We start from the raw sequence: 57671 nt of genomic DNA on the forward strand, positions 1-57671 counted from the left end.
CTGACGAATACTAATCGGTCGAGGGCTTAACCAAGATACCCAAGAAAGTGAAGAGAAGCTTTGTAGCTGATTCCGAATACTTGATTGGGGCCCGGAAAGACTAAGTTCTAACACACTTTACGCAAGTTTCGTATCTAGTTTTCAAGGAATAAACCTTGATACGTTTGGTGATGATGGCGGAGGGGATCCACGCGTACCCATCTCGAACACGACCGTTAAGCCCTCCAGCGTCGATGGTACTTGAACCGAAGGGTTCTGGGAGAGTAGAACGTTGCCAAGCAAGATAAAAAGGTTATCTCATGACAGTAATTGCTGTCATTGAGATAACCTTTTTCTATATTCTGTCATTCAGGGAACGACAGTGTGTTATTTCCCAATTTTACAGGTATAGAGGCGGTTTCTTGGAATGTCGATCTCTTATTATAGCTAGATCAAGCTTCGATAACTCTGTAAAAACAGATTAGCGAATCGTAGTTCCGCAAAAGTGACAAAATTGATATGGAAGTTAAAATAACACACCCTCGTTCCCAGATTCAAGCCCAACGATTGACTTTTAATAAAGACTGGGCAGTTGAAGTGAGCTCCTCTCCTATTCGAGCCGGCAAGGTTTTTCTTTAGATAAAGCAGACATGCCAAATCTTATGGTTTTATTTTGTGAAATTAACCAAATTGATCGGTGAAATGATAATAAGGATTGAAAATATGCGATAATTAACATAGTTGGAGAACATCTTGGTATGAGGAAGACTGGAGTGAGAAGAATAGGAAACGCATATGTTCAAATCTGTACGGCGATGTTCCGAACGGGCATATTAGGTTATGGAGGCGGTCCATCTATTGTGCCGTTGATCCGTTATGAGGCGGTTACCAGATTCCAATGGATGAAAGATGAGGAGTTCGGCGAAGTGCTAGCTATAGCAAATGCGTTGCCGGGGCCTATTGCTACGAAACTTGCCGGGTACTTAGGGTATCGCCTGAAAGGGTCTTGGGGTGCTTTATTAGGCGTATTAGCGCATATTGCTCCTACATGTATAGCTATGGTAGGTCTTTACTCGTTCATTCATTTTTTCAGCACTTCCTCCATTATTAAGGGGATGATCGCTGCTGTTGTACCGGTTGTTGCTGTCATGCTAGGTGTTATGGCGTACGAGTTTGGGGAAAAGGCAATTAAAGGACTTGGCTGGTATGCAGGCATTGGTTCTTTTGTGATTTCATTTTTACTGTTGCAGACGTTTGCTGTACATCCGGCGATTGTGATTTTTCTCTTCCTGCTGTACGGTGCTTTCCATCATAAGCTCAAGGACAAGTGGAAAAGCAGAAGGCTGGAGAAAGGTGAAGACGCATGAACGAATGGTGGCATTTACTCGTTAGCTTTTTCCTGTCGAATGTGTTCGGATATGGGGGAGGGCCTTCATCGATCCCTTTGATGTATCAAGAAATTGTTCCGAATCATGCTTGGATGACAAGCAGCGGATTCTCGAACATGCTGGCGCTTGGTAATGCGCTGCCAGGACCGATCGCGACGAAGATAGCCGCTTATGTCGGGTATCAGGTGGCCGGCTGGGTGGGCGTTTTGATTGCAGTCGCAGCGACGGTTGTCCCATCCGTTATCGCGTTAATCATTTTGCTGAATATCTTGCAGAAGTATAAGCAGGCTCCCGCTATTAAAGGGATGACGCTGCTTGTACAGCCGGTCATTGCGATTATGATGCTGTTGGTGACATGGAGCAGTATTGTTGAGTCTGCGAAAGCAATCGGATATTTACAGTTCATCGGCATTGCGGCTGTTGCTTTTTATTTGATTCAACTTAAAAAGATTCACCCTGCCTTTATTATTGTGGCGGCTTTTGTTTATGGCGGGGTATTTCTATCGTAATTAATGATGAACGTAAATGTTTATGCGCTCCTGAAGACAGGGGCGTTTTTTTTGTGCGAAAAAATTAAGGAATTTTATCCCTATTTTATTAAAATGTAGGCCTATTGGGATGACGACCGTGAAAATATAATTAAGTTGCAACGCGGTGGTTTATACCAAAATTTAGGAGGGTCTAGAACGATGAAAAAAAGTTTGACCATGTCCCTTGCACTTGTTACAGGCGTTTCTGCATTACTTGCTGGCTGTGGAGGCAGCAATACGACAGGGGCAAAATCAGAACCTACAGCATCTGCAGCACCAACGGTTGCAGCAACCACTACACCTGCTCCGACTAAAAAAGAAGAAAAGTTTACCATTTCGCTTCGTCACATTCAAATCGGTGAGGCGCAAAAATTTCGCAAAGCCATCCTGGATGATGTCGTAAAGAAAACAGAAGGTGAAATCCCAGGTCTAAAGTTCGAGTTGGATGGCGTAGAGGATCAAGTCAACCGTTTCACGAAGCTCCCTGCGGAAATGGCTGCAGGAAATCCTCCTAAAATTTTTGACTTGTTCGGCGGCGCAGGAGATGCGTTGAAGTATGCAAAAGCAGGACGTCTTCTTGACCTGACACCGATTATCACTGAACTGGGTATCAAAGACAAGTTCATCAATATGAGCCAATTTACGCAGGACGGCAAGATCTACGGTTTGCCGATTGGAGGCAGTACGGAAGGTATTTACTACAACAAGCCAATGTTCGAGAAGTACGGTATCAAACCACCGACTACCTTTGCAGAGCTGGAAGCAGCCGCGGATACGTTGAAGAAAAATAATGTAACGCCATTCGCAATGGGTTCCAAAGGTGCATGGGTACCGAATATGCTAGTCAACACATTGCTTGGCCGTTTTGCAGGACCTGATATCGTAACAGGACTTCCAGCCGGTACAAGAAAATGGAACGAGCCGGAAGCTGTAGCGGCTTTTGCGAAATATGATGACTGGGAGAAGAAGGGGTATTTCACGAAAGGCGAGCTGGGGATGGAATATCCGGAAATGCTGAACCAGTTCTTAACGGGCAAAGCCGGTATGATGTTTGACGGCAGCTGGAGATCCTCGGTATTTAAAGACCAGGCCCAAGCGAAAGATCTGACCAATAAAGTAGGTTACGTGACTATGCCGGCGGTACCGAATGGGAAAGGCGATCAAACGCAGGTAAACGGCAACTACTCGAACGGCTACGGCTTCTCTTCCGACTTGAATGATAACGAGAAGAAGGCTGTGAAGGCATTCATCAAAAATATGTACAACGAAGAGATTCAGCTGCGCGGATTGCTTGAAGATAACTTGCTGCCTTCGATGAAGCTTTCCAATGATTCTATTGCCAAAGTTCAAGATCCGATTGTTAAAGAAGTGATGGATATTATTCAGAAGTCCGGAGGCGCATTCTCCCACTTCGATTCGACGATTCAATCCGATGTTTATAAAGAAACGGAAGCCCAGCTCCAAAAGCTGATTGCCGGTAAAGCAACGCCGCAACAAGTGGCGGACGCGCTTCAAAAAGTGCAAGAAGCCGCTAACGCGAAGAAGTAAGGAATCAGGAGCTGCCGCCCGCCCAAGTGTGGGCGGTGCTTTTTTTCTCGGAAGGGTGGGAACTATGAATCATACGATGAAGAACCCGGCAGTGTATCTCATGTTTATACTGCCTTCACTCCTCTTGTACTTTTTGTTTTTTATTTATCCGATGCTGACGTCGGTCTATTATGGATTTACGGACTGGAATGGGTTAGGAGAGCCTCATTTCATTGGTTTCGACAACTTTATGAAAGCATTTGAAGATCTTGATTTCTGGAATGCGGTCAAGAATAATGTGTATTTCATCCTGTTTTCGGTGTTTGTTCAGGTGCCATTCATTATCTTTTTTGCCATACTCATATCAGGAGTCAAGAGACTGCAGGGTTTATACAAAACAACAGTTTTTATGCCCTCAATTTTATCCACAGCGGTTATCGGCATATTGTGGGGCTTTATTTATGAGCCGGAAATCGGCGTTTTGAACAAATTTCTAGGTTTGTTTGGCATTGAGCCGATTTACTGGCTGTCTGATGAGAAATGGGCCATGCTCTCCGTGTTGATAACGAATGCGTGGCAGTGGATGGGCTTCTTTATCGTGCTTGTGCTTGCCGCGATTCTAGCTATACCCAAGGAATTAGGGGAAGCGGCTGAAATCGACGGGGCCAATTATTTTCAACGAGCGACTTCGATAACGATACCGTTAATTAAACCGATCATATCTGTCGTCGTTATGCTCTCCATTGCAGGTGCAATGAGGGTTATCGAAATCGTGCTCGTAATGACAAACGGGGGGCCTGTCGGAGCGACAGAGGTAATGGCCTCTTACATGGTAACAAGAGCAATCAAATATGGCGAGTACGGATTCGGAACCGCGCTTTCGATTCTGATTTTCGTCATTGCCTTGCTGTTGACGGCCATTTTTCAGCTCACTGTCGGAAGAAACCAAGAGAGGATTGAATACTGATGCCAACTACGGTAAAAAAGCTGTTACCCCATCTCATTTTACTCGTGTACGTGGTGGTCGTATTGATTCCTTTTGTTTTCGTCGTATTTTCGTCTTTGAAAGAAAGCAATGTCGATATTGCCGCTCATCCATTTGCCATTCCGAGCAAGCTTTACTTTGAAAACTACGTAACGACCTGGGTGAAGGCAAAAATAAGCGTTTACTTTTTCAACAGTGTTTACCTTTCCTTGTCTGCGGCAGTTACCGGAGTATTTCTGGCGGCAGGCGCCTCCTTTGCTGTTACGCGGATGAAATTTATAAGAGCAAGCAAGGTGCTTTATCAGTTCGTGTTGATCGGCATGCTCATTCCAGGGAATGTGCTGTTTATTGCCCAGTATATTCTTGTTAAGAATATGGGGATTTTGAATACTCACTGGTCTTTGTTTCTGCCTTATACAGCAGGTGCGATCCCATTAAGCATCCTTCTGATTTCCGCCTTCATGCGGGCAATTCCGAATGAGCTGGAGGAAGCAGCCATTGTAGACGGATTGAGTTCACCAGGGCTTTTTATTAGGATCATCCTGCCTCTAACGCTGCCTGCGTTGGTGACGGTATTTATTATTAACTTCCTAGGGAACTGGAATGAATACTTGCTTGCGAATTTCTTCATCAGTAAAGATCAATTGCGGACGCTGCCGACGGGGATGGTGCAATTCAGAAACGCCTTCCAGACCAATTATGCGCTTATCAGTACGGGTGTAGTATTTTCTGTTGCTCCTGTACTTGTGATCTACGCGTTTCTGCAAAAAACGATTATTGAAGGACTTACGGCAGGCAGTGTGAAGGGATAGAGGATGTTAGAGTCAATGTGACGAAGAGTGACATAAAAACGCTCCTGAATGATGGGGAGCGTTTTTATGTGCTTGGAATCCGTATTTTTTCACAAATTAGAAATCGCCGTTCGTCATCTCAACCAAATGTGTGTGAGGTAAATTGACGTACAATTTATTCGAGCGTTATAGTGAGGAGAAAACCGGATGAAATAATCAGAATTTGAAGCAGCAGATTCCTTATGAGGGGAGATGCTGTTTTGCACATATAGATTCATAAAACCGGGGGGAGGGGTGGCTCAGCTCATGGAGAACATATCTCACGATTCCGTAGAGATGAAGAATATTGTCAAGCAGTTTGGCACCGTGATTGCCAACGATCAAGTCGATTTCCGGGCCAAGGCCGGGGAGATTCATGCGCTGCTTGGTGAAAATGGCGCGGGGAAAAGCACCATGATGTGTATGCTCTCCGGCGTGTATCGCCCCACAAGCGGGGAAATTCGCATCCATGGCGTGCAAGTGCGTATTCGGTCGCCGAAGGATGCGATGAAGCTGGGTGTGGGGATGGTCTTTCAGAATTTTCGCTTAGTACAGACGCTGACGGCAGCGGAAAACATTGTGCTTGGCGAGAAATCCGGTTATTGGCGAGGTCCCCGTTGGATGAAGAACAAACAGGAGCAGATCGAGGGGATTTCGCGGCGTTTCGGGCTACCTTTCCCGGTAGATCGGCCGATTTGGCAGTTGTCCGTCGGTGAGCAGCAGCGCGTTGAAATCGTGAAGACGCTGTATCGCGGCGCGGATTTGATTATTCTGGATGAGCCCACCTCAGTATTGACGCCAGGGGAGGTCGATCAGTTGTTCGAGACGCTGGACCGCATGAAGCAGGAAGGTAAAACCGTCATTATGACTACGCATAAGCTGAAGGAGGTCATGCAGTCCGCCGACCGAATTTCGGTCATGCGCAAAGGCCGGATGATCGCGACCATGGACAAAGCGGCAACGAATGAACGTGAGCTGGCACAGCTGATGGTAGGCCAAGATCAGTTGGAAAGGCGTGTGAGTATGCACGCAGGGACACCTGGTAACCCGAGGCTGGTGGTCAAAGGTCTGGAGGTCTACGCGGATCATGGACGTAAGGCGCTGGACGGACTTGATTTTCATGTTAGCGAAGGGGAGATTGTCGGCGTCGCTGGGGTGTCCGGCAATGGTCAGAAGGAGCTCGCAGAAGTACTGACCGGACTGCGCGAATGGAAGCAAGGCGAGATCCGCTTTGACGGCCGTGAGCTCCGGAAAGGATCCGTGCGCGGAGCGATCGAATCGGGCATCGCCCATGTGCCGGAGAACCGTATGAAGAGCGGTCTCGCAGGCAGCTTGGGGGCGGTGGACAATTTGCTTGCAAAAACGTACAGTTCCAAGGCACGTTCGCGGTTTGGCCTGCTTCGAACCGAAAGTAACCGGAGTTGGTCGCAGTCACTTGTGGAACGGTTCGATGTGAAAACATCCGGGTTGGATGCACCTGTACAATACATGTCAGGTGGGAACCAGCAGAAGCTTTTGTTCGCCAGGGAGATTGATCAGGATCCGAAGCTGATGGTGGCCGTTCATCCCACGCAGGGATTAGATGTAGGCGCATCGGAAAGCGTGTATCGTTTGTTGGAAGAACTGCGCGGGAATGGAAGAAGTGTTTTGCTTATTTCCGAGGATTTGGATGAGGTGCTGCAATTGGCTGACCGCATCCTTGTCATGTTTGGAGGACGCATCGTAGGAGATATCCTGCGTCCGGAAGCGGATCGCGGTCATATTGGCATGCTAATGGCCGGTGTTAGAGAGCTGGATGCTAAGGGGGTTGTCGGATGAGTGATCAACGGTTCATAGGCGCGATTCCGGTTGAACAATCGCAGCCGAAAAGAGAAGCAGGATTCCGCTTGCCGTATCGTTTCGAGATCGATGCCGTGGGCCGCGAAAGCCCATGGTGGATTACGTTAGTATCAATCGTATTGGCTCTCATCGTATGCGGCGTTTTTATCGCCATGAACGGAATGAGTCCTTTTGTCGTATACGCGAAAATGCTCAAAGGAGCGTTCGGCTCTTCATTCGGCATTACGGAAACTCTTGTCAAAGCGATTCCACTCTTGCTATGCGGTCTGGGCGTATCGCTTGCTTATCGCATATCGGTGTGGAACATAGGCGCCGAGGGTCAGTTTCTAGCTGGAGCGATGGCTGCTACAGCGGTTACGGTCTATTTCCCACATTTGCCAATGTACTTGTCGATCCCCTTCATGGTAGTTGCAGGTGTTGTGGCGGGCGGCATCTGGGGATTGTTGACTGCAATTCCGCGAACGTATTTTCAAGTCAATGAACTCATCACTTCGTTAATGCTGAACTATGTAGCGATGCTGGCGCTGAATTATGCCGTTTTCGGCCCGTGGAAGGATCCGAAGGGCTTCAACTTTCCGGGTTCCCCGATGTTTAATGCCGCTCAGTCCCTGCCATCGTTCGGTACGTCGCGGCTTCATCTGGGCGTTATTTTTGCGATCATTGCCGTGCTCCTCTACGCTTTTGTGATTCGCTTTACGCGATGGGGCTACGAGCTTCGCCTTATCGGCGCGAATGGGGAAGCGGCTAGAAATGCAGGGATACTCATAACCAGACATGTGCTCATCGTGATGGCCATTAGCGGCGGGTTGGCGGGACTAGCGGGGATGAGCGAGGTGTCCGGTGTTGCCCATCGGCTCATGTATGGCATATCGCCGGGCTATGGGTATACTGCAATCATCGTCGCATGGCTGGCTAAGCTTAATCCGGCAGGCATTGTTGTTTCGTCCATTCTTTTTGGCGGGCTGATTGTCGGCGGTTATAGTGTTCAGACGATCGGTCTGCCTTCGTCGATCTCTTCGATGATTCAAGGCGCCATCTTATTTTTTCTAATAGCTGGCGGTATGGCCGGGAAAATCCGGCTGCGCCGCAATCGTTAAGAAAGGAAGGGAGTAATGATGGATGCAATTACGCAGCTCATTGGCGCCGCGATATCGTCCGGAACGCCGCTGCTTATTGCCGTCTTAGGCGGCATTTTGATTGAAAGATCCGGCATTATGCAGTTGGGTGCGGAAGGGCTTATGCTCATGGGGGCCGTGACCTCGTGCCTGGTATTCATTCAAACGGGCAGCTTGCCGCTAACGATACTCAGTGTACTTGTCGTAAGCGGTGTATTGGGGCTTGTGCATGCTTTTCTCTGTGTGACGCTCCGTTCCAATCAAGTTGTGAGTGGCTTGGCCATGACCTTGTTCGGAACGGGACTAAGCGCTTATCTGGGTAAAAAGATTAGTGGACAGCCGATACAAGGAGCCGTACCTAAGTTGGATATTCCTTGGCTGGAGCCTGTTCCTCTCGTAGGAAGTGTATTCGCGCACATGGATCTATTTACTTGGATCAGCTTGGTTCTAGTGACTGGCATGCATTTATTTATTCATCGTACCTCGTGGGGGCTGCATCTACGCGCGGTCGGGGATCATCCGGCCACTGCGGATGTAATGGGGATTTCAGTAATGGCCATTCGTTACGTCTGCGTCATTATCGGGTCTATGCTCATCGGTATTGCGGGCGCAGATTTGCTGCTGGTCTACACACCGACTTGGAACGAGGGTATGACGGCCGGGCGTGGCTGGATCGCGGTGGCGCTTATTATTTTCGCCAGATGGAATCCGGTTCGCGCGCTGTTTTGCGCCTATTTCTTTGGCGTGCTCGATTCACTGGGGTTCAGGGTGCAACTGATCGGCAGCCATATTCCGTCTTATTTTCTGAAAATGATACCGTACATCGTCACGATTCTAGTCCTTATGTTTTTGGGCTGGAGAAATCGGAATAAGCCGTCCGGCACGCCGGAAGCGCTGGGAGTTCCTTATCTGCGTGAACAAAGATTTTAAGGTTGCATATATCACAGGTCAAGAGCATATGAGGAAAGGGGGGACTGTGGTGAAAGAGCGAGAAAGCCACATTCCGTATTTGAGAAAATGTGTAGAGTTATCGTGGATAGCAAGAAAGTCTGGAAACACACCGTTTGGGGCGCTGTTAGTGGGGCCGAAGGGTGAGATTTTATTGGAGCAGGGCAATATCGAAATCACGGAATCCAACTGCACGGGGCACGCGGAAACAACGTTGATGGAGGCGGCTTCCAAGCGATTCAGCAGACAAGAGCTGTGGGCATGCACGCTGTATACTTCAACAGAGCCTTGCGCCATGTGCGCTGGGTCCATTTATTGGGGCAATGTCGGGCGCGTCGTCTATGGGATGTCGGAAAAACGGCTGGCTGAATTGACAGGTGAAGATGAGCAGAATCCGACGCTGGACCTCCCTTGTAGAGAAGTATTTGCAAGAGGAAGTAAGGCGATCGAAGTGATCGGGCCGTTCCCAGAGGTTGAGGCGGAAGCTGTTGCAGCGCATGAGGGATATTGGTCGTAAAAGCGGTGATGAGGAGCTGTCCAAAAGTAGACATTCTGCTTGGGGGCAGCTCGGCTTCTGCTAAGCAGTCTGGCTGTTTTTCCAGATTAGAGTCCGTCCCAAGGTGCACAAATAAAGAACCCTGTGACGCTAATAAATGGGAGAATTGATCTGAAAATGCGGTTAGAGAACAAAGGTCCATAAACAACATTCGTTGTTTATGGACCTTTGTTCTCTCGAAGCCAAATTCGAGTTTCTGGCTATCCGAGCTATCGAGACAGCTCCTTTTTGCTGGCACAAAGGATCGTCTCAAGGGTGTCAAGGTGCACGTATACAAAAAATATAGCCAGTGTTATGAAAGATTACAAACTTGCGTCATGTAAATTGACCCTTTAGCGGCACGGATTTACAATGAAACAAATTCTAATCAAGATCTTGTTGAAATGCATAGAACTAGAGGTGATATGTCAATGAAACTCACGCTGCACGAAGTGAATGAACTGGATCAAGATCGATTTATCCAGATGTTCGGTCCCCTTTTCGAGCGCTCGCCGTGGATTGCAGAACGTGCCTGGGGCTCGGCTCCATTTACTTCCATTCAAGATTTGATCAGCGCTTTTGAACGGGAGGTTTGGAGAGCCGGCAAAGATGAGCAGCTTGCCCTGTTAAGGGCTCACCCTGATCTGGGCACTCGCGTCCGCATGACGGATCATTCGGTGCAAGAACAATCCGGTGCGGGGTTGGACCGTCTAACACCAGAAGAATATGAACAATTTCTTGCATTCAACAAGCAATATACGGAAAAGTTCAAGTTTCCTTTCATAATGGCTGTCAAAGGCCAGACCAAAGAAACGATCCGCGAGGCCATTAAGCTTCGAATCGAACGTGACGTAGAAACGGAGCTGGGGAAGGCTCTGCAGGAAGTTTGTAAAATCGGGCGGTTTCGTCTTGAACCCATCATAACCAATGAAGCGGAGGAACTGGCAATGAAAGCGAGCGACGGATCTGAAAGAATCATGTACTACGGTAAAGGGGACGTATGGGTTTACCGCTCGTATGCCAAACCGCTTACGAATTTAACGGTCATACCGGAATCCGGTTGTACCGGTAGGGACAATATTTTGTTTGGGATGAACATTAAAATCGCGGTCAGCGGTGAAAGGTTTTTTACTTCTTTTTCAGAAGGGGATAACTCTTTCGTCGTAGCAACGGACTCCATGAAAAATTTTATTCTCCGAAAAGCCGGCGAGTATGAAGGGGCTACTGCGGAAGGTTTCCTGGAGTTTGCGGCAAGGAAGTTTCTGGAAACTTATCCACAAATGATGGGAGTGAAGATGACGGCGGATCAGGTGCCTTTTGATGTGCTGCCGGTACCTGGACAGCAAGGCTTGGAGGGCAGCAATCTGGTGTACCGTTATTCGCAAAATGAGCATCCGACAGCGTTGGTTGAGGTGGTGAGGACAGAAGAGGGAATCTCTGTCGCCCGCCACTCTGGCGGTGTAGCCGACCTGAAATTAATTAAGGTGAGAGGAAGTTCTTTCGCCGGATTTGTCAGAGACGAGTACACGACGCTGCCGGAATCGTTCGATCGTCCATTATTCATTTTCCTCGATATCGCTTGGGATTATGAAAAAGTAGAAGATGCTTTGGATGCAGACCGTGGCGGCTATGTAGCGTCTGAGCAAATCAGGGATATTGCACATACGGTATTTCATGAACAGAACTCGCCGTCGATTCAAAACCTCATTTACCGAATCGGGCAACGAGCGTTGACGCGTTTTCCTCAATTGAAAGAGATTCGTTTTGAGTCCAATAACCGCACTTGGGAAACGATTTTGGAGGAGGTTGCAACGGGTGAAGGAAAAGTATTCACGGAACCTCGTCCTCCTTACGGCTTCCAAGGCTTCTCGATGACGAAGCGAGATCTGGAGGGGCTATGAGCGCAGGGTTGACGACGCATGTGCTCGATATAAGTGGCGGGTGTCCTGCCAGCGGAGTCCGCATCGACTTGTTCCTTCTTCAGGACGGAAAATCGCAATTGCTTCGGACGGAATGGACGAATGCCGACGGACGCGTGCACGGGGCCATGCTTGGCGGCGAAGGGTTTAAGTCAGGCGTTTATGAACTCGTTTTTCATGTAGGCGATTATTTCCGCGGGCGTGGAGTGGAGCTGGCTGAGCCTGCTTTTTTGGATCAGGTGCCGATACGATTCGGAATCTCGGATCCGGCAGCGCATTATCATGTTCCGCTTTTGATAGCTCCCTGGGGTTACAACACTTATCGGGGGAGTTGATGGCGGAGAATTCGACCGGACGCTCCTTGACCGAGGGATTTAGCGGAGTGAAGCGAGGGCGAGGTGTGGGTGAGGGCCTGGCGAGGGCGTGGTCGTGAGCGTGGGCAAGGGAACGACGATGCGTTATTCGGATGGAATGCGACTCGCATTGATTGTTAGTGGAACGTCGATCACTTATTCGTATCACTCAACTGCCATAAGCGACCATTTTGCTAAATAAGATACTCTTGTTCCACGAAGTTACGATTTTCTGGTTTTTTCGAATAATAAGGTACTGTCGTTCCGTTTGGCTGCACTCCATCAGGAGTAAAGAGGCGAAACCAAGAGCGCAGATGTGTTCCTGGTGAGAGACTTAGTTCGGGGGAGGGTTTTTCGTGAATAAACCGTTTGATCTTGTTATCAAAAATGGCACGGTTGTCCTGGCGGATGACGTGCGCCCGTTAGACATTGGGATTCTCGACGGCAAAATTGCCGCGCTCGGCGAAAACCTGCTCGTTCCGGAGCATAAGCTTATCTATGACGCTGAGCACTTGCACATCATGCCCGGTATGGTCGATGCGCATGTTCATTTCAATGAGCCAGCGCTAGGTCATTGGGAAGGATTTTCGACCGGATCGGCATCACTTGCCGCCGGCGGTTGCACGACGTATATCGATATGCCCCTGAACGGAGTGCCGCCAACGACCCGACTGAGCGCGCTGGAGCGCAAGCTGGAAGCGGCCGAGGGCTCGTCGTATGTGGATTATGCGCTATGGGGTGGTCTCGTGCCCGGTAATGTGGCTCATTTGGAAGACCTGGCGGAGAGGGGCGTCGTTGGCTTTAAAGCTTTCATGTCTTGTCCGGGCGGGGAGGGCGAAGATATTTTCGCTGAGGTGGACGACCTGACTTTGTATGAGGGGATGAAAGAGATCGCCCGTTTGGGCAAAGTGCTGGCGCTACATGCGGAGAGCGAAGCCATCGTGTCTAGGTTGGCTGCGCAGGCGCAGGCTGAAGGTAAGCGGGGGGCGCTGGATTATGTGGCGACACGACCGATTTTGGCGGAGCTTGAAGCAGTAAATCGAGCGCTCTTTTACGCCGAGCAAACGGGCTGCAAGCTGCACTTCGTGCACATCAGCAGCGCGGAAGCGGTGCAAGTCATCACGGAGGCGAAGGCCAAAGGGATGGATGTCACCGTGGAGACGTGCCCGCATTATTTGACTCTAACGTCGGCGGATTTGGAGCGGCTCGGCCCTGTTGCCAAATGCGCGCCGCCTTTGCGCAGCGCGGAAGATCAGGAGCGTCTGTGGACGAAAGTGGCGGAAGGTGCGCTCAACATCATTGCTTCCGATCACTCGCCGTGTCCGTCGTCGATGAAGCAGGGGGACATTTTCGAGGCGTGGGGCGGCATTTCTTGTGCGCAAAGCTCGCTTGAGCTTCTGCTGGAAGAGGGGCACCTTCGCAGAAGCATCTCGCTGACGGAAATCGCGCGCATGCTCTCTCTGGAGCCGGCCAAGCGCTTTGGCTTGCATCCGCGCAAAGGCGAAATAGCTCTTGGTGCTGATGCTGATTTGGCTCTCGTCGACCTGAAGCAGGTCTACACGTTGGAGAAGAGCGATCTCCTCTATCGCCACAAGCACAGTCCTTATATTGGCAAGACATTTGGATGCCGGGTTAAAGCTACTTTTGTTCGAGGGACTATGGTTTATGAACTGGGTGCTGGCGTTACGGCGAAAGCAGAGGGTGCATGGGTTCGTCAAGCTGACACAGGTTCGGCGTTTCCGGTTGTCGCAGCGGGTTCGGCGATTGGGGGCAACGACAATGAGTAAAATGGCACCGGGTTCGCTGGATCTGCTCGCTCAATACTCGAAGCGGGTACCTGAAGTGCTGGAGTGGCTCTCAACCTTTGGCGCTGACCCGGAGGGCGGGGTAACCCGACTGCTTTACACCGATGTATGGCTGCGAGCGCAAGAAGCTCTGGCTGCAAAGATGCAGGAATTGGGATTGGAGACCAGCTATGACGCTGTAGGCAATTTATTTGGAAAATTGCAGGGCACGAACTCGGAATTGAAGCCTGTCCTGACAGGCTCTCATATAGATACGGTTAAAAATGGCGGCAAATATGACGGCGCATACGGCGTTGTGGCCAGTATGCTGGCCGTGGGGTACTTGAAGACTGCATACGGCTCGCCGAAAAGGACGCTTGAAGTGGTATCCTTTTGTGAAGAAGAGGGAAGCCGCTTTCCGCTTACGTTCTGGGGATCGGGAAATGTGACAGGTGTCCGATTCATGGAAACGGCTGCTGCGATCGCTGACCAAGAGGGAGTGACATTGCTGGATGCTATGCAGCAGGCCGGTTTCGGAGGCCAAAGCGATGTCCGCTGTTCGGCGAGGCGTGTTGATGTAGGTGCCTATATCGAGATTCATATTGAACAAGGCGCTGTGCTAGAATACAACAAGAAACAGATTGGCATCGTTACGGCGATTGTCGGTCAAAAGAGGCTGTCTGTCCGAGTGACAGGCAAGTCGAATCATGCAGGAACAACGCCCATGATGATGCGTCGCGATGCTCTCGCAGGGGCGGCTGAGATGGTTGCTTTGACGGAACGGCTTGCGCTGGAGGAAGGCGAACCGCTCGTTGCAACCGTAGGAAGACTTGATGTGAAGCAAGGAACCTCGAACGTCGTGCCTGGGGAAGTTGAGTTTACCTTGGACATTCGTCATACGGACGAATCGAAGATGCAGGCATTCTGTATGAATTTGCTTACGAAGCTCGAAGAAATCGCTAGCCGTAGAGAGCTTGATATACAATGGATTGAACATATGAGCGCATCGCCTGTGGCTATGCATAGCGGTATGTCTGCGGAGATCGAACGAATTTGCGATGCGAATGGGTTCTCGAGTCTAAGAATGCCGAGCGGTGCAGGGCATGATGCGCAGTTGTTCGGGGCGATATGCCCGACAGTGCTTTTTTTTGTACCGAGCCGAGCTGGAATTAGCCATAATCCCGAAGAGTTCACGTCTTCCGAGGATCTTGTTGCAGGATTTCAAACGCTGGTTCATTTGTTGTATCAATACGGGTATGGGGGAAACGCAGATGAAATCATATAAAGACCTATCGCCTTCGCTGCGCACCATTATGACCCCGGGTCCTGTTGAGGTCGATCCGCGGGTGCTGCGAGCGATGTCTTATCCGATACTCGGTCAATTCGATCCGGAGTTTACAGCGCTCATGAATGAAACGATGGAAATGCTCCGGGATGTTTTTCAAACGAAAAATCAATGGTGTTATCCGATAGATGGAACTTCACGGTCAGGAATTGAAGCGGTACTGGTCAGTACGATAGAACCCGGGGATAAAGTACTCGTCCCGATTTATGGCCGATTCGGCAACTTACTGGTAGAAATCTCCGAACGCTGCGGCGCTGAAGTCGTTATCCTGGAGCGGGACTGGGGTTCTGTTTTTGACCCCGAGGAGATCATCGAAGCGATTCATCGGGAAAAGCCGCAAATCGTCGCGATGGTGCACGGCGAGACGTCCACGGGTTGCATTCAGCCGTTCGATGGGATCGGCCCAGCGTGCCGGGAAACGGACGCGTTGCTTATCGTCGACGCGGTCGCGACGATAGGTGGCGTCTCCGTTCAGACGGACGCCTGGCAGCTCGATGCCGTCATCGGCGGCACGCAGAAGTGCCTGTCCGTGCCATCCGGCATGGCGCCGATCACTTACAATGAGCGCGTCGAGGCGAAGGTGCTGCGCCGGAAAACGATTGAGCGCGGCTTGCGCGAAAAGGGGACTGCAGCGCCGCTCGGGAAGACAGTCGCGAGCAACTATTTTGATCTGGGCCAGCTGCAGGACTATTGGAGTCCGAAACGGCTGAATCATCATACGGAAGCGACCACGATGCTGTATGCGCTGCGCGAAGGACTTAGAATCGTCTTGCAGGAAGGGCTGGAGGAGCGATTTGCCAGACATAAGCGCCACGAGGCGGCTCTCGTTGCCGGCTTATGCGCAATGGGCCTGTCGCTATACGGCGATCCCGACTGTAAGATGCCGGTTGTAACCTGTATTCGCATCCCGAACGGGGTGGATGGCGAATCGGTGCGCGCGATGCTGTTGAACAGCTTCGGTATAGAAATTGCAAGCTCTTTTGGGCCGCTAAAAGGTCAAATTTGGCGGATCGGCACGATGGGTTTCAGCTGCAATCAAAAAAATGTGCTGCATGTGCTGGGCGCATTAGAGGCCGTATTGCTATGGCACGGCGTCGACATTTCGGCTGGTAAAGCGCTGCAAGCGGCTCTTGCCTTTTATGCCCGAAAAGAGGAGGATCTGCCATGTTAAACATCATGCCACTTGCGCAGCGAGCGATGATTGCGACGCCTCATTATTTGGCCAGCAGTGTCGGGAGTGCGATTTTGCAACAGGGCGGTAATGCCTTTGATGCTGCGATTGCGATCAGCGCCGCACTTGGGGTTGTGTATCCGCACATGACGGGGCTTGGAGGAGACGCCTTTTTCCTGATGCACCATCCGGCCACGGGGACGTTCACTGGATTTAACGGAAGCGGGAAGTCTGCTGCGCAGGCGACCCCGGAGTACTATAAGCAAAAAGGGTTGGATGCCATCCCGCAAAGAGGGATATTAAGCGCCATTACGGTGCCTGGCATGGTGGATGCGTGGTGGCAAGTTTGGGAGAAATACGGCAAACTGCCCTGGGAAAAGCTGCTCGCCCCGGCGATTGCGTATGCGGAGGACGGATTCCCAATTTCCCGCAATCTGGCATTTTGGATGCGTAAGGATGAAGCGTGGATTCGTGCTTCGGCGCAGCTGAGCGCCTTGTATATGCCGCATGGTAAGCTTCTTCAAGAAGGCGACCGTCTTGTTCAAAAAGAAGTAGCTCAGACACTGCGACTTGTTCAACAAGAGGGCAGAGAGAGCTTTTACAATGGTTCCGTGATGCACGCTATTGTAGAAAGTATTCAGCGGGATGGGGGACTGCTGCAGGAAGGAGACTTCCAATCCTATACGGGGGAATGGGTAACGCCGCTGTCCACAACCTATCGCGGGTATGAAATTTATCAAATGCCGCCGAACTCGCAAGGGTTCACAGCGCTGATGATGATGAATATGCTGGAAAATATCGAAGTAAGCGCCATACCGAGAGCTTCGGCGAATTTTTATCATATCATGTCAGAAGTGATAAAGAAGGCGTTCCGTGATCGCGACCTTTACTTGACGGATCCCCGTTTCCGGGAAATTCCGCTGGAACGGCTCCTTTCCAAGGCATATGCGAGGCAATTATGGGACGAAATTCAGGCTGAGCCATTGAAAGCAAGCCAGCACTTATCTCCGGCGATCGGTCAGGATACGGCTTATGCGGCTGTCGTAGACGAAGAAGGGAATTCGGTTTCGTTTATTCAAAGCTTGTATTTCGATTTTGGCGCAGCTTATGTGGCCGGGGATACGGGCGTGATTATGCAAAATAGAGGCTCCTTTTTCTCACTGGATCCGGCGTGTGCCAATGTGCTCGAACCGGGTAAAAGATCGTTCCATACCTTGATCCCGGCCATGGTGGCCAAAGAGGGAAAGCCTTACATGCTGTTCGGCACGCAAGGCGGAGAGGGTCAACCGCAAACACAACTATCTATCCTGACAGGCGTGTTGGATTACGGGCTTTCGATTCAAGAAGCGATCTCGCTCCCTCGTTGGGTGTACGGACGCACATGGGGTGAGGACGGAGATGCGCTCAAGCTGGAGCATCGTTTGGACACGGATGTATATACACGATTGAAGAAGTGGGGACATCGAGTTGAGACGGTGAACAGTTGGGATGGCATTATGGGGCAGGCGCAGGGCATTGTGATTGATAGCAATGGAATTATGAGCGGGGCTGCCGATCCGCGAGGAGACGGCTTGGCGATCGGTTGGTAACAGCTATCCAACAAGCGAGGGGCGATAAGTGATGGAGTCTTACGACATTTTGACAATGGTGGAAAATGGCGCTGGGCATGCGGTATTAGCGACGGTCATTTATGTGGAAGGCCACGCTTATCGGAAACAGGGAGCCGTCATGCTGTTGATGGATGACGGCCGTTCAGTTGGGAGTATAAGTCCCGGATGCTTGGAAGCGGATTTAGCCGTGTACAGGTCGGTGGTTTGGGAGTCGGGAAAGCCTCAAATGGTGGAGTACGACATGAGACCGGCAGAAGATTTGGGCTGGGGGGAAACGATTGGCTGCGGCGGATTGCTCCGCATTTTGCTGGAGCCGGTAGCGGGGAAGCTGCTGGAATGTTTGCTGGCGATTAAAGCGAGCTTGGATCACGGGGAACCGGTGGAGCTGCTTCGTACGTTCTCTGATACGTATGCGGTTATGACGTATGAAGTGTGTACTGCCGTCAACTTGGCTTCTAATGAACGTCTGACTGACTTATCCACATATACTTCGTTATTTGCTCCGAAACCGAGAGTCGTTGTTTTTGGTGCGAATGAGGATGCGATACCGCTCGCCCAGATGGCGCTCAGTGCGGGATTCCGTGTCGTGGTCGCCGATTGGCGGGACTCCTTGTGCACGCGGGAACGATTTCCGGGAGCGGAGATTGAGGTGGCGTTCCCAGGCGAATTGATTTGCAGCCTTAAATTGACCGATCAGGATTATGTCGTCGTTATGAGTCATCAATTTCAAAAGGACATGGTATTCGTTCAAGGCATGATGGTGTCACCGCTTCGCTATTTAGGGATTATGGGTTCTAGGGAAAGGACGGAGAAGATGCTGGAAGGGCTGGAGCGGCCGGATTGGCTGCATTATCCGGTCGGACTGAGCATCGGCTCGGAGGGTCCATTTGAAAATGCGGTCAGTATCGTCGCGCAATTGATTGCGATTCGCCGTGGGGCTCTTGAAAGCGGAGAGCAGTGTTCCGTGGCCAAGCGTGGAGATATTCATGGCTTGGGCAGTTGGTGAGTGGAATGGAACTATTTGAATCGAGGGAAGCGGGAACCACAGGACAGTCGGAACAATCGATGCATTCACAAGTGGCGGTAAAGTCTAAAGAGACGATGCGAACCGGCCTGGTCGGCATTTATTTGGCTGCGGGCAGCAGCAAAAGGATGGGGACGGCGAAGCTGTCCCTTGAGCTTGCCGAGGGAGTTCGCCTTGGCGGCGTTGCTTTGCTGCAGGCTTTACGCTCGGAGCTGGATTATATCGTCATAGTCGTGAACGATGGCAATGCGCTAGATTGGCTGCCGGAGGAAGCTTCCCCGCATGTACAATCGGGTAGGTGCAGAATTGAAGTTTGCCGGGAAGCCGAGCTGGGTATGGCCAATTCGCTGCACACAGGCATTCGGGCGGCGGATGCGCTGGGGGCCGGTGGCGTTCTGGTAATGCTGGCGGATCAGCCTTTTGTGACGGTGTGTATGCTAACTGGCCTCGTGGAATCGTTTCGAGAAGGAACAGGCTTCGATTATGTCGCCAGCGGCGATGAGGGGATGCCGAAACCGCCTGTGATCCTGGGGCGGGGGATTTGGTCCGAGGCGCTTGCTTTGGAAGGCGATGCCGGCGCACGCTCCTTATTTCGAATGTCTAAGTTCCAGGGACGAGTCATTCCGGGATGTGAAAGTTTATTTTTCATGGATGTAGACACTCCTGAAGGATTTGAACAAGCTAAAATGCTCTATAAGCACAAATTCGTGTAAACTAAAATAACATATAAAAAGCGAAAAGTGCATTATAACTAATAATGCGCTATTTTTTTATACAAAAAAACAATATCGTGTTAGGTTAGTTGACGTTGTTTTTGGGTTTTTATTATAGTAGATCTAATTTATCGCGAGCTTTCTCAAGTTTGGGTGGAGTAAGCAAAGGATACATCAAAAAGGAGAGACTTTGAGCAAGCTCAAAGGTCCCTATTTTAGGAGGGGTGACCATGTCGGTTCCTATGCATCAGCTGCCTCGGCAGCAGCCCTCGGTATGGCTGCCCGCAAGTGTGGAAGAAGCTTTGCTAATGAAACAGAAATGGGGAGACGATGCAGTGCTTGTTGCTGGAGGCACATGGCTCCGAACCCGCTGGGAAAACGGTTTGTCTCCGGTACCCGGCCAATTAATTAGTTTGGGGCGTATTCCCTCCCTCTCCGCTTTGACTGTAGATTCAATCGGTAACGTTCATATAGGGCCAGCCCTTTCCTTAGCGGATTTGCTGACAAACCCGCTTGTTCAAAAGAAGTGCGGTCTGCTGCTCCAGGCTTGCGCGGAGATTGCCGCTCCTTCTGTTCGGAATCTGGCCTCCATTGGAGGCAATGTGATGACCCGCACGGGGGACTTGATTCCCGCGCTGCTCGTTATGGATGCGCATGTGAGCTGCTCTGACGGCAAAGCCAACCGCACGCTGCCGTTAGCTGAGTGGCTGCGCAGTCCCGGCCCGGTACCGGATGAAGTGATGACGGCGATTGTGATCCCGGCATCCGGTCATGACGGCACAGGGCAGGACGTCTCGGCCGAATTTTATTTGAAGGTGGGACGCCGGGAGGCGTTCACCCCTTCGGTAGTGACCGTGGCGGGGCGTTTGTCACTGGGCAGCGACGGGACCATTATTGCTCTTGCGCTTGCTGCGGGCGGCGGGAACGCCATCCCGGCGAGGTTCGAGGAGCTGGAGGCTGCGGCTGTCGGCCAGAAGCTGTCGAAACTGCTGCTGCAGTCGCTGCACGCCGGAGTCCTCGCGCAATTCGACGCCGTGGCGGACGATTACGCAGGCATTTCTTATCGCAAACAAACGGCAGCGAACTTGATCGTATCGGAATTGTATAAAGCTTGGCGCAAAGGAGGCGGTTCAGATGCTGGTAAACCGTGATACCTATGCGAAGAAATGGATCGTAAGACCTGACGGCGAAGACAAAGTAAACGGCAAATTGAAATATTTAACGGACTTAACCACTGCAGGCATGCTGCATGGAAAGGTGCTGCGCAGCCGTTATCCGCACGCATGGGTGCTTTCGATCGATACGCAGAAAGCACAGCAAGTTCCCGGCGTACGTGCCGTAGTGACGGCGGAAGACGTACCGGGCATGAATTTATTCGGCATCGCTTTCCCACATCAGCCTGTATTTTGCAGCGATCGCGTCAGATACGTGGGCGATGCTTTGGCAGCTGTGGCTGCGGATACCGAAGAGATCGCCGAGTATGCGCTCGGACTGATCGAAGTGGCCTACGAGCCTCTACCTGTCGTGGACGATCCGGCGAAGGCGCTTGAGGAAGACGCGATCAAGCTGCATCCCGAAGGGAATGTACTGCATCGAACGAGCATTCAGCATGGTGATGCGGAGCAGGGTTTTGCAGAATGTGCCCATATTGTGGAAGAAACATACACAACTCCGAGACAGATGCATACGTACATGGAGACCGAAGGCGGACTATTCATTCCGGAGGAGGATGGCCGTTTGACGGTTTACTCGCCAACGCAGCATGGGTACAAGGACCGCATGCAGCTTTCTCGCATCCTGGCGATTCCGGAGGAGCAGATTCGCGTCGTATCCAGCCCGATCGGCGGATCGTTCGGCGGGAAGGATGAACTGAACGTGCAGCCGTTCGGCGCGTTGCTGGCGTTTGTGACCGGCGTGCCGATCAAAATGCACAATTCGCGCCGTGAATCTGTCATCGCCGGCATCAAGCGGCATCCGATGCGCATTACGATGAAAACGGGGGTTAACGCCGAAGGCCGTCTCATCGCGCATCAGGTTCGAATACTAGCGGATACGGGCGCTTACGCGACATTGGGGTGCGAGGTCTTGAATTTTGCAACTGAACATGCGACCGGGCCTTATGTCATCCCGAATGTGGATGTACAAGGCACGAGTGTATATACCAATAACGGAGTTTCCGGCGAGTTTCGGGGTTTCGGAGGCAATCAGGTGATTTTTGCGGTAGAAAACCAGATCGAACGGTTGGCGGAAAAGCTGGGCATGGACCCGTGGGCGTTCCGCAAGCTGAACATGCGTGCCCCAAACGATCCTGGTCCGATGGGACAACTCATCGTAGCTAACGATGGGGCGGAGCAGGTATGGCGCAAGGCCATGGAGTCACCGCTCTGGGCGAAACGGGAGCGGGCGGAGCAGGGCGAAGAGCCATGGATTCGCCGAGGCGTCGGCGCCGCGATTGTCATGCACGGCGCCGGGCTCGGCTTCGGCATCCCCGACCACTCGGGCGGCCGGATCGAGCTCACCGCCGACGGCAAGATCCAGGCCTCCTTCGGCTTCGAGGAGTTCGGCCAGGGCTTGTATGCAGCATTAACCTTGATGCTGCAAGATTTTTTCGGCTGCACCGCAGCGGATGTCCGTATCGTCATTGGCGATACGGACCGCGTGCCGGTCAGCGGATCGAGCACGGCCTCGCGCGCCACGACGATGATGTGGCGCGCGCTACAGAAGCTGAAGCCGCCGTTCGTCAAGGCGCTGCTGGAGCGGGCGTCGCAGCTCATTGGTATCCCGGCTGCTGAGCTAACCACAGGCGCAGGGGGGATTTACCGGCGCGAGGGTGACTCTGAACTGCTCGTCTCCTACGAGCAAGTTGCAGCCGCCGCCGAAATGGCCGCCCTGCCGCTCGGCGCGAACGTCGAATTCGATTACCCGACGACGCCGGAAGGGATGGTTGGCGCTCATTATTTATACTCGTACGCATCGGTAATCGCCGAAGTCGAGGTCAACCTGCTCACCGGCCGGGTGAAGGTGCTTCAAACTGATCATGTCATTGCCGCAGGCCCTGTCATTAACCCGATGGGTTTCCTCGGGCAGATCGAAGGCGGCAGTGTGATGGCGCTTGGCTATACGTTGACGGAGGACGCCGTGATGAAGGAAAGCCGCTATCTCCGGCATAATTTGGATACGTATCTCGTGCCTTCCTTCAAGGACAGTCCGCAAACGATTCGCGTAGAAGCCATTGAAGAGCTGCCTGAAGGAGATACTTTTGGCCCCAGGGGTGTAGGGGAGATCGGTTCGGTGGGTTTGGCTCCGGCCATAACCGCAGCGGTCCGGCGCGCAACGGGAATCTGGGTGAACCACCTGCCCATTTCTCCGGAAGACATCGTGCAGTCCATCGAATGGCTAGAAGGGGTGGAAAGCCAATGATTCACACAACCTATATCCTGGAATGCTCCATTAACGGCAAGGAGATTGCCCTGCCTGTCCCGGCATCCAAACGGATGTCTGATCTATTGCGTGAAGATTTAAAGCTTACAGGGACAAAAGTTTCTTGTGAAATCGGGCGCTGCGGAGCCTGCATGGTGCTTCTCGACGGAAAGCCGGTAAATGCATGCTTGCTGATGGCCTATCAGGCTGCCGGCAAGCGTTTGGTAACCATCGAGGGGATCTCGGCAGGCGATGAGCTGCATCCGATTCAAAAAGCGATGCTGGAGGAAGGAGGATTACAGTGCGGTTACTGCACGGCGGGAATGGTCGTCAGTCTGACGGCCTTGTTGGAAACGAATCCGTGTCCGACCCGAGCGGAGGCGGAAACGGCGCTTTGTGGCAATATCTGCCGCTGTACCGGCTATGAAGGGATTTTCCGGGCAGTAGAAAAATGCGGGTTGTCGATGAAAAAAGAGGGGGAGAAACCATTATGAAGAAGATCATGCTTTCTTTGACAGCACTTATGCTTATGATTATGACGGCTTGTTCTCAGCAATCGGCGATACCTAACGGCACGACAGCACCAAGTGCAACTTCGGCGACGACAGCAGCCGCAACGGTAACGCCATCAACCGCGAAAAAACTGCCTAAAGTCGCATTCGTGTACCTCGGCGTTCCCGGTGACGGCGGCTGGACGTATGAGCATGATCAAGGGCGTCTTATGATGGAAAAAGAGCTTGGCATCAAGGCCACAACCGTTGAAAACATTCCCGAAGGTCCTGATGCGGAGCGCGTTTTCGAAGAACTGGCGCAGTCGAACGATATTATTTTCGGCACCTCGTTCGGTTACATGGACCCGATGTACAACGTGGCGCAAAAGCATCCTAACGTGAAATTCCTGCACGCAACCGGCTACAAAACGCTGCCGAACATGGGCACGTACATGGGCCGCGAATATCAAAGCGCGTACCTCGTCGGCATGGCAGCAGGCAAATTGACGAAAAACAATCACCTGGGCTATGTGGGCGCTTACCCGATTCCGGAAGTGATTTATACCATCAATGCTTTTACGCTAGGTGCGCAAAGCGTTAATCCGAACATCGACGTGTCCGTCGTTTGGAGCAATACCTGGTTCGATCCGGCAACGGAGAAGCAAGCGGCCATATCTTTGCTGGATAAAGGCGTGGACGTACTGGCGGCTTATCAAGATTCACCGGCAAGCATTCAGGCTGCCTCCGAGAGGGGGGTGTGGGGGATCGGGAACGATTCCGATATGGGACGTTTTGCACCGGAAACGTACATTTCCAATCCGAAATGGAACTGGGGACCCTACTATGTACAGACCGTGAAAAGCATTATGGATGGCACCTGGAAGTCAGAGGCTTACTTCGGCAGCATGAAAGATGGCATAACGGATATCGCTCCATTAGGCAAAAATGTGCCTCAAGACGTCAAAGACTTGATCGCCAAAAAGAAACAAGACATCCTGAGCGGAGCCTTCGAGATTTTCCAGGGACCGATCGTGGATCAAGACGGCAAGGTTCGTTTTGAACAGGGTAAAAAGATGACAGACGAAGAGATTTTGGGCACGACCTGGTTTGTTAAGGGCATCAAAGGTGTCATACCTAAATAAGGGCGAAGGGATGTGAGGGCGATGACAACGATCCGCCTTGACACAGCTTTACTTAACGAGTGGCATCCGGTGTTGTTGTCATTGGCTCTGACGGAGCAGCCGGCTGCGGTTCACGTATTGGAGGAAAAAGTCGTCGTGTTCAGAACGACGCAAGGCGTTCATGCCTTTAAGGATCTATGCATTCACCGGGGTGTGCCTCTCTCGTTAGGTAAAGTCGTCGGCGATGAATTAATGTGCGCCTACCATGGCTGGTCGTATAACGGCTGCGGCACCTGTACGCGAATCCCTTCCTTGCCTGCGGAACAGGCGATTCCCTCCAAGGCGAGAGCTTATACATACGAGTGCGTGGAGGTGCACGGGATGATCTGGGTGTGCCTTGGCCAGCCGGAGAGTCCACTGCCTGCGGTTAGCCGGCACATTCAGGACGGTTTCAAAGAAGTATTCATGGGGCCGTATGCGCTTGAGGCCGCAGGACCTCGCATTATTGAGAATTTCCTCGATGTATCCCATCTCATGTTCGTCCATGAGGGACTGCTGGGCAATAGTCAATTCGCGGAAATCGGCGATTATCATGTGCATGACGAGGGTGGCGTGCTTAGGACCGATGAAATCGTCGTGTACCAACCCGATGCCGACGGGACGGGGCGCGGCGTGAACAGCCGGTACGTGTACGAGGTTTTCGGCCCGTTGTGTGTTGCTTTTACCAAACGGGATGACGCGACGGATCACATCTTCCGCTTGTTCTTGATGGTGCTGCCCGAAACCGAGCAGAGCAGCAAGGCTTTCATGCTGAAGCAGCGCAATTATGCGCTGGATGAAGCGGACGAGGTTTTCGTCGCCTTCCAGGACCGGCTCATTGAGCAGGACCGGGTTATGGTCGAAAACCAGAAGCCTGAGCTGCTGCCGCTGGACCTGCAGGCGGAGCTGCATTTGAAGTGCGACCGCTTGAGCATCACGTACCGCAAGCGGCTGCGGGAGCTGGGCGTCACCTTCGGGACGGCCTGAACGATGGAGCGCCAAGGGCTCAAAGCTGATACAATTGCAGGAAATACAATATAATAATTTTCTTTCTGCACCCCGAAGCTGCGATTCCGCAAATCGGGGTGTTTTTTTATCCAGTAGTTAAGTGTGCACTCGCTAAATTCGCAAATTATAAATCACATTCAGTAATCGTAGAATCCAAGTTATAAATCACGCCCACCTGTCGCGAAAGAACCAAGGTCGCTAATAACGAACATTTTTGACGCTATTGTTCAGTGAAATACTACCATTGCTGCTTCGAGCGAATAAAAGTCCATAATTAACGAAGCTTGTTCTTTGTTTATGGACTTTTGTTCTTTCGAGCCCTGTTATGATGATTTCTTCAAAGCAGTAGCGTCACACTCGTACTCTATTAGAGACCATTGTTCTATAACCATATGGGGGAGCGCAGTGACAATTAATCTTGATGTTGCATGGTGGGTGAAATGATCTTTTGTTCTAAGAGGCATATGAGAAACGTAGCGCCTGTTGTAGTTGTGTCAAACGAGAAACGTAGCGCCCGCTGTTAGCTGTGCCGTACGAGAAACGTAGGCACCGTTGTCCTATGCTGCATCGAGGAGGCTTTGGAGAAAATCATTGACAACGATTCTCAATACAAATAAAATAAATATTAAATTATAATTATTATAAATAAGTTATTGTTTTAATTTGCTTGATTTATTCTATCACAAGCAGAAATCACCCGAGGTTGCGAAGCGGGGGTTCTAATGCACTTGAAAAAAATTTAATCCTCAAAGGAGAATGCAAATGTCCCATAACCCTAATACCCATCATCTGACGACCAATCAAGGCGCGCCTGTAGGCGACAATCAAAATTCCCGAACTGCCGGCCAGCAGGGTCCGACGCTTTTGGAAGATTACCATTTGCTTGAAAAAATCGCCCATTTCGACCGGGAGCGTATTCCGGAGCGGGTTGTCCATGCGCGGGGTGCAGGTGCATTTGGTATTTTCACCGTTGAAAATTCCATGAAGCGCTACACCAAAGCCGCATTCCTCGGGGAAGCGGGAAAAGAAACGCCGGTCTTCGTCCGTTTTTCGACGGTTATTCATGGTCAGGGCTCTCCGGAAACGGCGCGCGACCCGCGTGGGTTTGCCGTGAAATTTTACACGGAAGAAGGTAACTACGATCTGGTGGGCAACCATCTGCCGGTGTTTTTTATCCGCGATGCGATGAAATTCCCCGACATGGTTCATTCGTTAAAGCCCGCACCGGATACGAATGTGCAGACACCGGATCGCTATTGGGATTTTATGTCACTAACTCCAGAGTCGACGCATATGCTGACATGGGTTTTCTCGGACTATGGAACGCCGGCCAATTACCGCGAAATGAACGGCTTCGGCGTCCATGCCTTCAAATGGATTAACCACACGGGCAATTATGTGTATGTCAAATATCACTGGAAGCCGCATCAAGGCGTCCGTAATTTGAGCAAAGCCGAGGCAGCGGCCGTTCAAGGTGAAGATTTCAGCCATGCGACCCGAGATCTCTACGATCATATTGCCCGCGGCGACTTCCCGAAATGGGATTTGCATGTGCAGCTCTTACAGCCGGAAGATTTAGATGCTTATGACTTCGATCCGCTGGATCCGACGAAAATATGGCCGGAAGAGCTGATTCCGCTGCACAAGGTCGGAACGATGACGCTCAACCGCAATCCGCAAAACTTCTTCGCTGAGGTGGAGCAGGCCGCGTTTGCCCCAAGTGTATTGGTATCGGGCATTGAACCATCCGAAGATAAGCTGCTGCAAGGTCGTCTGTTCTCTTACCCGGATACGCAAAGATACCGCTTAGGCGCGAACTATTTGCAAATTCCCGTGAATTGCCCGTATGCGGCGGTGAACAACAATCAGCGCGACGGCGCGATGCAAATGAAACAGCAGCCATCCAGTGTGAATTATGAGCCGACCAGACACGCAGATGCCCCAAAAGAAGCGCCGGAGTACCGCGACAGCACGATGCCTCTTCAAGGCAGTGCCGGAAGACAGAAGATCGCGAAAACGAATGATTTTGCGCAAGCAGGCGATACGTTCCGCAGCTTCAGTGAGCAAGAGCAGGAGAATTTCATCTCTAATCTTGTCGGCGATCTGGCCTCTGTTCATGAGAAATCAAAGCTGATGGCGATCTGCAACTTCTACAGAGCGGATGCAGGACTGGGGCAGCGCATTGCTGACGGTTTAAAGGTAGATATATCCGGTTACTTGCAGCATCTGAAACCATAAACAAATACCCAGAGAGCCGCATCAAACGAAGAGGAGGTTTCGTCATGGCCCAAAGCGATTTGAATCAAGCGCTGCGGAAGATTCGTTCCAAAAACATCACGCTCACCCAGCAGAGATATGCTTTATTGGAGTATTTGTATACTCGGGATGGTTACACCACCGTTAAAGACATTTGCGACGCGCTGATCGATCGGTATCCTCATATCCATGCAACGTCCGTTTACAGCAGCCTGCATGTATTCAAGCAGCTCGGTTTGGTTAAAGAATTAGCCGTGAACGATACCTCTCCGCGGTATGAAGCGGCGATCTGTTCATAAATAAAGGGCGCTCCAGCGTTTGCGAAGAGGTACAAATGCCTTTTCGCACGCAGGAGCGCCCTTATTTCATGGATTCCCCGTATACTGCCGTCTAAGTTCATTCACAGCATCGATCAGCTCTAGACCGATGTAGGACCGCGCTTCTTCATAAACGGGCTCAAGCGCTTGCTGCCATTCTTTGCGCTCCTCATCGGTAAGGATATGAATGTCCATTTGACCGATCTTTTTTAGCTCGTCTAATTGCTTGAGGTTCAGTGCGATGGCATTTTGATTCGCCCAAACCGTTGCTTCCTGCATGGCTTCTGTCACTGCCTTTTGCTGCGGGGGTGAGAGTTTATCCCAGAATGCTTTATTCATAAGGACGCCGTAGCCCAAGTAGGCGTGATTGCTGATCGTCAAATATTTTTGAACTTGATACAGCTTTCGCGAGTAAATGTTTGAAATCGTATTCTCCCCGGAATCAACCTCGCCCTGTTCCATGCTGCTATACACCTTATTGAAAGGAATGGGAACGGTCGTGGCATTCAGATGCCGAAACTGGGCTTCGATCACTTTGCTGGGAAGTATCCGAAATCGCAAATTGCGAAAATCTTCCGTATGGACTAGCATACGTTGATTGGAAGTCATCTGCTGAAAGCCGTTGGCCCACAAGCCAAGACCGATCATGCCTTTTGTCTCCAGTTTGCCCATCAGGATCGAGCCGATTTTGCCCTGAAATGCTTTTTCTACAGCTTCTTCGTTCTGAAAAGCGAAAGGCAGGTCCATCGCCATCCACTCGGGAACGACTTCGGATATGTTAGAGAAGCTCGGCGCAATCATCTGAATGCTCCCGCGTTGCAAAGCGGCGACTTCATCGTTTTCATTGTACAAGGTACCGTTGGGAAACAGTTCAACCTTGATCGTACCGTTCGTTTTTTGCTCAACTAATCGAGCGAACTCTTGCGCGCCCAGCCCTTTGGGCGTATTTTCCGCCACGACAAAACTGAATCGAATGACGGTCTGCTCGTTAAGTCCGCGCTGCTCATCGTCATAGACCCCTTGTCCGCTATTAAATTGCCAAGAGAACCCGAATACCGCCGCCGTCACGAGCCCGACGATCACAAATAGTGCTATACCGACAAACGTCCTCACGGCCAGCCTCCCGTTATAAAGTATAAATTCAGTGTATCATATTGTATGATGATCGTAGAAACCAATGGGACAGCTGAGAAGGTGAGGGTTCGTTTTTGAAAATCAAAGGGCTCCGAATGAACTGGAAAATTACGATTCTGTCGTTCGGCATTGTCTTGTTCGCGATTTGTATCGGCGGCATCATTTTGATCGGCCGGGTGATCCACCTTCAAGAACAGGAAATGGGGCAGAGACTGCTTGTCACGGCACGTACGGTTGCAGGTCTTCCCTCTATCGTTAACGGATTAACGGAGCAAAGACTCCGGGGAGAAATCAACCCGATTGCTGAGCGTATACGAATCATTAATGACGTTGATTATATTGTGGTCATGGATATGGACGGCATTCGGCTTTCGCATCCTTCTACTGCACGGATCGGTGAGTTTTCGCAAGGGGCGGACGAGCATTCGGCATTTGCCGAGCATACGTACTTATCCAAAGCCAAAGGCGAGCAAGGAACAGCGCTCCGAGCCTTCGTGCCCGTGATGAACGAGCAGCATGAACAAGTGGGTGTTGTGCTTGTGGGGCAGCTGGTACCGGGGCTCACCGGCGTTATCCTTGCCATGCGAGGGCAAATTTATGTGACCGTTTTCTTATCTCTATTGTTCGGGGTATGGGGTTCGTGGTTACTGTCCCGGCATATTAAGGAGCAAATGTTTCAGCTGGAGCCCGAGGAGATCGCGAAGCTGCTCGTGGAGCGTACGGCGACTTTTAATGCCATGCATGAAGGTGTTATTGCCATCGATAGCGGTGAATTCGTGACGGTATTTAACGATAAAGCGAAAAATATGCTTCGCATCGAAGGCGATGTGTTGGGGCGCCCCATTCGCGAAGTGCTGCCGGATACGCGGCTGCCGGAGATTTTGCAGCTGAATCATCCGATTTTCAACCAAGAGCTGCACATCGGACCTGCTCATATTCTAAGCAATCGGGTTCCGATTAAAGTTGGGAATCAAACGGTCGGTGCAGTGGCCATTTTCCAGGATCGTTCCGAAGTGACGAAAATCGCCGAGGAACTGACGGGCGTAAGGGCGTTTGTCGACGCGCTCCGCGTGCAGAATCATGAATATATGAATAAGCTCCATACAATTGGCGGGTTGATCCAGCTTGGATCTAAACAGAAGGCGCTGGATTATTTATTTCAAACGATTGAGGCGCAGTCCGAACTGAGCGGGTTTATCTCGAGCAAAATTGCCAATGAGAGTGCAGCGGGTTTACTTCTGGGCAAAATCAGCCGCGGGCGGGAGCTGGGGATTGATGTTCGTTTAGACCGGGCCAGCAATCTGATGCGATTTCCGGAGAATTTGGATCAGCATGACATGGTGGTTATTTTGGGCAATTTGATTGAGAATGCCTTTGATGCGCTGAAGGATAAAGAAGGGCACAAAGAGGTTTTTATCAGCATCGAGCAGGATGAGGACGTGCTGTCTATACTTGTTGAGGATAACGGCAGCGGGATGGACGAAGAGACCAAACGACGGATGTTTGAGCGTGATTACTCTACCAAGGCGAAGGAAAACAGGGGGATTGGCTTGTATTTGATCCACAATATCGTGAACAAATGCGGTGGGCGATTGGTCGTAGAGTCAGAGCCGGGCGCCGGCGCGAGCATTATGCTTTCTTTTCCCATGAAACAGCGAAAGGAGGAGACTCATGTTCAGAGTCGTACTGATTGAGGACGATCCGATGGTATTGGAAGTGAACAAGCAGTTTGTCGAGCGGGTGCCCGGATTCGAGATCGTAGGGACCGCATCGAATGGCACGGAAGGCGTCGAAAAAGTTCGCAGCCTGCTGCCGGATCTGGTGATTCTGGACATTTATATGCCGGGGCAAAATGGGACTGAAGTGCTGCGCCAGATTCGTACTGAGCAGCTCGGCACAGACGCCATCGTGATCACAGCGGCCAGCGATATCCCGACGGTGCAGCGGATGCTTCATCACGGCGCGGTGGATTATATCGTCAAGCCTTTCAAATTTGAAAGGGTCAAGGAAGCATTGGAAAATTACCAGGCGATGAAGATGAGACTAAGCAAGGACTCGGTATTGTCCCAATCAGACCTCGATCAACTTCTGCATGGCAGGTCTACTGCGCAGAATGCTGAGTCTGCTCCTATCGCGGCTCATCTGAATTTGCCCAAAGGACTTCAAGAGGTGACGATGAAGCAGGTCATGCTGTTTCTGATGCAACAGCAGAAATCTTTATCCGCCGAAGAAGTGGCGGAGGGCGTGGGACTAGCAAGAGTTACGGCGCGCAGGTATTTGGAGTTTCTGGAGAAAAGCAAGAAGGTGAAGCTGGACCTCGAATACGGCGGGATCGGGCGGCCGGTCAATCGGTACGTTTGGGTCGGTTGATTGAATGAATGAAATAGTTCTGGTTATTAACAAAAGAACTGCCAATTCCACTGGTTATGTGGAGAAGGGGGGTTCTTTTTTGCTTGTATGGGGCAGAACATATGCGGGGCAGCGGCAAATAACTGGAAAACCTCCTGCTATTCGGCCCAGTTTTTCCTCTGAACGCAGTTTAGCTGGAAAACCTCCCGATAATTTGCCCGAAAAGCGGCTGTCCGTTTAGAAACGGCTGAATTAGCAGGAGGAATTCCCGTTAAATGCTGCTGACTTCATTTTTTAAGAAAATTAACTGGAGGTTTTCCTGTTATTTCAACAGGAGTGAGCTCCATGGGGAGTCACGGCGATTTAAAGCTGGATACTGGAATGGTGAATTCCGGGATACCAAGCGCGTAAGGGGTGTACTCATACAAAGAGAAATACACCACAATGTTATTGTCTTTCAAATAAAAGCGCTGATCGTCGCCGATCGATTCAAACGGAGTGAGAAGCACATACTCCCGTTCTTGGATCTGCTTTTTAATTTCATTGTTGATGATTTGTTTGTAATTTGGATCATTGAGGGCTGCCTGTTTCAGCGTGATTTCCTCCCCCGTCAACAAATCGAACGTATGTGCATCCATATCGTACATACCGTGGGCGCCGCCTGTGTATTGGTAAGTATCGAAATGCAAACTCAGCTTATTTTGCTGATTATAGGTCACGGTGTAATTGACATCAAAAGAAAACCGCAATTCTGGCCCACCCGCGGTCTGGTCTCCCTTCACTTCCTTCAAAAGCTCTTTCCCCGACGCTTCGAACTTTAACGCTTCCGCCTTCAAAAAGGCGTTTATTTTCGAGCTTGCAGCCGTATGCTCCCAACCTTCAATTTGCGGATATTGAATCGTGATGCCGTCTTCTGTCTTCGAATCTCCGATGGAGGTGTTCGTTAACTTCAGTGCATTCTCCTTAATGGGCTGAATGGAAATCAGCTTATCCGCGGCGGTGTAGCCAATGCTGTAACCCATTTGCTCCAGTAAAAAACGAAGCGGTAAATACGTAGTGCCCTCAACGATGACGGGAGGTTTGCTGCTGTAAAAGTGGTGGCCGTTCAAATCATATGTTGTGCTTTGGTTGGTCATTTTCATCGTTTTGCCAGGGCTGCTGACCGTGACTATGCGGGTCGTCTCATCCCATGAAGTTGTGAGTCCAAGCTGTTTGCTCAGAAAGGCGAGCCCGACATACGAGTCTCCTTCGGTCGATAGTCCGCCCGGAACTTGCATGTTGTTATCTCCGATTTGAACATAGAGTGGGGCGAGATTGAGCTTAACGTCCGAGGAGTAATCTTCGGCATGAGCTGTTACGCCATTGTAAGGCATCAAGGCCAAAACGAAGGCAGCTGCCAATGAAAGCTTTAGCCAAGCGGCGCTCTTTTTCTGAAATAGGTTTCGTTGTTTCATCATTTATGCTCCTTCCTTTTGTCATTTAATAGGACGATTGATCTTACCAAAAGTTTCAAAAACTTCACGCGAAGGTATCCGAGACCAAAAAGACCATAAGTACCAATATGGTCAAATTCTTCACGCCAACTGGTGAAAGCGATATCATGAAGACTGTCAATGAATCAACAAAGTCTGAAAGCGCTTGAGGTGTAGAACATGTCGATTCCTTCGGGAGTGAATACGAGTATTATTTTGCGGCTTGAACTAGATAAAGATACAGCTTCGTTTGGCAACATCGCTACGGCGATTAGTGATACGGGCGGAGATATTATTGCTATCGACGTCGTGAGAACGGATAAAAATGTAACCGTCCGCGACATCACGATCAACGTGTATGATAACAAGCACACGGATTTGATCAAATCGACGATCAGCAAGTTGGCCGGTGTCAAAGTTGTGCATGTTTCGGATCAGACGTTCCTGCTGCATTTGGGCGGTAAGATCGAGACGAGTCCGAAATATCCGATTAAAAATCGGGACGATCTCTCCAGGGTATACACGCCGGGCGTGGCTAAGGTTTGCATGGCGATCCACGAAAAGCCTTCGCTGGCGCATACGCTAACGATCAAACGAAATACAGTCGCTGTCATTTCGGATGGAACGGCTGTGCTTGGACTTGGCAATATCGGACCTGAGGCGGCAATGCCGGTAATGGAAGGAAAGGCGATGCTGTTTAAGCAGCTAGCTGGCGTGGACGCATTTCCTATTTGTCTGGATACGCAGGATACGGATGAAATTGTGCGTTTTGTGAAAGCGTTATCTCCAACATTTGGAGGAATTAATCTAGAAGATATCTCCGCGCCAAGATGCTTTGAGATTGAGCAGCGGCTAATTGAGGAGCTGGATATTCCAGTCTTCCATGATGATCAGCATGGTACGGCTGTCGTGCTTTTGGCGGGACTGCTTAATGCCGTTAAGCTTGTAGGCAAAAATCTCGCAGATTGCAAAATCGTGCTTTGCGGCGTCGGAGCCGCGGGAACGGCATGCACCAAAATGCTGATGGCGGCGGGTGTCCACAATATTATCGGCGTCGACCGACCGGGGGCAATTACAAGAGACGGTGTCTACGATAACCCGTTCTGGCAATGGTACGCGGAAAATACCAACCCGGAGCAGATTCACGGAACGTTGTCGGAGGTCATTGAGGGAGCGGATATTTTTATCGGTGTCTCAGGGCCCGGCGTTTTGAAAAGAGAAGATGTAGCTAAGATGGCTAAAGATCCTATTGTCTTTGCTATGGCAAACCCGACGCCGGAAATTTTGCCAGAAGAGGCAGAGCCTTACGTTCGAGTTATGGCGACCGGGCGCTCGGATTATCCGAACCAGATCAACAACGTGCTTTGCTTTCCAGGTTTATTCCGGGGATTGCTTGATTGCAGGGCTTCCCGAGTGACGGAAAATATGAAGCTGGCTGCGGCTAAGGCGATTGCATCCGTCGTTGAAGAGGATGAACTGAATGAGTATTACATCATTCCAAGTGTATTCAATCAGTCGGTGGCAGAGCGGGTCAGAGAGGCTGTCATTCAAGCGGCTTATGAGGATGGTGTAGCAAGAAGACGCAGGGAGAAAGTGCAAGCCTAATTGGTGGAAAATCACAAAAATATAAGGGGTGCGAACCATGAAGATTAATTTCAAGAGTCTCACGTTGCAAGTTATTGTTGCCATGATCTTGGGTGTCTTGTTTGGGGTATTCTTCCCTGCGCAGGCAGGAAACATGAAGGTTTTGGCGGACATCTTCGTAAAAGCCATTAAAATGGTTATTGCTCCTATTATTTTCTTAACCATTGTCACTGGTATTGCCGGAATGGGCGACATGAAAAAGGTCGGAAGAATAGGCGGAAAAACTTTGCTTTATTTTGAAGTTGTTTCCACAATCGCTCTTGCGATTGGAATCCTTTTTGCCAACGTGTTTCATCCCGGTACTGGCGTAAATGCTCATTTAGCAAAAGGAGATATCACTCAATATACGAAAGCAGCAGCTGAGGGCGGACATGGATTCATGGATTATATCCTCGGGATCATTCCTGACAGTTTTGTCGGATCATTAGCTAAAGGGGATTTGCTTCCTATACTTGTTTTAGCTATTTTGTTTGGTGCTTCTTTGTCGGGAATGGGGGAAAGAGGAAAGGTTGTTCTTGATTTCTTTGAGAAAGTGTCCGAAGTATTCTTTAGAATTGTTAATATCATTATGTATTACTCGGCGATTGCAGCATTTGGTGCAATAGCTTACACCATTGGTAAGTTTGGAGTAGGATCCTTAGTTTCCCTCGGAAAGCTATTCGCTCTTACGCTGCTTGCTATGGCAGTATTTGTAGTCGTGGTCCTAGGTGTTATTGCTAAGCTCTACAACTTTAACGTTTTCAAATTTATCAGCTACATCAAAGATGAAATTTTCCTAGTGCTTGGAACTTCTTCTTCTGAGTCTGCTTTACCTAAAATGGTTGAGAAACTTGAGACTTATGGATGCTCCAAATCAGTTGTGGGTCTTGTAATTCCAACAGGTTATTCATTCAACTTAGATGGTACGAATATCTACCTAGCATTCGCCGCACTGTTTATTGCACAAGCATACGGGGTTAACTTATCTCTAGGTCAACAGATCGTACTTCTTGGTGTTCTAATGCTAACATCTAAGGGAGCAGCAGGGGTAACAGGTGCAGGCTTTATTACACTTGCCGCGACTTTAGCAGCATTCCCAAGTGTTCCCGTGGAAGGGATCGCACTTCTCCTTGGAATTGATCGCTTTATGAGTACCGCTCGTGCAATAACTAACCTAATTGGTAACGGTGTGGCTACAGTAGTTATCGCCAAAATGGAAAAAGAATTCAAGGAACCAGTTGAGGCAATTGGAACTAAGGCTAGTGTTATTGCATAAGGTAAAACGCAATATGTCATAAAAGTAAGAGTATGGCGACAGAGATACCTCCTGTCTCATACTCTTTTTTTTATGATCGGAGTTATGGGCCAACGTCCGGCATCTCCACTAGCTGATGGACGTGAAGTTATGGGCTTATCGTCCGGGATCCCCATTAGTGGATGGGCACGGAGTTATGGGCACATCGTCCGGGATCCCCATTAGCGCCCCTCGTTCGCTATTAAAGTACATTGGAGACGCTGTGGAAGCTTGAATTGCTCATTCAGGGACGATTAGAGAACAATGTTCTTTAGTTAAAGAATATTGTTCTCTATCTAAAGAACATTGTTCTTTCGAGGCTAAAAGTGCCTATTTTCTTCAACATTTGCGTACAATCGGTACTCTATTAGCGACTCTTGTTCTTTATACTATAAAACCCCACCGCACGCGAATTCTTATGCATGTCGTGACGTTGGATGGTGGTGGGCCAAAACTTTGAAGACTATGCTTCTTCATTGGAGATCATCCAATGGAATGAACTCGAGCTTGTGACGAGTAGTGCTTTGAATGGATATTGTCCAACTGAATCAGCTCAATTTCATGTTTTGGTTGTTTTGAAGACCATAACATTGGATGAAATCCATTGGAGTGTCTTGTTTCGAGCAAACGGCAGTACCTTCAATGCATAAAATCCAATATAACTCTAACGAGGGATCTTAGTCTGTACTGAGTTACGCAGAGTATGGAAAGAACAAAGCTTGCATAGCAAGATGAGCAGCTCTATCGAGGGATCTTAGTCTTCTCAGCAACATGCAGAGTATGGAAATTAATTTGTTCTTGCACAATACGCTGAGCAACACTAACGAGAGTTTCAGTCTATACTGCGTGAAGCGAGAAATGCAAAGCAGTAAGTTTGCACTGCAAGACCATACCACTCAACTTCATGTCGAAAAAAATATCGATCATTCGGCATCTCCTACTAGAAAATGAGTCTGCTAATACAATGAATGTCGTATTTTTAGTCGTAGACCGCTTTAAAGAATTAAAATGTAGCCAAAAAACGAACTTTTCAAATGAAATAGGTCAAAATTGTTCGTTTTTACAAATTGACATCGCACGTCACTTGGTAGTAAACTAGGGAAGCGGGAAAACACTTCCCCTTAATTGAAAATGTCGAACTAACTCGTATAACGTCAGGAATATGGCCTGAAAGTATCTACCCAAAAACCATGAATTTTTGGACTACGAGGAAGCGAATGCTGGAAACCATAGGAAGAGGATGGTCTTTTTGCATTCGGTTCTTTTGCTGTCCAGCGTCTAGAATCGCGTATTCTAACTCTGGGCATTTTTTTATAGTATTAGGAAATTATGCGAAGCACATTTCTGTGGATAAACGGGGGCTCCCCCAAAAGTAATCGGAATAAGTTTCGAAGGTTAAGGGTCACTTTTGGGGGACTTTGTTATTATAATGACGTATTTATGCAAAGATTAATAAGAGTTTTAAAAGCCAACTTTTAAAACTACCACTATAGAAAGTAGGTTTATCATGACTGTACGTGTTGGTGTCATAATGGGAAGCCAGTCGGATTGGGAAACGATGAAGCACGCATGCGATATGCTGGAGGAGCTGGGAGTGCCTTACGAGAAAAAGGTCGTCTCCGCGCACAGAACGCCGGATCTCATGTTCGAATATGCAGAATCGGCAGCAAGCCGCGGCCTCCAAGTGATTATTGCCGGAGCAGGCGGGGCGGCGCATCTACCAGGAATGGTGGCGGCCAAAACCGAGTTACCGGTTATTGGCGTTCCGGTCAAGAGCTCCACGCTCAACGGCCTGGATTCGCTGCTCTCGATCGTGCAGATGCCGGGCGGCATTCCGGTGGCAACGGTAGCGATCGGCAATGCGGGCGCGACGAATGCGGGACTGTTGGCGGCACAGATTTTGGGCGCTTTTGAACCGGAGCTGCAAGCCAAGATCAAAGCGCGCCGCGAACGTCTTGCGAAATCCGTCATTGAAAGCAGTGATCTATCATGATGGAAGCCAGCGCAAACGGCAAGGTCATTAAGCCGGGCGGCACGATCGGTATATTGGGCGGAGGCCAACTGGGCCGGATGCTCGCTTTGGCCGGACGCAACATGGGCTATCGGTTTGTCACGCTTGATCCGACTGAAGATGCGCCGTGCGGGCAAGTCGCCGACGAGCAGATTCAGGCGAGCTTTGATGATGTGGAAGCGGCCAGAAGTCTTGCTGCCCAGTCTGACGTCATCACCTACGAATTCGAAAATGTCGACGCTGACGTAACGGATATATTAATGAAAGAGTCCTACGTCCCGCAAGGCAGCCAGCTTTTGTATACAACCCAGCACCGGCTTCGGGAGAAAAAAGCGATCGAAGCGGCAGGAGTGCCGGTGGCGCCTTATGCGGAGATTGACAGCGCCGAGCAGCTGCGTGAAGCGGTCCTTCGCTTCGGTACACCGTGCGTACTCAAGACTGCAACTGGCGGCTACGACGGCAAGGGACAATGGGTCATTCGCTCACTGGATGAAGTGGAAGAAGCCTACGCAATGCTTAGCCGTGCGAAAACCGAGCTGGTGCTCGAGCAATTCATTCATTTTGATAAAGAATTATCCGTCATTGCTGCGAGAAGTCCCCGCGGAGAGGTGAAAGCTTTTCCGGCCGCGGAAAACATACATGTACATAACATTCTGCATCAATCCATAGTTCCGGCTCGCATCCCTGTAGAGGTGCAGAAGGAAGCCGAGAAGCTCGCGGTACGCATCGCAGAGAAGCTCGGCGTGATCGGATTGATCGCCGTCGAGCTGTTCCTGACCAAAGATGGACAGCTTTACGTCAACGAACTTGCGCCGCGCCCGCACAACTCTGGACATTACACGATGGAAGCGTGCAGAACGTCGCAGTTTGAGCAGCATGTTCGCGCTATTTGCAACTTACCCCTGGGCTCTACCGAGTTGATGTCACCTGTTGTGATGGTGAATTTGCTAGGGGAGCACATCGAGCCTCTTCAGAAGCAAATTGACAAGCCGGAGTTTCTAGAGAACGAAGAGTTAGGGGTTAGCGCAAAGGTCCATCTTTACGGTAAACTGGAAGCGAAAGAGAAACGCAAGATGGGTCATATCAATTTGCTTGCCGGCGATGTGAATCAGGCACTCGCTTGGATAGAACGCACAGGCATTTGGGAAAGTAAGTAAATGAGATAAACGGAGGAACGGAACCATGATTGAACGCTACACACGCCCGGAAATGGCACGCATTTGGACAGAGGACAATAAATTTAAAGCATGGCTCGAGGTGGAAATTCTCTCCTGCGAAGCTTGGTCAGAGCTTGGCGTTATCCCGAAAGAAGATGTAAAGGTGCTTCGTGAGAACGCGAGCTTCAACATCGACCGCATTTACGAAATCGAGCAAGAGACTCGCCATGACGTGATTGCCTTCACAAGAGCAGTGTCCGAGACGCTCGGACCTGAGCGTAAATGGGTTCACTACGGTCTAACTTCGACAGACGTTGTGGATACGGCGCTGGGCTACCTGCTTAGACAAGCTAACGAGATTTTGGAGAAGGATATCCGGAATTTCATCGAGATTTTAAAAGAAAAAGCTATTCAATATAAACACACTGCAATGATGGGCAGAACGCACGGCGTGCATGCGGAACCAACGACTTTTGGCCTCAAAATGGCGCTTTGGTATGAAGAAATGAAGCGCAACCTGGAGCGTTTCCGTTTTGCGGCGGATGGCGTGCAGTACGGTAAAATTTCCGGTGCTGTTGGTACTTATGCGAACATCGATCCGTTCGTCGAGCAGTATGTTTGCGGCAAACTGGGTACAAAAGCGGCTCCAATCTCGACACAAACACTTCAACGCGATCGTCATGCCGAATACATGGCAACGCTGGCGCTGGTTGCGACGTCCTTGGACAAGTTCGCTACCGAAATTCGCGCCCTGCAAAAGAGTGAGTTCCGCGAGGTGGAAGAGCCATTTGCGAAGGGTCAAAAAGGTTCCTCGGCGATGCCGCACAAACGCAACCCGATTGGCTGCGAGAGTATTTCCGGCCTGTCCCGCGTAATCCGTGGACACATGGTTTCCGCTTACGAGAACGTGACGCTGTGGCATGAGCGCGATATTTCGCATTCCTCCGTGGAGCGCATCATCCTGCCGGATGCAACACAACTGCTGAACTACATGCTGAACCGTCTGGGCAACATCATCAAGAATCTGACCGTGTTCCCTGAAAATATGAAGCGCAACATGCGCAGCACGTACGATGTGCCTTTCTCCGGCCGCGTAATGACGAAGCTGATCGACAAAGGCTTCAGCCGCGAGCAAGCGTACGATACCGTACAGCCAAGAGCGATGCAGGCTTGGGAAGAGCAGCGTTCCTTCCGTGAGATCGTGGAAAATGCCTCTGTGATTACGGATGCGCTCAGCGCGGAAGAAATCGCCGATTGCTTCGATCCAAGCTGGCACCTCAAGCATGTGGATACGATTTTTGACCGACTCGGATTGTAATCAATTAAAATTTCCTTATATATGAGGGGACGTGTTGTGCTTGGCAGTCAACATACTGGATACGGCAGTGGAGCTGGTCAAAGCGCCTTTGTTGCACAAAGGAAAAGTGCGCGAGCTGTATGATCTTGGGGAACATCTGCTGATCGTGGTCACGGATCGGATTTCCGCTTTCGATTATATATTGAAGCCGGGCGTTCCAGACAAAGGCTACGTGCTGAATGCGCTGAGCAAATATTGGTTCGGCATTACGAGCGGCTATATGAACAATCACATCGTGCACACGGACGTAGAACAATTGCAAGATGTGATTCCGGATGCCGAAGCAAGGGAATTGCTGAAAGAGCGTATCATTGTGGCAAAAAAAGCGGAACGCATCTCCATAGAGTGCGTAGTTCGCGGGTACATCACGGGCAACGGCTGGAGACAGTATGAAAAAACAGGCGAGATTAACGGCCTGAAGCTTCCTGAAGGCTTGCGAAAGAATCAGCGTTTGGAGACGCCGATTTTCACGCCGGCAGCGAAAAACGATGTGGGCCACGACGAGGACATTTCCGTTCAGCAAATGAGCGAATTGATCGGCGAGGAGCTCACAGTCGAGCTTCAGAACAGGAGCATCATGCTCTATACGATGGCGCATGCGATTTGCGAGCAAAAAGGCATTATTTTAGCGGATACGAAGTTTGAATTCGGCGTTTATGCCGGTGAACTCATACTTATTGATGAAATTTTCACCCCGGATTCCTCGCGTTACTGGGCGCAAGACAATTACGCGCTTGATATCGAGATTGACTCGATGGATAAAGAGCCGGTACGTACGTACCTGTCGAACTCTGGCTGGGATAAAAACAGCGAGCCGGACGAGCTGCCGGCATCCGTTGTCGAAGAAACGGCTAATCGATATAAGGAAATACTTCACCGTCTGGTGGATTAGGTTTTGGGAAGTGTTATTAGCGAGAAAACGCTAAGCGAAGAAAAACTCTAAGGAGAGATACCAATGAAAGCAACGGTGTACGTAACGATCAAGCAGAACGTTTTGGACGTTCAAGGAACTGCGGTGCAAGGCGCGCTTCATTCGATGGGGTTTGAGGAAGTAGGGAAAGTTCGCATCGGTAAATATTTGGAGCTTGAGCTGAACACAACGGATAAAGCTGAAGCAGAAGCACGCGTGAAAGCAATGTGTGAGAAGCTTTTGGCGAACACGGTGATTGAAGACTACCGCTACGAGTTGGCGTAACAAACCATGAAGGGAGAGAGCGTCATGAATACTGCGGTTCTTGTTTTTCCGGGATCGAACTGCGACATCGACTGCTTCAAAGCAGTTGAAGATACCATCGGCCAGCCTGTTGACTATGTATGGCATACGGCGGACGATTTGTCCAAATACGACTGCATCCTCGTGCCGGGCGGTTTCTCTTATGGAGATTACCTGCGTTGCGGAGCGATTGCACAGTTTACGAACGTGATGAAGGCTGTAGTCAAAGCTGCGGAAGAGGGTAAATACATTCTGGGTATTTGCAACGGATTCCAGGTGCTGACAGAGGCAGGACTTCTTCCGGGGGCTTTGCTTCGCAATAATGGGATGAAATTCCGCTGCCATCAGGCGCTTCTGCGGGTAGAGAATAATGCGACGCCATTTACGCGGGATTATGCGGAGGGTGAGCTGATCAGCATTCCAATTGCGCACGGTGAAGGTAACTACTACTGTGACGATGCAACGTTGAAAGAATTGCAAGAAAACAACCAAATCGTGTTCCGTTATGAAGCCGGCAATAACCCGAACGGTTCATTAGACGATATCGCCGGTATTTCCAATAAGGCCGGTAACGTAGTAGGTATGATGCCCCATCCGGAGCGTGCCATTCATGAGATCCTTGGTTCGGCGGACGGCAAAAGAATGTTCACATCGATTCTAAGCACTTGGAGGGAGAAACATGGCGCAGCAGCTATCCGCTAAGGAACCAACAGCCGAGCAAATCGCAGAGCAGAAAATATACAAGCAGATGGGCGTAACCGATGACGAGTACGCCAAAATTTGCGGCTTCCTCGGACGCAATCCGAACTATGTGGAGATCGGCGTATTCAGCGTCATGTGGTCCGAACATTGCTCTTATAAAAATTCCAAACCCGTGCTTCGCAAGTTCCCGGTAACAGGACCCCGCGTCCTGATGGGACCTGGCGAAGGTGCAGGGATCGTCGATATCGGCGACAACCAAGCCGTTGTTTTCAAAATTGAAAGTCACAACCACCCATCGGCGATCGAGCCGTATCAAGGCGCAGCGACGGGTGTGGGCGGGATTATCCGCGATATTTTTTCGATGGGCGCGCGCCCGGTAGCGCTGCTGAACTCGCTCCGATTCGGTAAGCTGCAAAATGACCGCGTGAAGTATTTGTTCGAGCACGTCGTCTCGGGCATCGCCGGATACGGGAACTGTATCGGCATTCCGACGGTCGGCGGCGAAGTGATGTTCGACGAGAGCTACGAGGGGAACCCGCTCGTCAATGCTATGTGCGTCGGTCTCATCGACCACGACAAGATCCAGCGCGGTGTTGCTAAAGGCGTTGGCAACCCGGTGTTCTACGTCGGCCCGGCGACAGGCCGCGACGGTATCCACGGCGCGACGTTCGCGTCGGAAGAGCTGACGGCAGAGTCCGAAGCGAAGCGCCCGGCGGTGCAAGTGGGCGATCCGTTCATGGAGAAGCTCGTGCTGGAAGCGTGCTTAGAGTTAATCAATTCCGGCATCGTGCTCGGGATTCAAGATATGGGCGCTGCGGGGCTTACTTGCTCCAGCGCCGAGATGGCAAGTAAAGCGGGCAACGGCATGGAGCTTTACCTCGATGAGGTTCCGCAGCGCGAAGAAGGCATGACAGCTTATGAAATGATGCTGTCCGAGTCGCAAGAGCGCATGCTGTTCGTTGTTGAGCCGAAGCATGAGGCGCAAGCGAAAGGTATTTTCGAGCGCTGGGGTCTCCACTGCGCCAAAGTCGGCAAGGTGACCGATGACGGTCGCCTGCGTTTGATCCACCACGGTGAAGTCGTGGGGGACATGCCTGTAGGGGCACTCGTCGACGAGTGCCCGGTGTACAATAAGCCGAGCCAGGTGCCGGCTTATTACGAGGCGAACGCATCCATCGATACGACTCGTTACCCTGAGGTAACGGATTTGGCGGATGCGCTTAAAGCGGTGCTCGCGTCCCCGACGGTAGCGAGCAAAGAGTGGGTGTACAACCAGTATGACCACATGGTTCGTACGGAAACGGCAGTGCGCCCGGGTTCGGACGCAGCGGTCGTAACGATTCGCGGCACCCGCAAGGGGCTGGCGATGACGACCGACTGCAACGGGCGCTATGTGTACCTCGATCCGGAAGTGGGCGGACGGATCGCAGTCAGCGAAGCGGCGCGCAACGTCGTTTGCTCCGGCGCTGAGCCGCTGGCGGTAACGGACAACCTGAACTTCGGTAGTCCGGATAAACCGGAGATTTTCTGGCAGCTAGAGAAAGCGACTGACGGTATGGCGGAAGCTTGCCGCGTATTGGACGCTCCGGTTATCGGCGGTAACGTATCGCTGTATAACGAGAACGCCAAAGGCGCGATCTACCCGACTCCGGTTATCGGGATGGTCGGTCTGGTTCATGACATCGACCACATCACTACGCAAGGCTTCAAAAACGAAGGCGACATCATCATCCTGCTCGGCGAGACGAAAGCTGAACTCGGCGGCAGTGAGTTCCAATATGTTGTACATGGCGTTACGGAAGGTCGTCCTCCTGAGCTGGATCTGGCTGTTGAAAAACGTCTGCAAGGCGCAGTACTGAAGGCGATTCAAGAGGGTCTGGTTGCTTCCGCGCATGACTTGTCCGAAGGCGGATTGGCTGTAGCGCTCGCAGAGAGCAGCATTAGCGGCCGATTAGGCGCACAAGTTGCGGTTCAGACAGAGCTTCGCGCAGACTTCGCGCTGTTCAGCGAAAGCCAATCCCGTATTTTGTTGACAGCAACGCCGGATAAAGCGGACGCTTTGAAACACTGGATTGCTTCGCAAGGAGTGCCTTATCAAGAAATCGGAACAGTCACAGGTACGGCGCTGAATGTATCGGTTAACGGCGTACAGCGAATCCAGTCTCCGGTAAGCGAGCTGGAGAAGGTCTGGAAGGATGCGATTCCATGTCTGATGCAGTGAGAAAACCTTTATCGAGGTCATTCACAGATGAGCGACCGCGTTTAACGGAAGGTTTTATCGCCAAAAAGAAAGCAGGTTTCGGAGACCGAAACCATGAACTTTCTTTTGTGGAGAGACAAACCGGGGCCCTAAAGCTTCCTGCTGCTCCACTCATTCAATTGGGCGATGGTCATCAGCATGAACTTTGGACAGGAGATTATTACAACGAAGGCGTAGCCGGCCAAGGCGGGATGTTTGACAAGCTGAATGAAGAGTGTGGCGTGTTCGGGGTGTTTGGGCATCCCGACGCTTCCTCCCTTTGCTATTATGGCCTTCATGCCCTTCAGCATCGCGGACAGGAGAGCGCGGGTATTTGTACGTCAGATGGCGAGAAGTTCAACTATTACCGCGGAATGGGACTTGCCAAAGAAGTGTTCAACAGCGAGACATTGCCGCCACTGACAGGCTCTTCGGCCATCGCGCATGTGCGATACTCGACAGCAGGCGAAAGCAAGCTGGCCAACGCACAGCCGCTCGTGTTCAAATACCGCGAGGGCGATCTGGCCATTGCAACGAACGGCAACCTCGATAATGCGAACATTATCAAGCGGGAGCTGGAGCGCAAAGGCTCGATCTTCCAAACGACCAGCGATACAGAGGTGCTTGCGCATCTGATTGCACGTTCTGAGCACGATGATATCGTGGATGCGGTTAAGGATGCTTTGAAGCAAGTGATCGGCGGCTTTGCCTTCCTGGTTATGACCAAGGACAAGTTAATCGCTGCGCTTGATCCGAACGGATTGCGTCCATTCATGATCGGAAGACTGGGCGATGCGTATTTGTTCGCTTCGGAGTCCTGTGCATTTGACGCGGTAGGCGGGACGTATTTCCGTGATGTGCAGCCAGGAGAAATCCTCGTGCTCGACCGTGACGGATTCCACGAAGATCGCTTCGCCGAGAGTGGCAAACGCTCGATCTGCGCGATGGAGTACATCTACTTCGCACGTCCGGACAGCGACATTGACGCGATCAACATTCACGCGGCGCGTAAGCGGATGGGCAAGCGGCTCGCCATGGAATCGTTCGTGGATGCCGACGTCGTGACCGGTGTGCCGGATTCCAGTATTTCCGCCGCGATTGGTTTTGCGGAGCAGACGGGTATCCCTTATGAGCTGGGTTTGATCAAGAACCGCTATACGGGCCGCACGTTTATACAGCCGAGCCAAGAGCTTCGGGAGCAAGGCGTGAAAATGAAGCTGAGCGCCGTGCGCAAAGTCGTCGAAGGCAAACGTGTCGTCATGATCGATGATTCGATCGTACGCGGGACAACTAGCTTGCGGATCGTCAATTTATTGCGTGAAGCGGGCGCAACGGAAGTGCATGTGCGCATCTCTTCGCCGCCTTTTATGAACCCTTGCTACTATGGGATTGATACGCCGAGCCGTAAGGAGCTGATCGCTGCGATGAATTCCATCGAAGAAATTCGCAAAGCGATCAATGCGGATTCCTTGCATTTTCTCACGCAGGAAGGGCTGCTCGATTCCATCGGCACTGGTTCAGCTGGCGCGCAAAGCGGTTATTGCATGGCTTGCTTCAACAACAATTATCCGACGGAAATCGTCGATATTGAAAAAGTGGGCTGCGCTTGCGACTAGGCTACTTTTGCGGTCATTGTGGAATGAGAATCCGCTATCGCAGGAGAATTGCGGCGAATTTTTAAATAGCGGAACAAGCGTGCTTTATTTGACGGGAACTGGAGCTTTGGCGGCAAGAACTTCAATTTAACGAATCGTCGTTCCTTGTAATAGGCTAAATCGGTTGTTTTTGTGGAAATAGCGTACTCAGGTTCAACTATGGAAATTTGGCTGGTGGAAATCCGGTATAACTAGGTTTGAACGGGAAGGGCGGTATTCCTCCGCCTCCCGATACATAGACAAATATAAGGAGTGGAAGCGAAGTGTCGGATGCTTACAAAAAGGCTGGAGTCGATATCGCGGCGGGGAACGAAGCAGTAGAACGGATGAAGAAACACGTGAAACGGACATTCCGTCCTGAAGTGCTGACTGACCTCGGCGGCTTCGGCGGGCTGTTCGGGTTGAACAAGGACAAGTACGAGGAGCCAGTGCTCGTATCCGGAACGGACGGCGTGGGCACCAAGCTGAAAATCGCTTTTGCGATGGACAAGCACGATACGATCGGGATCGATGCGGTCGCGATGTGCGTGAACGATATTATCGTTCAGGGCGCGGAGCCGCTTTTTTTCCTCGATTATCTGGCATGCGATCGTGTAGTTCCAGAGAAAATCGAAGCAATCGTTAAAGGGATCGCTGACGGCTGCGCACAGTCCGGCTGTGCATTGATCGGCGGCGAAACGGCGGAAATGCCGGGCATGTATGCGTCAGGGGAGTATGACATTGCCGGTTTTACCGTAGGGATCGTCGACAAGAAAAAAATCATCGACGGTACCACCATCCGTCCCGGAGACGTCGTTCTAGGTCTAGCTTCCAGCGGTGTGCACAGCAACGGGTTCTCTCTTGTGCGCAAGCTTTTGCTGGAGGATAAAGGTTATACCCTTCAAGGGCATGTGGAAGAGCTTGGCGATAAGCTCGGCAACGTGCTGTTGGAACCTACAAGATTATATGTGAAGCCGGTTCTTGGGATGCTGGAGGAAGTTAGCATTAAAGGCATGGCGCATATTACCGGCGGCGGCTTTATCGAAAATATTCCGCGTGTCCTACCGGACGGCGTGAATGTGGAGATCCAGTACGGCTCATGGCCGATTCTGCCGATTTTCTCGTTGATGCAGCGCGAGGGCGGCATTAGCAATAACGATATGTTCCGCACGTTCAATATGGGTATCGGCATGGTGATTATTGTTGGCGCGGATGATGCGGAGAAAGCAATCGCAGCTGCTGAAAAGCAAGGCGAGAAGGTATACCGGCTTGGCGTCGTAACCGAAGGCGATCGTGTGGTTACCTTCCAAGGAGCCGAGGTGTAAGTTATGCAGCCTTATCGGATTGCCGTTTTTGCCTCGGGCAGCGGCTCGAATTTTCAGGCGATCGTCGATCAGGTACAGAAGGGGAAGCTTGATGTCAGCATCGAGCTTCTTGTCTGTGATCGGCCAAATGCGTTTGTCGTGGAACGCGCGAAAGAAGCGAAGGTTCCGGTGTTTGCGTTCCGTCCGAAGGAGTACGCTTCTCGGGAAACCTATGAGACTTTGATTCTGCAAGAGCTGCAGGAGCGCAAGATCGATCTGATCGTGATGGCGGGCTACATGCGGATTATTACGAACGTGCTGGTCGTGCCTTACTACGGGCGGATGATCAATATTCATCCGTCGCTGCTGCCTTCGTTCCCCGGCGTCCGCGCCATCGAACAGGCGGTGGACTACGGCGTGAAACAGACCGGCGTGACCGTTCACTTCGTGGACGGCGGACTAGACTCCGGGCCGATCATCGCCCAGCGCAGCGTCGAGATCCACGAGCACGAGACCGCGGACTCGCTCGCCGAGCGTATCCACGCGGCCGAGCACGTGCTGCTGCCGCAGGTCATCCGCTGGCTGCGCGAGGATCGCGTCAGCATCGACGGGCGCCGGGTGAGCGTGCGGCTGTAGGCCGGCGCTGCTCGGGATCGGCGGGTTAACGTGTGGCGTAGGATTGCACTGGTTCGGGGGTGCCGACAGCGCCTGCCAGCCAGCAGCTGATGGGTTGCATTGACTCGGAGCGCCGACAGCACGGGCCAGCCAGCAGCTGTAGGGTTGCTTTGTCTTGGGAGAATCTAAAGCTCGGGCCAGCCAGCAGTCGTAGAGTTGCTCTGTCTCGGGAGCACCGACATAGCGCCCCCGCAGCTGTTGGTGCAGGATCGCCTGCAGTCGCGCTTCTTTCTGCGGCTGCCCATTTGCCAAATGGGCAGGATTAACGGGAATAGCTCCATCTAATTAGCCGCATATGCAGCATGTACATCGTTTAACTGGAATTTCTCCCGCTAAAAGAAGCATTTATCTAAATTTACTTCGATTTCTTTGAAAATAGCGGGAGAAATTCCATGTAAATGTCCATATCTCGCATACAGAAGCGAAATTAGAGGTAGTTTTTCCATCTAAAGTAACGGGGCAAGTGGCAGGCGAGCATAAGCAACGCACGAGCGGCGATAGCATCAATTGAGGAATTCATACGGAAACAATCAGCGTAAATCATAAAATTAATTTCTGGGAGGAAGCAGAGTGGCTATCAAAAGAGCACTGATCAGCGTGTCCGACAAAACGGGTATCGTTGAATTCGCCAGCGAACTGGCGAAGCTGGGCGTCGAGATCATTTCCACAGGCGGCACGCAAAGTTTGTTGAAGGAGAAGGGTGTGCCGGTTATCGGTATTTCCGAGGTTACCGGGTTTCCGGAAATCATGGACGGCCGCGTCAAAACGCTGCATCCAGCCGTACACAGCGGTCTACTCGCGGTAAGAGATAACGTGGAGCATCAAGAGAGCATGAAGAAGCTCGGACTCGACTACATCGATCTGGTTGTCGTGAACTTGTATCCTTTTGCCGAGACGATTGCGAAGCCGAATGTGACTTATGAGGATGCGATCGAGAACATCGATATCGGCGGACCGACGATGCTTCGTTCAGCAGCGAAAAACCACGCATTCGTAACTGTCGTTGTGGATGCTGCGGACTATGCGCAGGTGTTGGAAGAAGTGCAAGAGGCCGGCGATACGTCCCTTGAAACCCGCAAACGCCTGGCGGCAAAAGTGTTCCGTCACACAGGCTCTTATGATGCCCTAATCTCCGACTACTTGTCCAAGCAAGTGGGCGAGCCTTACCCAGAACGCTATACGGTTACTTACGAGAAGGTCCAGGAGCTTCGTTACGGAGAAAATCCGCATCAAAAAGCTGCATTTTACCGCAAGCCGAACGCAGCGGCAGGCAACATTACAACTGCAGAGCAACTGCATGGTAAAGAGTTATCATACAACAATATTAACGATGCAAATACAGCTCTTCAGATCGTAAAAGAATTCAGCGAACCTGCGGTAGTCGCAGTGAAGCACATGAATCCTTGCGGCGTGGGCATCGGCACAACGGTGCTTGAAGCGTACCAAAAAGCGTACGCAGCCGACCCGACATCGATTTTCGGCGGTATCGTGGCAGCGAACCGCACAGTGGATGAAGCGACAGCGCAGCTGCTGCATGAAATCTTCCTGGAAATCGTGATCGCGCCGGACTTCACACCAGGGGCACTCGAAATCCTTGAGAAAAAGAAAAACATCCGCCTGCTCAAAGTAAGCGGCTTAGATACAGTGGCTGGCCGCAAAGCGGAGCCTGTCATCACTACGGTTGAGGGCGGCATGCTCGTTCAAGACAGCGACGCTTATCAGCTGAGCGAGGCTGACCTCAAAGTCGTCTCCGAGCGCCAACCAACGGAAGAAGAATTGAAACAACTGCTTTTTGCTTGGAAAGTAGTTAAGCACGTTAAATCTAACGCGATTGTACTCGCGGCTGACGATATGACAGTCGGCGTAGGCGCTGGCCAAATGAATCGCGTAGGCGCAGCGAAAATCGCCATCGAGCAAGCCAGCGACAAAGCCAAAGGCTCCGTACTTGCCTCCGATGCCTTCTTCCCAATGGGAGACACACTAGAAATCGCAGCGAAAGCCGGCATCACGGCCGTTATCCAGCCAGGCGGCTCGATCAAGGACGAGGAGTCCATCCGCGTAGCGAACGAGAACGGCATCGCCATGGTCATGACGGGCGTACGTCACTTTAAACACTAAAAACAAACGAGAATGCTCACGATCGGCAGGCAAATAGTTGCGGACCGTGGGCATTCCCCATGAGAAAGGGACGGATAACCACATGCGTATTTTAGTTATAGGCCGTGGCGGACGCGAGCATGCGATTGTTTGGTCGCTCAGCAAAAGTCCGAAGGTAAGCAAGCTGTTCTGTGCACCAGGTAATGGCGGTATCGCCGAGCTGGCTGAATGCGTGCCGATTACGGAGCTGCAATTCGAGGAGATCAGCACCTTTGCGAAGGAGCAGCAAATCGACCTGGTCATGGTCGCGCCGGACGATCCGCTCGCAGCGGGTCTGGTCGATCACCTGGAAGGCAAAGGCATCGCGGCATTCGGACCACGCGCCAATGCGGCGATTATTGAAGGCAGCAAGGTGTTCATGAAGGAGCTGCTGAAGAAGTACAACATCCCGACGGCGAAGTATGAGACGTTTAACAACTACGAAGCGGCATTAACTTATTTGCGCAGCCAATCGGCGCCGATCGTTATTAAAGCCGACGGCTTGGCCGCGGGCAAAGGTGTCACCGTCGCCCACACCATGGAAGAAGCCGAAGCGGCGCTTCGCGATATCATGGTGGATCAAGTATTCGGCGCATCCGGCGCGAGCGTGGTCATCGAGGAGTTCTTGACCGGTCAAGAGATGTCGCTGCTTGCTTTCGTCGACGGTTCCACGGTCCGGCCGATGGTGCCTTCGCAGGACCATAAGCCGGTTTTCGACAACGATAAAGGTCCGAATACAGGCGGTATGGGTACTTATTCACCGCTGCCGCACATCCCGCAGTCGATTGTGCAGGAAGCAATTGACAACATCGTGCAGCCGACCGCTGATGCGATGGTAAAGGAAGGCCGACCGTTCAAGGGCGTGCTTTACGCAGGGCTGATCCTCACACCGAACGGCGTGAAAACAATCGAGTTCAACGCGCGCTTCGGCGACCCGGAGACACAGGTTATTTTGCCTCGTCTCAAGACGGACCTGCTCGATATTTTCCTGGCGATCAATAACGGAACCTTGGCGGAGCAACCGATCGAGTGGAGCGACGAAGCAGCGGTGTGCGTCATCGTTGCCTCGGAAGGATACCCGGGGCCGTATCCCAAAGGGCTGCCCATCTCCGGACTGGATCAAGTCCAAGACGCCATCGTTTTCCATGCCGGAACTGCGCTGCAGGACGGACAGATTGTTACGAACGGCGGTCGCGTGCTAGGAATTACGGGCTTAGGCAAAGACATCGTGGAAGCGCGTCAAAAGGCATATGCCAATGCGGATCGCATCCATTTTGAAGGCAAGCATTACCGCACGGATATTGCCATGAAAGCATTGAAATAGCATGGATTGCACCATAAGCACAACCTTTTGTCATGAAAAGGTTGTGCTTTTTCTATTTTACAATTCCTCAATATCGAAATTTAAAGGAATTTGTCGAATAATATTTGAAATTCTTAGGAAAGAAAGATTCGATGAGTGGAGGGTCATGAAAATGAAGCTGAAAAGTATTCAAAGTAAATTTATGCTGCTACTAGTCCCGCTGATTGTGCTCACTTTGTTTGCTATTGTTACATTCGCTTACGATTACAGTAAAGGGCTGCTTACAAACGAAATTGGACAAAAGATGCAACATCAACTGGGTAGTGTAACCAGCACGATTAACGGCAAGATGCTCGCACACCGAAGAACAGTCGAAGTGCTGGCTAGAACGGTTGAATTCTCCCCGACGCAACTGACATTGGACAATTATAATAAGATGATCAGCAATGATTTAACCACGAATGAAGACACGTTCGGTATGGGGATCTTCTTTGAACCGTTCAAATACAATGCGAAAACCAAGTATTTCTCGACCTATGCGTTCCGGGATGGGGGCAAAATTACGCTAACCCAGGACTACAATGCTGCCGATTATGATTACCCGAATCAGGACTGGTATAAGGTAGGCCAAAATGCCAAGCAATCTTTTGCTTATTCCGATCCTTATTTTGACGAAACGACGAAAACCTCGATGGTGACGACGAGCATCCCTGTGTTTGATCAGAAAAAACAGTTTCTTGCCGTTATTACGGGTGATTTTAACCTGGCCAGCATGAAAAAGATGGTGGAAGAGACCAAGGTAGGCCGAACCGGTTGGGCGTTCATGGTAGATGCCAAAGGGAACTATCTCGCTCAGCCGGATGCTTCCAAAGTGATGAAGGTCAGCATAGATAAAGACCCGAACCCCACACTAAGCGCTCTCGCGCCTGCGCTGCTTTCCGGGCAAAGCGGAGAAGGCAGTATCTCGGATAACAACGGAGTGAATCGCATTTATTATCAAAAGGTGCCTGAGACCGGTTGGACGTTAGCGCTTGTCATGCCGGAGAAAGAACTGCAAGAGCCTGTGAACAAGCTGGTGATGTCGCTCTTCATCGGCGGGTTGATCGCGGTGATCATTATGGTGCTTGTTATCGTTGTATTCAGCCGCTATTTGGTTGGCCATATCCGCAAGGCGAAAGACATGGCGGGGTATATCGCCGATGGCGATCTTACACATCAGATTGAAGTGAAAACGAGCGATGAATTGGGACAAATGGGGCATTCCTTCAACGAAATGATCAGCAAGCTCCGCACGATGCTCGGTTCCGTCTCGATGCATACGCATACGGTCGCTTCCATGTCGGAGCAGCTTTCGGCCAGTGCGGAAGAAACGTCGAGAGCGACGGAGCAGATCGCTGATTCCATCCAGCAAGTCGCGGCAAGCGCCGATGAGGAAAGTCAGATGATTCATACGTCCAAAGAGACTGTTACCAATATCGCGAAACAGCTCGGCGCCATTGTTGACGGCGTACAGCAGGTGAACCAGTCCACGGAAAAAACAGCGGAAACGGCAGATAGAGGGAACCAAGCGGTTGAAGAAGTAACGGAACAAATGAAGCTCATTCACCGCAACATGGAGCAATCCTCGGTAATCGTGAATGAATTGAACGGAAAATCTCAGCAAATTGGCGAAATGATCACGTTGATCACATCATTATCCAGTCAAACCAACTTACTCGCCCTTAATGCGTCCATCGAAGCGGCACGGGCTGGCGAGCATGGCAAAGGCTTCGCTGTCGTAGCCACGGAGGTACGCAAGCTGGCTGAGCAATCCGCGCAGGCTGCTGATCGGATCCGCGGGTTGATTGGGGATATCCAAGACGAGATTAGAAGCGCAGTTGAGTCGATGAATAAAGGCAATCAAGCGGTGAACGATGGCGCTGTGATGAGTGAACGAGCAAAGACGGCGTTCCAGGCTATTCGCCAAGCGGTGGAGGATGTTTTTGGGCATGTGAAGGCGGTGTCGCAGTCCGCAGGCGTAATTCGTACCGATTCGAAACGCATGGTCGAGGTAGTCGAGCACATATCGGAAATATCCAAGAATTCGCTGGAAAGCACGCACGGCATCGCAGCGGCGGCTGAACAGCAGCTTGCTTCTATGGAAGAAGTCAGCGCTGCTTCCCAATCGCTTTCCAAAATGGCTGAAGAACTGCAAGAAGTCGTTAAAGTTTTTAAAGTTTAGAGTGAGTCACTTGTTGTCGTCGCTGCCCATAAGATATTTGTCCTTATGCTTGTAAACCGACCAAACGGCAACAAGTGCTCCTACGATCAACACGATAGATATCCAGTGGCGAGAAACGAAGTTCCAGAGAGTAATCATGATGGGTGATGTGCCTCCTTCTCTTACCTTTTGGGTAGTTTTGGCAGAAGGAGGCATTTTCATGCATAAGGGGAGTTATGTATGATTCTGTGAAATGGTTATGATGTTGCCGTCATCATCCCGGATGTTAAAGAACGAAACCTGAGGATACCGTGCGATGCCGTAAATAACTTGAAATCCGAGTTCCAATGCATGGCGGTGCGCACCTTCAATATCTACCGTGCTCATCTTGAACAGAACTGGACCGACTTCCGGTACCGGGATCTCGGACATGCCGTTGGAGTCAAGAATCAGGCCAGTGCCGTTAGATAAATTGAACATGTGCAGATGACCGTAACGATCCTGCTCGCGAATTTCCAGCCCTAATAAAGCAGCATATAACTTAACGGATTTGTCCAGATTTCTCACCCAAAGAAATACAGAGTCAACATGATCTTGTACAAAGGAATTAGCTTTGCGCCCATCCACACCGCCAAAAGCAATATGGTATCCATCGGGATCTTGCACGATAAACTCTTTCCAAGGGCCAAAATCGGGCATAACGACGGGCTCTCCTGAAATGACAGCACCTTTATTGCGAAATTCCTCATACAAGCTATCCAGCGAAGTCCAATCGTCCGTATAGGCGTACACGTCAAAAGCACGCGCTCCCTCATTCTCGGGTGGGTTAGGTTTCACATCTTGCGGTGTAGGTGCCTGCAAAAGTTTAAGCGCTAAGCCTTGCAAACCGTCCCTCACGGCCCACCAATCCGTTACATCGAAGCCGAGCACTTCCCGGTAAAATTGTTTGGAACGTTCAAGATCGGAAACCATGAATGCGGTTAAAGAGCTGCTAATTTGCCTGGACAAAGGAAGTCATCTCCTCAAAATGCGAATGTATATTCGTATTATACCATTAATTTCCTGTTTGAAAAGGGGTATAATAGGAAGATATATCCATGATAAGATGAGATTAGATCGAGGGATCGAGGGAGGAATGGCGATGTTGCCTTCTTTTTTTATCGCGCATGGCGCGCCGAGCTTGGCAATCGAGCAGCATGCATATACGGAATTTCTTCGAAAGCTAGCGGTCAGCATGCCACGGCCCAAAGCAATCGTGTTGTTCAGCGCGCATTGGGAGAGCAGGGTGCAGCAAATCAGCTCGGCGATTCAGCTCGAGACGATCTACGATTTTTCCGGCTTTCCGGAAGAACTTTATGCCATTAAGTATCCCGCCAAAGGGGATTTGACGCTTAGCTTGCATATACAGCAGCTTTTTCAAGATGAGGGTATTGATTGTGAATTAAATGATCACCGAGGATTGGACCATGGCGCGTGGGCGCTGCTGCATATCATGTATCCGGATGCTTCGATCCCTGTTGTTGCACTATCGGTGAATCCGAAGCTGACGCCAGAGGAGCATTATCGAATTGGTGCTGCCCTTGCTCCGCTCAGAGAGGAACAGGTTCTCATTATAGGCAGCGGAGGAACGGTGCACAATCTGCGCAGGCTGGACCGCCGGAATCCGGCGCCTCAAGTATGGGCGTTGAAATTCGATGAGTGGCTGGGGGAACAGCTCGAGACATGGAATTTGGAAGCGTTGTTCAGCTACGAGGACAGGGCGCCATTTGCTGCTGAAGCGGTGCCGACGCCGGAGCATTTTGCACCTTTGTTGCTTGCACTTGGCGCAGCGGATAGCTCGCATAAAGCGAGGTTGCTGCATCATAGCTTTCAGATGGGGACGCTTAGCTTAAGCTGCTGGATGTTTGGAGCGGAAGGAAATGAAACAGAGCCAGTAGTGGACGATGAATCGAAAGACTGAATAGGAATGAAAGAAGGAAGGGTGGAGTGCATGCAACTGGCAACTTTATTGCGTAGAAGATGGATACAAATCATGATGATCGCAGCAGCAGTAAGCTTGCTTAGTTTTGCGGCATATCAAGTCTACTTATTTCTAGGTCCTAGGCAGGCTTACTACACATTAGCATCGAGCCAATCCTTACAACATGAACAGTTGGGTGGCATCAATCTTGGGCAGAGCATCCAAAACATCCGAAACCTGCTGCCTACCCCCACACTCATGCGCCGGCAGGATAATGATAAGTACCAATATTTCAATGTCGATGATGGTATTATTGTCGCAACACAAGCAGGCAGTGATATTATCGTCCGCATTATGATCGCAGCGAATGCCGGTCCATCCCGAACAACGATTTGCGGAATCGGCATTAACAGCACGGAGGATGAGCTCAAGACAGCGTATGGGGAGCCAAGTTACCGCAGGAGCGAGCAAGGCGCTTCCATCTTTGGTTACCTGGACAAAACTGCGAAGCAAACCTTGGAGTTCTGGATGTTCGATAAGCGGGTCACGCTGATCCGTCTGGATATGGCTGAGATGGCTTAATCCTCCTAGTAAGCACGCACTAATCAAGAAAACGCTGCTTGTACTCAGGCTTAGGCAGCATACAATGCTCCGCTTGGCCGAACCAGCGGTAGCGGTTGCGCGCAATGAAGCGATAGGCGGCGTTTCGAATAGGAGCCGGCACTAGAATGGCGGCATAGGCCAGCCTCCAAGGGGAACGCAGTCTCCGGGCAATGCGAAGCGCAGCAGTAGAATGCGTAAAAGAATGTCCATGCTCGATCAGGACGATCGTGTTGATGACATCCGCCGGCAGCCGGTGCTGCTGGAGCAGCATTTGCCCAACATCGGATTGCAATGAAGCAAACCGAAAAACACCCTGCGGGTCGTGGCGGAGAATGAACTGCACAGCCCCGTTGCAGAGGTTGCAAACCCCATCGAACAGTACGATAGCCTCTTCATCCGAACGATTCGAGTACCGGTCGTCCATGCGAATCCCCCCTTGGTGTTTCTTAACAACTTTACCTCGTAAGCGCGTAACCTTTCCTCTACTATATCGAAAAGTCGTCTTGCCTCCAACACTTTGAAAAGGATTTCCAAAATTTGTCACGAAATAGTCATAAGAAGAAAATTGGCTAGAAGTCTTCTACATTGTTCTTCACTAGAATATACATTTTACTAGAACGAATAGAAGAAGAGGTGCAGCCTGCATGAAATCGTTGAAATGTTTTGGAAAAAGAACCCTTAGCGCCTGGCTCGTCCTTGGATGCTCTGTGATAGCTATATCCGGTTGCAGCAGTACGCCTTCGGCTACGTCAACTACGAGTCCAGCGCCAGTCACAACGTCTGCTGCAGCATCGCCTGATTCCAAACCCGCAGCTGTAGCGGTGGAAACAGAGTCGCCTTTCAAATTCCCGCTAACGGGACTCCCGAGCGATAAAGAAGTGAAGAGTCGGCCCTTCATGGTGATGGTCGAAAACGCCCCGCAAGCCAGGCCCCAGACAGGGCTGGATCAGGCTGATATTGTCTATGAGATCCTAGCGGAAGGCGAGATTACTAGATTCGTCTCGGTTTTTCAAAGCCATGAAGCGAAGACCATCGGTCCCGTGCGCAGCATTCGGCCT

At 50.9% G+C, this 57671-nt stretch carries 49 protein-coding genes, 1 rRNA gene and 1 riboswitch (1 of these 51 running past the window's edge); of the genes, 45 read left to right on the forward strand and 5 right to left on the reverse strand.

Annotated features, from left to right (window positions below):
* The first annotated feature begins 163 nt into the window (after window positions 1-163).
* The 25 genes from rrf to ACFQZT_RS09755 all read left to right on the forward strand — a co-directional run bounded on the left by rrf (window position 164) and on the right by ACFQZT_RS09755 (window position 28229).
* Window positions 164-280: ribosomal RNA gene (rrf, locus tag ACFQZT_RS09635) — 5S ribosomal RNA — on the forward strand.
* A gap of 457 nt (window positions 281-737) precedes the next feature.
* Window positions 738-1346 carry a chromate efflux transporter ChrB gene (chrB, locus tag ACFQZT_RS09640; RefSeq protein ID WP_379299045.1) on the forward strand — a complete coding sequence of 203 codons (609 nt, stop codon included), beginning with the start codon at window positions 738-740 and terminating at the stop codon, window positions 1344-1346.
* Window positions 1343-1876, forward strand: a complete 534-nt coding sequence (gene chrA, locus ACFQZT_RS09645) for a chromate efflux transporter ChrA (RefSeq protein WP_379299047.1) — start codon at window positions 1343-1345, stop codon at window positions 1874-1876. Before chrB ends, chrA begins: the two co-directional genes overlap by 4 nt.
* A 180-nt stretch (window positions 1877-2056) precedes the next feature.
* Complete coding sequence (locus ACFQZT_RS09650; protein WP_379299049.1) at window positions 2057-3445, forward strand: extracellular solute-binding protein; 1389 nt, start codon at window positions 2057-2059, stop codon at window positions 3443-3445.
* 64 nt (window positions 3446-3509) lie between these two features.
* Complete coding sequence (locus tag ACFQZT_RS09655; protein ID WP_379299052.1) at window positions 3510-4391, forward strand: carbohydrate ABC transporter permease; 882 nt, start codon at window positions 3510-3512, stop codon at window positions 4389-4391.
* Window positions 4391-5221, forward strand: a complete 831-nt coding sequence (locus tag ACFQZT_RS09660) for a carbohydrate ABC transporter permease (protein ID WP_379299054.1) — start codon at window positions 4391-4393, stop codon at window positions 5219-5221. Before ACFQZT_RS09655 ends, ACFQZT_RS09660 begins: the two co-directional genes overlap by 1 nt.
* 285 nt (window positions 5222-5506) lie before the next feature.
* Window positions 5507-7057, forward strand: coding sequence for an ABC transporter ATP-binding protein (locus tag ACFQZT_RS09665; protein ID WP_379299056.1), 1551 nt, complete (start codon window positions 5507-5509; stop codon window positions 7055-7057).
* A complete protein-coding gene (locus ACFQZT_RS09670; RefSeq protein ID WP_379299058.1) occupies window positions 7054-8175 on the forward strand; it encodes an ABC transporter permease in 1122 nt (373 codons plus the stop codon). Before ACFQZT_RS09665 ends, ACFQZT_RS09670 begins: the two co-directional genes overlap by 4 nt.
* Before the next feature lie 18 nt (window positions 8176-8193).
* Window positions 8194-9123, forward strand: coding sequence for an ABC transporter permease (locus ACFQZT_RS09675; RefSeq protein ID WP_379299139.1), 930 nt, complete (start codon window positions 8194-8196; stop codon window positions 9121-9123).
* A 49-nt stretch (window positions 9124-9172) separates the two neighbouring features.
* A complete protein-coding gene (locus ACFQZT_RS09680) occupies window positions 9173-9658 on the forward strand; it encodes a nucleoside deaminase (protein ID WP_379299060.1) in 486 nt (161 codons plus the stop codon).
* Between the two features lie 449 nt (window positions 9659-10107).
* Window positions 10108-11577: a factor-independent urate hydroxylase gene (pucL, locus tag ACFQZT_RS09685; RefSeq protein WP_379299062.1), complete on the forward strand. Its 1470-nt coding sequence runs from the start codon at window positions 10108-10110 to the stop codon at window positions 11575-11577.
* Window positions 11574-11930 (forward strand): hydroxyisourate hydrolase, encoded by a 357-nt coding sequence (uraH, locus tag ACFQZT_RS09690; RefSeq protein ID WP_379299064.1) that lies wholly within the window; start codon window positions 11574-11576, stop codon window positions 11928-11930. The genes pucL and uraH overlap by 4 nt, the downstream gene beginning before the upstream one ends.
* A gap of 374 nt (window positions 11931-12304) precedes the next feature.
* Complete coding sequence (locus ACFQZT_RS09695; RefSeq protein ID WP_379299066.1) at window positions 12305-13735, forward strand: allantoinase; 1431 nt, start codon at window positions 12305-12307, stop codon at window positions 13733-13735.
* Window positions 13728-15017, forward strand: coding sequence for an allantoate deiminase (allC, locus tag ACFQZT_RS09700; RefSeq protein WP_379299068.1), 1290 nt, complete (start codon window positions 13728-13730; stop codon window positions 15015-15017). Before ACFQZT_RS09695 ends, allC begins: the two co-directional genes overlap by 8 nt.
* On the forward strand, window positions 15004-16248 hold the full coding sequence (locus ACFQZT_RS09705; RefSeq protein WP_379299070.1) for a pyridoxal-phosphate-dependent aminotransferase family protein: 1245 nt from the start codon (window positions 15004-15006) through the stop codon (window positions 16246-16248). Before allC ends, ACFQZT_RS09705 begins: the two co-directional genes overlap by 14 nt.
* Window positions 16242-17837, forward strand: coding sequence for a gamma-glutamyltransferase (gene ggt, locus ACFQZT_RS09710; protein WP_379299072.1), 1596 nt, complete (start codon window positions 16242-16244; stop codon window positions 17835-17837). The genes ACFQZT_RS09705 and ggt overlap by 7 nt, the downstream gene beginning before the upstream one ends.
* Before the next feature lie 31 nt (window positions 17838-17868).
* Window positions 17869-18864: an XdhC family protein gene (locus ACFQZT_RS09715; protein ID WP_379299074.1), complete on the forward strand. Its 996-nt coding sequence runs from the start codon at window positions 17869-17871 to the stop codon at window positions 18862-18864.
* Window positions 18865-18869: 5 nt separating this feature from the next.
* A complete protein-coding gene (locus tag ACFQZT_RS09720; protein ID WP_379299076.1) occupies window positions 18870-19595 on the forward strand; it encodes a nucleotidyltransferase family protein in 726 nt (241 codons plus the stop codon).
* Window positions 19596-19825: 230 nt separating this feature from the next.
* Window positions 19826-20746 carry an FAD binding domain-containing protein gene (locus ACFQZT_RS09725; protein ID WP_379299078.1) on the forward strand — a complete coding sequence of 307 codons (921 nt, stop codon included), beginning with the start codon at window positions 19826-19828 and terminating at the stop codon, window positions 20744-20746.
* Window positions 20730-23015, forward strand: a complete 2286-nt coding sequence (gene pucD / locus ACFQZT_RS09730; protein WP_379299080.1) for a xanthine dehydrogenase subunit D — start codon at window positions 20730-20732, stop codon at window positions 23013-23015. Before ACFQZT_RS09725 ends, pucD begins: the two co-directional genes overlap by 17 nt.
* Window positions 23012-23509, forward strand: coding sequence for a (2Fe-2S)-binding protein (locus tag ACFQZT_RS09735; RefSeq protein WP_379299082.1), 498 nt, complete (start codon window positions 23012-23014; stop codon window positions 23507-23509). Before pucD ends, ACFQZT_RS09735 begins: the two co-directional genes overlap by 4 nt.
* The gene (locus ACFQZT_RS09740) at window positions 23506-24648 is read left to right on the forward strand and encodes a BMP family ABC transporter substrate-binding protein (RefSeq protein WP_379299084.1); all 1143 of its coding nucleotides are present in this window, start codon (window positions 23506-23508) and stop codon (window positions 24646-24648) included. The genes ACFQZT_RS09735 and ACFQZT_RS09740 overlap by 4 nt, the downstream gene beginning before the upstream one ends.
* Window positions 24649-24669: 21 nt before the next feature.
* Window positions 24670-25653: a Rieske 2Fe-2S domain-containing protein gene (locus ACFQZT_RS09745; protein WP_379299086.1), complete on the forward strand. Its 984-nt coding sequence runs from the start codon at window positions 24670-24672 to the stop codon at window positions 25651-25653.
* 783 nt (window positions 25654-26436) lie between these two features.
* Window positions 26437-27912 carry a catalase gene (locus ACFQZT_RS09750; protein ID WP_379299088.1) on the forward strand — a complete coding sequence of 492 codons (1476 nt, stop codon included), beginning with the start codon at window positions 26437-26439 and terminating at the stop codon, window positions 27910-27912.
* Between the two features lie 44 nt (window positions 27913-27956).
* Window positions 27957-28229, forward strand: a complete 273-nt coding sequence (locus ACFQZT_RS09755) for a Fur family transcriptional regulator (protein ID WP_379299090.1) — start codon at window positions 27957-27959, stop codon at window positions 28227-28229.
* Window positions 28230-28295: 66 nt separating this feature from the next.
* Here the strand turns inward: ACFQZT_RS09755 and ACFQZT_RS09760 are convergent, their stop codons facing one another.
* Window positions 28296-29360, reverse strand: coding sequence for a DctP family TRAP transporter solute-binding subunit (locus ACFQZT_RS09760; protein WP_379299092.1), 1065 nt, complete (start codon window positions 29358-29360; stop codon window positions 28296-28298).
* Window positions 29361-29461: 101 nt separating this feature from the next.
* Between ACFQZT_RS09760 and ACFQZT_RS09765 the strand changes: the two genes are divergently transcribed.
* Together ACFQZT_RS09765 and ACFQZT_RS09770 are read left to right on the forward strand one after the other, a co-directional pair.
* Window positions 29462-31075, forward strand: a complete 1614-nt coding sequence (locus ACFQZT_RS09765; RefSeq protein ID WP_460871893.1) for an ATP-binding protein — start codon at window positions 29462-29464, stop codon at window positions 31073-31075.
* Entirely contained in the window at window positions 31053-31751 is a 699-nt protein-coding gene (locus ACFQZT_RS09770; RefSeq protein ID WP_379299094.1) for a response regulator, read from the forward strand. The genes ACFQZT_RS09765 and ACFQZT_RS09770 overlap by 23 nt, the downstream gene beginning before the upstream one ends.
* A 332-nt stretch (window positions 31752-32083) precedes the next feature.
* Here the strand turns inward: ACFQZT_RS09770 and ACFQZT_RS09775 are convergent, their stop codons facing one another.
* Complete coding sequence (locus tag ACFQZT_RS09775; protein WP_379299096.1) at window positions 32084-33187, reverse strand: stalk domain-containing protein; 1104 nt, start codon at window positions 33185-33187, stop codon at window positions 32084-32086.
* 195 nt (window positions 33188-33382) lie between these two features.
* Here ACFQZT_RS09775 and ACFQZT_RS09780 point away from each other — a divergent pair, with 195 nt between their 5' ends.
* The 15 genes from ACFQZT_RS09780 (at window position 33383) to ACFQZT_RS09850 (ending at window position 54071) form a co-directional block, all read left to right on the forward strand.
* The gene (locus tag ACFQZT_RS09780; protein ID WP_379299098.1) at window positions 33383-34807 is read left to right on the forward strand and encodes an NAD-dependent malic enzyme; all 1425 of its coding nucleotides are present in this window, start codon (window positions 33383-33385) and stop codon (window positions 34805-34807) included.
* 37 nt (window positions 34808-34844) lie between these two features.
* The gene (gene dctA / locus ACFQZT_RS09785) at window positions 34845-36101 is read left to right on the forward strand and encodes a C4-dicarboxylate transporter DctA (protein ID WP_379299100.1); all 1257 of its coding nucleotides are present in this window, start codon (window positions 34845-34847) and stop codon (window positions 36099-36101) included.
* A 1142-nt stretch (window positions 36102-37243) separates the two neighbouring features.
* Window positions 37244-37345: riboswitch (purine riboswitch) on the forward strand.
* Between the two features lie 281 nt (window positions 37346-37626).
* Window positions 37627-38112 carry a 5-(carboxyamino)imidazole ribonucleotide mutase gene (purE, locus tag ACFQZT_RS09790; protein ID WP_379299102.1) on the forward strand — a complete coding sequence of 162 codons (486 nt, stop codon included), beginning with the start codon at window positions 37627-37629 and terminating at the stop codon, window positions 38110-38112.
* Window positions 38109-39287: a 5-(carboxyamino)imidazole ribonucleotide synthase gene (gene purK / locus ACFQZT_RS09795; RefSeq protein WP_379299104.1), complete on the forward strand. Its 1179-nt coding sequence runs from the start codon at window positions 38109-38111 to the stop codon at window positions 39285-39287. The genes purE and purK overlap by 4 nt, the downstream gene beginning before the upstream one ends.
* Window positions 39288-39312: 25 nt before the next feature.
* Window positions 39313-40605 carry an adenylosuccinate lyase gene (gene purB, locus ACFQZT_RS09800; protein ID WP_379299106.1) on the forward strand — a complete coding sequence of 431 codons (1293 nt, stop codon included), beginning with the start codon at window positions 39313-39315 and terminating at the stop codon, window positions 40603-40605.
* 40 nt (window positions 40606-40645) lie between these two features.
* A complete protein-coding gene (locus tag ACFQZT_RS09805; protein WP_379299108.1) occupies window positions 40646-41536 on the forward strand; it encodes a phosphoribosylaminoimidazolesuccinocarboxamide synthase in 891 nt (296 codons plus the stop codon).
* Window positions 41537-41599: 63 nt separating this feature from the next.
* Window positions 41600-41839 (forward strand): phosphoribosylformylglycinamidine synthase subunit PurS, encoded by a 240-nt coding sequence (gene purS / locus ACFQZT_RS09810; protein ID WP_188177107.1) that lies wholly within the window; start codon window positions 41600-41602, stop codon window positions 41837-41839.
* Between the two features lie 24 nt (window positions 41840-41863).
* Window positions 41864-42559 (forward strand): phosphoribosylformylglycinamidine synthase subunit PurQ, encoded by a 696-nt coding sequence (gene purQ, locus ACFQZT_RS09815; RefSeq protein ID WP_379299111.1) that lies wholly within the window; start codon window positions 41864-41866, stop codon window positions 42557-42559.
* Window positions 42537-44780, forward strand: a complete 2244-nt coding sequence (gene purL / locus ACFQZT_RS09820; protein WP_379299113.1) for a phosphoribosylformylglycinamidine synthase subunit PurL — start codon at window positions 42537-42539, stop codon at window positions 44778-44780. The genes purQ and purL overlap by 23 nt, the downstream gene beginning before the upstream one ends.
* Window positions 44765-46414 (forward strand): amidophosphoribosyltransferase, encoded by a 1650-nt coding sequence (gene purF / locus ACFQZT_RS09825; protein ID WP_379299115.1) that lies wholly within the window; start codon window positions 44765-44767, stop codon window positions 46412-46414. Before purL ends, purF begins: the two co-directional genes overlap by 16 nt.
* 302 nt (window positions 46415-46716) lie before the next feature.
* Window positions 46717-47757 (forward strand): phosphoribosylformylglycinamidine cyclo-ligase, encoded by a 1041-nt coding sequence (gene purM / locus ACFQZT_RS09830; protein WP_379299117.1) that lies wholly within the window; start codon window positions 46717-46719, stop codon window positions 47755-47757.
* Between the two features lie 3 nt (window positions 47758-47760).
* Complete coding sequence (gene purN, locus ACFQZT_RS09835; RefSeq protein WP_379299119.1) at window positions 47761-48372, forward strand: phosphoribosylglycinamide formyltransferase; 612 nt, start codon at window positions 47761-47763, stop codon at window positions 48370-48372.
* Between the two features lie 609 nt (window positions 48373-48981).
* Window positions 48982-50529 (forward strand): bifunctional phosphoribosylaminoimidazolecarboxamide formyltransferase/IMP cyclohydrolase, encoded by a 1548-nt coding sequence (gene purH, locus ACFQZT_RS09840; RefSeq protein WP_379299121.1) that lies wholly within the window; start codon window positions 48982-48984, stop codon window positions 50527-50529.
* Between the two features lie 82 nt (window positions 50530-50611).
* The gene (gene purD / locus ACFQZT_RS09845) at window positions 50612-51871 is read left to right on the forward strand and encodes a phosphoribosylamine--glycine ligase (protein ID WP_379299123.1); all 1260 of its coding nucleotides are present in this window, start codon (window positions 50612-50614) and stop codon (window positions 51869-51871) included.
* 151 nt (window positions 51872-52022) lie between these two features.
* Window positions 52023-54071: a methyl-accepting chemotaxis protein gene (locus ACFQZT_RS09850; RefSeq protein WP_379299125.1), complete on the forward strand. Its 2049-nt coding sequence runs from the start codon at window positions 52023-52025 to the stop codon at window positions 54069-54071.
* Window positions 54072-54077: 6 nt separating this feature from the next.
* Here the strand turns inward: ACFQZT_RS09850 and ACFQZT_RS09855 are convergent, their stop codons facing one another.
* Both ACFQZT_RS09855 and ACFQZT_RS09860 read right to left on the reverse strand, forming a co-directional pair.
* Complete coding sequence (locus ACFQZT_RS09855) at window positions 54078-54209, reverse strand: hypothetical protein (RefSeq protein WP_379299127.1); 132 nt, start codon at window positions 54207-54209, stop codon at window positions 54078-54080.
* A 75-nt stretch (window positions 54210-54284) separates the two neighbouring features.
* Window positions 54285-55058 (reverse strand): VOC family protein, encoded by a 774-nt coding sequence (locus ACFQZT_RS09860; protein ID WP_379299129.1) that lies wholly within the window; start codon window positions 55056-55058, stop codon window positions 54285-54287.
* 133 nt (window positions 55059-55191) lie between these two features.
* On the opposite strand from ACFQZT_RS09860, the gene ACFQZT_RS09865 reads away from it, so the two are divergent.
* Together ACFQZT_RS09865 and ACFQZT_RS09870 are read left to right on the forward strand one after the other, a co-directional pair.
* On the forward strand, window positions 55192-56010 hold the full coding sequence (locus ACFQZT_RS09865; protein WP_379299131.1) for a DODA-type extradiol aromatic ring-opening family dioxygenase: 819 nt from the start codon (window positions 55192-55194) through the stop codon (window positions 56008-56010).
* Window positions 56011-56040: 30 nt separating this feature from the next.
* A complete protein-coding gene (locus ACFQZT_RS09870) occupies window positions 56041-56592 on the forward strand; it encodes a hypothetical protein (RefSeq protein WP_379299133.1) in 552 nt (183 codons plus the stop codon).
* A 19-nt stretch (window positions 56593-56611) separates the two neighbouring features.
* Here ACFQZT_RS09870 and ACFQZT_RS09875 read toward each other — a convergent pair whose 3' ends face one another.
* A complete protein-coding gene (locus ACFQZT_RS09875; protein WP_379299135.1) occupies window positions 56612-57037 on the reverse strand; it encodes a thiol-disulfide oxidoreductase DCC family protein in 426 nt (141 codons plus the stop codon).
* Window positions 57038-57257: 220 nt separating this feature from the next.
* Between ACFQZT_RS09875 and ACFQZT_RS09880 the strand changes: the two genes are divergently transcribed.
* Window positions 57258-57671, forward strand: the 5' end (the start) of a protein-coding gene (locus ACFQZT_RS09880) for a DUF3048 domain-containing protein (protein WP_379299137.1). The gene runs 660 nt beyond the window's last position; only the first 414 of its 1074 coding nucleotides appear in the window; the start codon lies at window positions 57258-57260; the stop codon falls past the right edge of the window.

The organism is Paenibacillus sp. GCM10027628, assembly GCF_042676385.1.
In the GTDB taxonomy this organism is placed as follows: Bacteria; Bacillota; Bacilli; order Paenibacillales; family NBRC-103111; genus Paenibacillus_E.

What these genes read in the sequence shown, in the direction of transcription:
- ACFQZT_RS09855 (WP_379299127.1), bottom strand. Translation starts at nt 54,209, where the DNA reads ATGATTACTCTCTGGAACTTCGTTTCTCGCCACTGGATATCTATCGTG.
- ACFQZT_RS09675 (WP_379299139.1), top strand. Translation starts at nt 8,194, where the DNA reads ATGGATGCAATTACGCAGCTCATTGGCGCCGCGATATCGTCCGGAACG.
- purF (WP_379299115.1), top strand. Translation starts at nt 44,765, where the DNA reads ATGTCTGATGCAGTGAGAAAACCTTTATCGAGGTCATTCACAGATGAG.
- ACFQZT_RS09725 (WP_379299078.1), top strand. Translation starts at nt 19,826, where the DNA reads ATGTCGGTTCCTATGCATCAGCTGCCTCGGCAGCAGCCCTCGGTATGG.
- chrA (WP_379299047.1), top strand. Translation starts at nt 1,343, where the DNA reads ATGAACGAATGGTGGCATTTACTCGTTAGCTTTTTCCTGTCGAATGTG.
- purE (WP_379299102.1), top strand. Translation starts at nt 37,627, where the DNA reads ATGACTGTACGTGTTGGTGTCATAATGGGAAGCCAGTCGGATTGGGAA.
- ACFQZT_RS09650 (WP_379299049.1), top strand. Translation starts at nt 2,057, where the DNA reads ATGAAAAAAAGTTTGACCATGTCCCTTGCACTTGTTACAGGCGTTTCT.
- ACFQZT_RS09660 (WP_379299054.1), top strand. Translation starts at nt 4,391, where the DNA reads ATGCCAACTACGGTAAAAAAGCTGTTACCCCATCTCATTTTACTCGTG.
- ACFQZT_RS09655 (WP_379299052.1), top strand. Translation starts at nt 3,510, where the DNA reads ATGAATCATACGATGAAGAACCCGGCAGTGTATCTCATGTTTATACTG.
- purN (WP_379299119.1), top strand. Translation starts at nt 47,761, where the DNA reads ATGCAGCCTTATCGGATTGCCGTTTTTGCCTCGGGCAGCGGCTCGAAT.
- chrB (WP_379299045.1), top strand. Translation starts at nt 738, where the DNA reads ATGAGGAAGACTGGAGTGAGAAGAATAGGAAACGCATATGTTCAAATC.
- allC (WP_379299068.1), top strand. Translation starts at nt 13,728, where the DNA reads ATGAGTAAAATGGCACCGGGTTCGCTGGATCTGCTCGCTCAATACTCG.
- pucD (WP_379299080.1), top strand. Translation starts at nt 20,730, where the DNA reads ATGCTGGTAAACCGTGATACCTATGCGAAGAAATGGATCGTAAGACCT.
- ACFQZT_RS09715 (WP_379299074.1), top strand. Translation starts at nt 17,869, where the DNA reads ATGGAGTCTTACGACATTTTGACAATGGTGGAAAATGGCGCTGGGCAT.
- ACFQZT_RS09865 (WP_379299131.1), top strand. Translation starts at nt 55,192, where the DNA reads ATGTTGCCTTCTTTTTTTATCGCGCATGGCGCGCCGAGCTTGGCAATC.
- purK (WP_379299104.1), top strand. Translation starts at nt 38,109, where the DNA reads ATGATGGAAGCCAGCGCAAACGGCAAGGTCATTAAGCCGGGCGGCACG.
- ACFQZT_RS09705 (WP_379299070.1), top strand. Translation starts at nt 15,004, where the DNA reads ATGAAATCATATAAAGACCTATCGCCTTCGCTGCGCACCATTATGACC.
- ACFQZT_RS09735 (WP_379299082.1), top strand. Translation starts at nt 23,012, where the DNA reads ATGATTCACACAACCTATATCCTGGAATGCTCCATTAACGGCAAGGAG.
- dctA (WP_379299100.1), top strand. Translation starts at nt 34,845, where the DNA reads ATGAAGATTAATTTCAAGAGTCTCACGTTGCAAGTTATTGTTGCCATG.
- purL (WP_379299113.1), top strand. Translation starts at nt 42,537, where the DNA reads ATGGCGCAGCAGCTATCCGCTAAGGAACCAACAGCCGAGCAAATCGCA.
- purQ (WP_379299111.1), top strand. Translation starts at nt 41,864, where the DNA reads ATGAATACTGCGGTTCTTGTTTTTCCGGGATCGAACTGCGACATCGAC.
- ACFQZT_RS09670 (WP_379299058.1), top strand. Translation starts at nt 7,054, where the DNA reads ATGAGTGATCAACGGTTCATAGGCGCGATTCCGGTTGAACAATCGCAG.
- ggt (WP_379299072.1), top strand. Translation starts at nt 16,242, where the DNA reads ATGTTAAACATCATGCCACTTGCGCAGCGAGCGATGATTGCGACGCCT.
- ACFQZT_RS09740 (WP_379299084.1), top strand. Translation starts at nt 23,506, where the DNA reads ATGAAGAAGATCATGCTTTCTTTGACAGCACTTATGCTTATGATTATG.
- ACFQZT_RS09875 (WP_379299135.1), bottom strand. Translation starts at nt 57,037, where the DNA reads ATGGACGACCGGTACTCGAATCGTTCGGATGAAGAGGCTATCGTACTG.
- purD (WP_379299123.1), top strand. Translation starts at nt 50,612, where the DNA reads ATGCGTATTTTAGTTATAGGCCGTGGCGGACGCGAGCATGCGATTGTT.
- ACFQZT_RS09745 (WP_379299086.1), top strand. Translation starts at nt 24,670, where the DNA reads ATGACAACGATCCGCCTTGACACAGCTTTACTTAACGAGTGGCATCCG.
- purB (WP_379299106.1), top strand. Translation starts at nt 39,313, where the DNA reads ATGATTGAACGCTACACACGCCCGGAAATGGCACGCATTTGGACAGAG.
- purS (WP_188177107.1), top strand. Translation starts at nt 41,600, where the DNA reads ATGAAAGCAACGGTGTACGTAACGATCAAGCAGAACGTTTTGGACGTT.
- uraH (WP_379299064.1), top strand. Translation starts at nt 11,574, where the DNA reads ATGAGCGCAGGGTTGACGACGCATGTGCTCGATATAAGTGGCGGGTGT.
- ACFQZT_RS09770 (WP_379299094.1), top strand. Translation starts at nt 31,053, where the DNA reads ATGTTCAGAGTCGTACTGATTGAGGACGATCCGATGGTATTGGAAGTG.
- ACFQZT_RS09720 (WP_379299076.1), top strand. Translation starts at nt 18,870, where the DNA reads ATGGAACTATTTGAATCGAGGGAAGCGGGAACCACAGGACAGTCGGAA.
- ACFQZT_RS09750 (WP_379299088.1), top strand. Translation starts at nt 26,437, where the DNA reads ATGTCCCATAACCCTAATACCCATCATCTGACGACCAATCAAGGCGCG.
- ACFQZT_RS09755 (WP_379299090.1), top strand. Translation starts at nt 27,957, where the DNA reads ATGGCCCAAAGCGATTTGAATCAAGCGCTGCGGAAGATTCGTTCCAAA.
- ACFQZT_RS09665 (WP_379299056.1), top strand. Translation starts at nt 5,507, where the DNA reads ATGGAGAACATATCTCACGATTCCGTAGAGATGAAGAATATTGTCAAG.
- ACFQZT_RS09850 (WP_379299125.1), top strand. Translation starts at nt 52,023, where the DNA reads ATGAAGCTGAAAAGTATTCAAAGTAAATTTATGCTGCTACTAGTCCCG.
- ACFQZT_RS09780 (WP_379299098.1), top strand. Translation starts at nt 33,383, where the DNA reads ATGTCGATTCCTTCGGGAGTGAATACGAGTATTATTTTGCGGCTTGAA.
- ACFQZT_RS09775 (WP_379299096.1), bottom strand. Translation starts at nt 33,187, where the DNA reads ATGATGAAACAACGAAACCTATTTCAGAAAAAGAGCGCCGCTTGGCTA.
- pucL (WP_379299062.1), top strand. Translation starts at nt 10,108, where the DNA reads ATGAAACTCACGCTGCACGAAGTGAATGAACTGGATCAAGATCGATTT.
- ACFQZT_RS09870 (WP_379299133.1), top strand. Translation starts at nt 56,041, where the DNA reads ATGCAACTGGCAACTTTATTGCGTAGAAGATGGATACAAATCATGATG.